The sequence below is a fragment of the Candidatus Hodgkinia cicadicola genome, from assembly GCF_002774925.1.
This window is the reverse complement of the sequence record NZ_CM008790.1, coordinates 1-47,884: the sequence shown is the minus strand read 5'-3', so window position 1 is coordinate 47,884 and position 47,884 is coordinate 1. Positions and strand designations below refer to the sequence as shown.

At 32.7% G+C, this 47,884-nt stretch carries 45 protein-coding genes and 2 rRNA genes; 12 read left to right on the top strand and 35 right to left on the bottom strand.

Annotation, left to right across the window (positions count from 1 at the left end; all coding sequences use genetic code 4):
* Positions 1-481: 481 nt before the first annotated feature.
* Positions 482-1,513, bottom strand: a complete 1,032-nt coding sequence (locus tag MAGTDC_RS01480) for a ferredoxin reductase domain-containing protein (RefSeq protein ID WP_192573024.1) — start codon at positions 1,511-1,513, stop codon at positions 482-484.
* A gap of 94 nt (positions 1,514-1,607) precedes the next feature.
* Here MAGTDC_RS01480 and MAGTDC_RS05435 point away from each other — a divergent pair, with 94 nt between their 5' ends.
* Positions 1,608-1,757 carry a hypothetical protein gene (locus tag MAGTDC_RS05435; protein ID WP_278046905.1) on the top strand — a complete coding sequence of 50 codons (150 nt, stop codon included), beginning with the start codon at positions 1,608-1,610 and terminating at the stop codon, positions 1,755-1,757.
* Positions 1,758-2,553: 796 nt separating this feature from the next.
* Here MAGTDC_RS05435 and MAGTDC_RS01470 read toward each other — a convergent pair.
* Complete coding sequence (locus MAGTDC_RS01470; protein WP_146656747.1) at positions 2,554-3,114, bottom strand: exonuclease domain-containing protein; 561 nt, start codon at positions 3,112-3,114, stop codon at positions 2,554-2,556.
* Positions 3,115-5,976: 2,862 nt separating this feature from the next.
* Here MAGTDC_RS01470 and MAGTDC_RS05430 point away from each other — a divergent pair.
* A complete protein-coding gene (locus MAGTDC_RS05430) occupies positions 5,977-6,108 on the top strand; it encodes a hypothetical protein (protein WP_278046904.1) in 132 nt (43 codons plus the stop codon).
* Positions 6,109-6,432: 324 nt separating this feature from the next.
* On the opposite strand, the gene MAGTDC_RS01460 is transcribed toward MAGTDC_RS05430, so the two are convergent.
* A complete protein-coding gene (locus MAGTDC_RS01460; RefSeq protein ID WP_146656745.1) occupies positions 6,433-6,810 on the bottom strand; it encodes a 6,7-dimethyl-8-ribityllumazine synthase in 378 nt (125 codons plus the stop codon).
* An 889-nt stretch (positions 6,811-7,699) separates the two neighbouring features.
* Between MAGTDC_RS01460 and MAGTDC_RS05425 the strand changes: the two genes are divergently transcribed.
* The gene (locus MAGTDC_RS05425) at positions 7,700-7,831 is read left to right on the top strand and encodes a hypothetical protein (protein ID WP_278046903.1); all 132 of its coding nucleotides are present in this window, start codon (positions 7,700-7,702) and stop codon (positions 7,829-7,831) included.
* A gap of 2,734 nt (positions 7,832-10,565) precedes the next feature.
* On the opposite strand, the gene MAGTDC_RS05870 is transcribed toward MAGTDC_RS05425, so the two are convergent.
* A complete protein-coding gene (locus MAGTDC_RS05870) occupies positions 10,566-10,766 on the bottom strand; it encodes a translation initiation factor IF-1 (RefSeq protein ID WP_146656744.1) in 201 nt (66 codons plus the stop codon).
* Positions 10,767-11,146: 380 nt separating this feature from the next.
* Between MAGTDC_RS05870 and MAGTDC_RS05420 the strand changes: the two genes are divergently transcribed.
* Together MAGTDC_RS05420 and MAGTDC_RS04475 are read left to right on the top strand one after the other, a co-directional pair.
* Positions 11,147-11,272: a hypothetical protein gene (locus MAGTDC_RS05420; RefSeq protein ID WP_278046902.1), complete on the top strand. Its 126-nt coding sequence runs from the start codon at positions 11,147-11,149 to the stop codon at positions 11,270-11,272.
* 210 nt (positions 11,273-11,482) lie between these two features.
* Positions 11,483-11,632: a hypothetical protein gene (locus MAGTDC_RS04475; protein WP_192573023.1), complete on the top strand. Its 150-nt coding sequence runs from the start codon at positions 11,483-11,485 to the stop codon at positions 11,630-11,632.
* Between the two features lie 139 nt (positions 11,633-11,771).
* On the opposite strand, the gene MAGTDC_RS01450 is transcribed toward MAGTDC_RS04475, so the two are convergent.
* Both MAGTDC_RS01450 and MAGTDC_RS01445 read right to left on the bottom strand, forming a co-directional pair.
* A 23S ribosomal RNA gene (locus MAGTDC_RS01450) occupies positions 11,772-14,479 on the bottom strand.
* Positions 14,480-14,642: 163 nt separating this feature from the next.
* A 16S ribosomal RNA gene (locus MAGTDC_RS01445) occupies positions 14,643-16,163 on the bottom strand.
* Together the 16S and 23S rRNA genes form the textbook arrangement of a ribosomal RNA operon.
* Before the next feature lie 487 nt (positions 16,164-16,650).
* On the opposite strand from MAGTDC_RS01445, the gene MAGTDC_RS04470 reads away from it, so the two are divergent.
* From MAGTDC_RS04470 to MAGTDC_RS01440, 3 genes are all read left to right on the top strand, one after another.
* Entirely contained in the window at positions 16,651-16,818 is a 168-nt protein-coding gene (locus MAGTDC_RS04470; protein ID WP_192573022.1) for a hypothetical protein, read from the top strand.
* 121 nt (positions 16,819-16,939) lie between these two features.
* Complete coding sequence (locus MAGTDC_RS05415; RefSeq protein WP_278046901.1) at positions 16,940-17,062, top strand: hypothetical protein; 123 nt, start codon at positions 16,940-16,942, stop codon at positions 17,060-17,062.
* A 43-nt stretch (positions 17,063-17,105) separates the two neighbouring features.
* The gene (locus MAGTDC_RS01440) at positions 17,106-17,396 is read left to right on the top strand and encodes a hypothetical protein (RefSeq protein WP_192573021.1); all 291 of its coding nucleotides are present in this window, start codon (positions 17,106-17,108) and stop codon (positions 17,394-17,396) included.
* Positions 17,397-17,832: 436 nt separating this feature from the next.
* Here MAGTDC_RS01440 and MAGTDC_RS04465 read toward each other — a convergent pair whose 3' ends face one another.
* Together MAGTDC_RS04465 and MAGTDC_RS01435 are read right to left on the bottom strand one after the other, a co-directional pair.
* Positions 17,833-17,994 (bottom strand): hypothetical protein, encoded by a 162-nt coding sequence (locus MAGTDC_RS04465; RefSeq protein WP_192573020.1) that lies wholly within the window; start codon positions 17,992-17,994, stop codon positions 17,833-17,835.
* 11 nt (positions 17,995-18,005) lie between these two features.
* Positions 18,006-18,263 (bottom strand): hypothetical protein, encoded by a 258-nt coding sequence (locus tag MAGTDC_RS01435; protein ID WP_146656742.1) that lies wholly within the window; start codon positions 18,261-18,263, stop codon positions 18,006-18,008.
* Positions 18,264-19,621: 1,358 nt separating this feature from the next.
* On the opposite strand from MAGTDC_RS01435, the gene MAGTDC_RS04460 reads away from it, so the two are divergent.
* On the top strand, positions 19,622-19,774 hold the full coding sequence (locus tag MAGTDC_RS04460; protein ID WP_192573018.1) for a hypothetical protein: 153 nt from the start codon (positions 19,622-19,624) through the stop codon (positions 19,772-19,774).
* Between the two features lie 379 nt (positions 19,775-20,153).
* On the opposite strand, the gene MAGTDC_RS04455 is transcribed toward MAGTDC_RS04460, so the two are convergent.
* From MAGTDC_RS04455 to MAGTDC_RS04450, 3 genes are all read right to left on the bottom strand, one after another.
* A complete protein-coding gene (locus MAGTDC_RS04455) occupies positions 20,154-20,291 on the bottom strand; it encodes a hypothetical protein (protein ID WP_192573017.1) in 138 nt (45 codons plus the stop codon).
* A gap of 122 nt (positions 20,292-20,413) precedes the next feature.
* On the bottom strand, positions 20,414-20,599 hold the full coding sequence (locus MAGTDC_RS01430) for a hypothetical protein (RefSeq protein ID WP_192573016.1): 186 nt from the start codon (positions 20,597-20,599) through the stop codon (positions 20,414-20,416).
* An 863-nt stretch (positions 20,600-21,462) separates the two neighbouring features.
* The gene (locus tag MAGTDC_RS04450; protein WP_192573015.1) at positions 21,463-21,678 is read right to left on the bottom strand and encodes a hypothetical protein; all 216 of its coding nucleotides are present in this window, start codon (positions 21,676-21,678) and stop codon (positions 21,463-21,465) included.
* Between the two features lie 417 nt (positions 21,679-22,095).
* Between MAGTDC_RS04450 and MAGTDC_RS05410 the strand changes: the two genes are divergently transcribed.
* A complete protein-coding gene (locus MAGTDC_RS05410; protein WP_278046900.1) occupies positions 22,096-22,227 on the top strand; it encodes a hypothetical protein in 132 nt (43 codons plus the stop codon).
* A 720-nt stretch (positions 22,228-22,947) separates the two neighbouring features.
* Here MAGTDC_RS05410 and MAGTDC_RS01425 read toward each other — a convergent pair.
* The 10 genes from MAGTDC_RS01425 to MAGTDC_RS04435 form a co-directional block, all read right to left on the bottom strand.
* Positions 22,948-23,346 carry a hypothetical protein gene (locus MAGTDC_RS01425; RefSeq protein WP_146656740.1) on the bottom strand — a complete coding sequence of 133 codons (399 nt, stop codon included), beginning with the start codon at positions 23,344-23,346 and terminating at the stop codon, positions 22,948-22,950.
* A gap of 44 nt (positions 23,347-23,390) precedes the next feature.
* Positions 23,391-23,567, bottom strand: a complete 177-nt coding sequence (locus tag MAGTDC_RS04445; RefSeq protein WP_192573014.1) for a hypothetical protein — start codon at positions 23,565-23,567, stop codon at positions 23,391-23,393.
* 381 nt (positions 23,568-23,948) lie between these two features.
* Positions 23,949-24,335, bottom strand: coding sequence for a PLP-dependent aminotransferase family protein (locus tag MAGTDC_RS01420; RefSeq protein WP_192573033.1), 387 nt, complete (start codon positions 24,333-24,335; stop codon positions 23,949-23,951).
* 1,238 nt (positions 24,336-25,573) lie between these two features.
* Complete coding sequence (locus tag MAGTDC_RS05405; protein ID WP_278046906.1) at positions 25,574-25,699, bottom strand: hypothetical protein; 126 nt, start codon at positions 25,697-25,699, stop codon at positions 25,574-25,576.
* Positions 25,700-25,788: 89 nt separating this feature from the next.
* Positions 25,789-26,073 (bottom strand): hypothetical protein, encoded by a 285-nt coding sequence (locus MAGTDC_RS01410; protein WP_146656737.1) that lies wholly within the window; start codon positions 26,071-26,073, stop codon positions 25,789-25,791.
* A gap of 1,104 nt (positions 26,074-27,177) precedes the next feature.
* Positions 27,178-28,200, bottom strand: coding sequence for an electron transfer flavoprotein subunit alpha/FixB family protein (locus MAGTDC_RS01405; protein WP_146656736.1), 1,023 nt, complete (start codon positions 28,198-28,200; stop codon positions 27,178-27,180).
* A 4-nt stretch (positions 28,201-28,204) separates the two neighbouring features.
* Positions 28,205-28,945 carry an electron transfer flavoprotein subunit beta/FixA family protein gene (locus MAGTDC_RS01400; protein WP_146656735.1) on the bottom strand — a complete coding sequence of 247 codons (741 nt, stop codon included), beginning with the start codon at positions 28,943-28,945 and terminating at the stop codon, positions 28,205-28,207.
* On the bottom strand, positions 28,946-29,491 hold the full coding sequence (locus MAGTDC_RS01395) for a c-type cytochrome (RefSeq protein ID WP_146656734.1): 546 nt from the start codon (positions 29,489-29,491) through the stop codon (positions 28,946-28,948).
* A gap of 270 nt (positions 29,492-29,761) precedes the next feature.
* Positions 29,762-29,911: a hypothetical protein gene (locus tag MAGTDC_RS04440; protein WP_192573032.1), complete on the bottom strand. Its 150-nt coding sequence runs from the start codon at positions 29,909-29,911 to the stop codon at positions 29,762-29,764.
* A gap of 2,016 nt (positions 29,912-31,927) precedes the next feature.
* A complete protein-coding gene (locus tag MAGTDC_RS04435) occupies positions 31,928-32,104 on the bottom strand; it encodes a hypothetical protein (protein ID WP_192573031.1) in 177 nt (58 codons plus the stop codon).
* 1,380 nt (positions 32,105-33,484) lie between these two features.
* Here MAGTDC_RS04435 and MAGTDC_RS04430 point away from each other — a divergent pair.
* Positions 33,485-33,631 carry a hypothetical protein gene (locus MAGTDC_RS04430; RefSeq protein WP_192573030.1) on the top strand — a complete coding sequence of 49 codons (147 nt, stop codon included), beginning with the start codon at positions 33,485-33,487 and terminating at the stop codon, positions 33,629-33,631.
* A 3,082-nt stretch (positions 33,632-36,713) separates the two neighbouring features.
* On the opposite strand, the gene MAGTDC_RS01390 is transcribed toward MAGTDC_RS04430, so the two are convergent.
* From MAGTDC_RS01390 to MAGTDC_RS05395, 9 genes are all read right to left on the bottom strand, one after another.
* Positions 36,714-36,917 carry a hypothetical protein gene (locus MAGTDC_RS01390; RefSeq protein WP_146656733.1) on the bottom strand — a complete coding sequence of 68 codons (204 nt, stop codon included), beginning with the start codon at positions 36,915-36,917 and terminating at the stop codon, positions 36,714-36,716.
* Complete coding sequence (locus MAGTDC_RS04425) at positions 36,902-37,069, bottom strand: hypothetical protein (protein WP_192573029.1); 168 nt, start codon at positions 37,067-37,069, stop codon at positions 36,902-36,904. The genes MAGTDC_RS01390 and MAGTDC_RS04425 overlap by 16 nt, the downstream gene beginning before the upstream one ends.
* 485 nt (positions 37,070-37,554) lie before the next feature.
* On the bottom strand, positions 37,555-37,932 hold the full coding sequence (locus MAGTDC_RS01385) for a hypothetical protein (protein ID WP_146656732.1): 378 nt from the start codon (positions 37,930-37,932) through the stop codon (positions 37,555-37,557).
* 117 nt (positions 37,933-38,049) lie between these two features.
* On the bottom strand, positions 38,050-38,190 hold the full coding sequence (locus tag MAGTDC_RS01380) for a hypothetical protein (RefSeq protein WP_192573028.1): 141 nt from the start codon (positions 38,188-38,190) through the stop codon (positions 38,050-38,052).
* A 204-nt stretch (positions 38,191-38,394) separates the two neighbouring features.
* The gene (locus MAGTDC_RS01375; RefSeq protein ID WP_146656730.1) at positions 38,395-38,646 is read right to left on the bottom strand and encodes a pterin-binding domain-containing protein; all 252 of its coding nucleotides are present in this window, start codon (positions 38,644-38,646) and stop codon (positions 38,395-38,397) included.
* A 256-nt stretch (positions 38,647-38,902) separates the two neighbouring features.
* On the bottom strand, positions 38,903-39,091 hold the full coding sequence (locus MAGTDC_RS01370) for a hypothetical protein (protein WP_146656729.1): 189 nt from the start codon (positions 39,089-39,091) through the stop codon (positions 38,903-38,905).
* Positions 39,092-39,301: a hypothetical protein gene (locus MAGTDC_RS01365; RefSeq protein WP_146656728.1), complete on the bottom strand. Its 210-nt coding sequence runs from the start codon at positions 39,299-39,301 to the stop codon at positions 39,092-39,094.
* A gap of 164 nt (positions 39,302-39,465) precedes the next feature.
* Positions 39,466-39,714, bottom strand: coding sequence for a homocysteine S-methyltransferase family protein (locus MAGTDC_RS05400; RefSeq protein ID WP_146656727.1), 249 nt, complete (start codon positions 39,712-39,714; stop codon positions 39,466-39,468).
* Positions 39,715-39,982: 268 nt separating this feature from the next.
* A complete protein-coding gene (locus tag MAGTDC_RS05395) occupies positions 39,983-40,234 on the bottom strand; it encodes a hypothetical protein (protein WP_146656726.1) in 252 nt (83 codons plus the stop codon).
* Between the two features lie 192 nt (positions 40,235-40,426).
* Between MAGTDC_RS05395 and MAGTDC_RS04420 the strand changes: the two genes are divergently transcribed.
* On the top strand, positions 40,427-40,594 hold the full coding sequence (locus tag MAGTDC_RS04420; RefSeq protein WP_192573027.1) for a hypothetical protein: 168 nt from the start codon (positions 40,427-40,429) through the stop codon (positions 40,592-40,594).
* A 182-nt stretch (positions 40,595-40,776) separates the two neighbouring features.
* Here the strand turns inward: MAGTDC_RS04420 and MAGTDC_RS04415 are convergent, their stop codons facing one another.
* The 5 genes from MAGTDC_RS04415 to MAGTDC_RS01335 form a co-directional block, all read right to left on the bottom strand.
* Entirely contained in the window at positions 40,777-40,935 is a 159-nt protein-coding gene (locus MAGTDC_RS04415) for a hypothetical protein (protein WP_192573026.1), read from the bottom strand.
* Between the two features lie 2,598 nt (positions 40,936-43,533).
* Positions 43,534-44,181, bottom strand: a complete 648-nt coding sequence (locus tag MAGTDC_RS01350; RefSeq protein WP_146656725.1) for a hypothetical protein — start codon at positions 44,179-44,181, stop codon at positions 43,534-43,536.
* A gap of 86 nt (positions 44,182-44,267) precedes the next feature.
* Positions 44,268-44,639: a HisA/HisF-related TIM barrel protein gene (locus MAGTDC_RS01345; protein WP_146656724.1), complete on the bottom strand. Its 372-nt coding sequence runs from the start codon at positions 44,637-44,639 to the stop codon at positions 44,268-44,270.
* Positions 44,623-45,060, bottom strand: coding sequence for a HisA/HisF-related TIM barrel protein (locus MAGTDC_RS01340; protein WP_146656723.1), 438 nt, complete (start codon positions 45,058-45,060; stop codon positions 44,623-44,625). The genes MAGTDC_RS01345 and MAGTDC_RS01340 overlap by 17 nt, the downstream gene beginning before the upstream one ends.
* Before the next feature lie 17 nt (positions 45,061-45,077).
* A complete protein-coding gene (locus MAGTDC_RS01335) occupies positions 45,078-45,275 on the bottom strand; it encodes a hypothetical protein (protein ID WP_146656722.1) in 198 nt (65 codons plus the stop codon).
* Positions 45,276-47,884: the final 2,609 nt, after the last annotated feature.

Below are 47,884 nucleotides of genomic sequence, written 5' to 3'. Positions count from 1 at the left end.
TGGAATGAAGAAGAGGTGAGAATAATAGTGATGAACGTGAATAGTGATGAAATGAATTGGTAAATTTAATAGTAAATGGATATACAGAATTTAAATACTACATATTGTTTTAAGGTACATTAATATATGTTTTGTAGTAATAAATCTGATAATGTTAATTATAATTTAAAGAAACAACAAGTAGACACCACAACATGTTGATGTTGGAGGTTGGCCGTATATTTTGTTTGTTGTGGGTTGGTTTTTAAATTCGTAGAGAATTGAACAGATTTATATTAAATGATTTAAACCATCTTTAATCGATCAGAGTTATTTTGTTGGTATGTTGTATCAATGTTGAAAACAACTAGATAGTTATGGATATCAAATTGTTGTTTAATAGTTGTATTAAATAGGATTAAGATTATAGATTAAACTGATTTTAATCGTGGTTCATTGAATATATTATGGCCATTGGTAAATGTAAGTGAACTATCAATACCTACTTTGATGGAGTTATAATGTGTTGATGACGTGGGTTGTAGAGGAAATGATGGGATATCGAACATTTTAAGTTAGACAATGTCTTAGATTTTTTGTTTGAATCATTCATTTTTAACCATTTTAATAAGCTGTTAAGCTTTGAAAGTACTTCAAACGTTTGATCAATTAATATCTTTTCGTATATAAAATCACTTGGATAACGTGTACTTCCTTCGGAATAACCTAATGATCTCAACAGATTCACAACATCCAATGTTGTTTGTTTTGATCCACATACCATAAATCTATCCATCTTATCAAAATTATATGTTCTTAGATCAGCTATAAGTGTTCCGGATTTTATTAGCCATGTTAACTCACCAGAATATGGATATGGTTCATGTGTTACACTTAGATAAATTCTTAACTTGTTCTTTGCATATGGTTTAACTCGTGGTTCTTGTCTTAATTGTTCCAGTTTATCATTAAGATATTCTAATTCTCGGATATATTTACAAGTTATAACTACTATAACTTCGTTGAAGTTGGCATATGTGTTTGGTTCAGATATTATACTGTTAACAGCTGCTATTCCGATGTCTGTACATAATAGGAATAAACGGTTACCTGGTTTCAATGTTTTGATGGTCAAGGATCCTGATGGTTTCTTCTTAATTATGATTGAACTACTAGTGGTAATCATTTTGAGGAACGATGTGAACAAATCATTCGGTACTACCATTGAATAAAACTCTAACTTGTTAGCTCATGTTGGGTTACATATATAATAGTCTCTGAATATTAATTCACCTCTGATTATTAATCCTAATGTTACATACTCACCGGGTTTGAATTTTATTGTTTTTAATCTTTTGGTTGTGAAACTGAACGATGAATCTGTATAACGTTTGACTTCCAAGACCGATGCCAAAGTATACTCTTTTGAAGATATCACTTCGTTGTAACTGCATGTCACTGACATCGATCCAATGATTGATCTTTGGTTCTTGGTTAACGAGTTGTTCGTGTTTGTTGTTAACATTTTGGTCAATGTGATATTGAGGTTGTTATAGATATGTAATTATAATTTCATTTGTTTGAAAAGCCATTCAACACACTGCTGGACGTTTGAACCATGTAGGTTATTGCTTCGTTGTTATATTATTAATATTGATTATAAATCTATAATGGTGTTGGTATTGGTTATCTGAACCATCAGTGTTGGAGTAATGTGTGGACGTTTGGTTTTAGTACCAATAAATGTTGAATATGAGGTGGAGGTTTGAGTCGTTTAACAGTTTAATAGGTTGTTTCTTAAACTAACAAAGATGTGATTTTAATGTAGAGGTTTAAAGTACTACTAATAAACTACGATCCTATAAATACATAAATATATGGGTAATGTTGTTAAACTTGTCGATGATATTCTTAATTAGTCATTCATGTTTGTAATAATTTATAACATGTGTGGATCTTATCTTATGATGAAATGTATGAATTTACCAATGTAGTTTTGATCGGAGGATTGAAGTCTTGAATGGGTAAACAAATACTTTAATAAAGAACCGAACAACCGTTGTTGTTACTAATCGGATGGAGATGGAGATGATGGTACAACGTTTAGGTAGGTTCGGAAGGATATCTTTTGAGATATTTGTTGAAGTATAATAAGTATTATGTTGGATTATTTGATGTTTGGGATGTGGTTTATGATGATGGGTTGTTTTGACCACATCTTGTTCATTTCGTTGTGATAATCGGTGTTTAGAGATTGATTGAGGTTTGGTTTTGGAAATTTTGATCACTATCATGGAGGTAGGTGGCATGGATCTCATGTCATTTATCTTCGGTTTGTTAAGTTAACCACTAAAATGTTGTGGATATTGTTATGAATTAGGGTTTGAAGAGGTAGAGACGTTTGGATTTCAATTCATCTTAGTTCAAGGTTGTATCTTTATGTATATCGGTTGGTTTAATTGATTTTAACAACGTGAAGTGGTGGTTTGAAGTATGTTTGAATTGAGATGTTTAGGAGGTAGTATTTGCTTGAGTTATAAGAGATGGAATCCATTAGAAGTAATAATTAACTTGTTACTTAGATTTTGGTATAGATTTTTTTGTTGTATCTGAACACATTAAATTGTATATTGTCAATAGGTTTTCACAATCTTTTATAGCACTGTGTAATAGTCCGTTTGGTTTTAATTTGTATCGTTTACATAGAACTGCCAATGAATTAGGTTTACCTGGAAATAAATTTCTTGCTAATTTCAATGTGTCAATTCACTGATTATTTGGTATACAGGTTTTTCCTATCCGTGTTAATTCATTATTTATCATAGTAGCATCAAAACGGGCATTGTGAGCTATTAATGGTTTATCTTTGATTAATTCTAAAAATTGGTCAACGTGTTCCTTGAATTTTGGTTTAGTACTTAGGAATTCATTTGTCAATCCATGGATTGCTGTGGCAGAAACATTGACCTTGACAGGAGATGGATCAAAATAACTATGAAAGATCCTAGATATTCTTCCATTTACTACTTCGATTGCAGCCAATTCGATAATTCTATCATGTTTTAGACTTAAACCTGTTGTTTCTGTATCGATTACAACCTTGCAGGTGTGTTCGTTTTGATGATTTATGTTCATTGTTTTTGTTGTTTTTTTATAGGTTGTAAGAAAAAATGGGTATGACTTGATGTAAGTATATTTTGATGATTTGTTGAGGTAAATAGGTATGATTCTTATAGTTTAAAGCTAAAATGTATTGAAATATCGAAGGTATGTTTCGGATGTATAGAGTCATTGATGATGGATGTATATGTTTGTTTGTTTGGAGATAGATTTGTTCGATGAATTGGAGTTATTTAATGTAGATGGTGTTCCGATGAAGTTTGGCATATAACTATCATACCATAGAAATGTAAATGTCAGTTGTAACGACTTTTAACGTTGTTTAATTAAGATTTATAGGAGATATGTTAAGATTTTAATAATGGTACAATTTTGTAACCAACTGAGAATATGGGTTGTAGATGTCAGATGAATAACCTGATGTTTGTTCGGAACAGGTCAGATGTTGCAGATATTAGGTTGGAATTTTGTTGTTTAATAGGTATCAATCAAGTATTAGATTAAATTAATAGTAATATTCAGTAGAACTTGATATGTGTTTCAATGATGTAATATAAACATCCGTTTTATCTGTTCTTAACATCAATCAGCCTACTATTATTAAATATAATTTGATTGTAACTGATATCATGATTAAGATTTTGTTGTTATTCAAGAATGGTCAAATGTTGACACGGTTGTTGTCTTGATATGTTAGTATGGTGTTGGTTATAGAGTTTGGGTAAGAATATAATATTAGGAGGATTGGTGGATAATGAATTGTTGGTGGTCGTTTGTCTTGGGTGTTTGATAAGGAATATAGGTTATTGTTACAGATTTATGTGAATTAATCATGTTTGTAAGTAATGGTTGGAAAATGTTTAAGATGTTGATGTGTTGGGAGGTACGAACCGATTTATCTGAGGATTAGAAGAAATAACCATGTTGGTTTGTCAATGAAGATTTGAAGGCATGTTGGTTAGTAATGTCTGAAGGTAACAGTTGTTGTGCTTGAGAGGGTGTTAAGGTTAAACAGAAGGGGAGAAATTTAATGGAATTATAACATCAAGGAAGGACAAGAAAAGAAGAGGGTATAGAGGTGAGTATTACAACAATATTGATGCGGTTCTGGCTTGATGATGAATCCTTGGAGATTAACGAGGTAGTTGTAAGGAGTTTTTTCGTTAGGTTTGTTAGTTAATTAGTTTGAAGTATTTAATTGATGGTGATTAGGAGGTTGATGGTTTAATTGTTTGAGGTTTAAGAGGATTAGATGTAAGGAGTGTTTTATTAAATTAATTAGAAACTTTGAATTGATAGGGTAAATGGTTACAGGTTGTAACTTGTTTTGTTGAAAGGTATATTGAAATGAATTTGTTAACTTAGGATGGTAGATGTGTGAAGAAGACATCAACATGATGTTGGTTGATAAATGTGGTTGAATTGGTAGCTAATATGGATGAATGTGGTTACCATGTTTGAATTAAACGGAATGTTTGGAGGTTTGGATGGATTAGTTGTTTGACATGTTTAGATTAAACTATTGTTGGTTAAAGATTAAAGTATGGAGGTTGTTTTGTTGGATGATTTGATGTCAGTTGATATTTGTAGGATGGATATTAGTATGCTTGGTTTGGGATCTGTCATGATGTTAAGAAAGGGATAAGATAAAAGGTTAAAACAGTTGTGGGTTGTTGGTTGGATAGTAGTGGTTGGAATTGTTGATGATGGGTGTTGGAGTTAATAAGAAGTATAAAGTAATTGCTTTAGTTTAGTATGAGATTAATATTGAATAATGATGATGATTATTGAGGTTAGAAAAGAAATGTGAACTAACGTAGAAGAGGTGTATGGATGTTGGGGTTTGGTATGAGATGTTAGATGGTCTTGGATGTTGTTATAAGTTTTGTGAGAGGGGTGGGTTCGGATGTTTTGATTAAATTTATCGATGTTATTGATGGTTGGATTTTGTTAAATAGATTGAGGTTATTGTTCTTTTTTTCATTATATTTTAACAGTTCGTAGTTTGGTTGGATGTTTGATTTTAACCAGATGTTGTCATCTATTTGAATAAAGGAATAGAAGAGGTTACTTTGTTTGTTGGTCGCTTAAAAACTAATGGTATTTAAACATGTTATTTGTCTATTAAGTATTAGACTTGGACGTTTGGTCTTAACCGTGTAATACTAATATGGAGATGGTGTGTTTCATTATGGAGTCATAACATGAGTGGCTGTGAATAACAGGGTAGTTTCATCTGGTAGAAATATGGATGTTACTTTTATGTATGATTATATGTTGGTTTTTTGGAGTTGTTTGTTTAATCTTATGATTTAAGTATTTATATATAATTCATTTGAGGTTATTAAAGCTATGGTCACCTTATGTTGGTGATCAACCTTAGAGACCTTGTTAATAACAGGTTGTTGAGATTTGATGTTAATTTTGTTGTGTATTTCTAATTGAAGTTGATATTTTTAAGAGGTTTTAAGTCGTTATGTGTTAAGTGTTGGATACCATGTTACAACGTTGTGTTCAACGGTTAGGTTAATCTTGGTTGGTGAGAAACGGGTAAATTGTTGTAAGATGTTAGTTTCAATGCTTTAGGTGGTAGTCTGTTCAACCGATGATAAATGGTCTTAAGAGTTATATACGTTTTAGAGGTTAGTATAGTTATGGTTTAAATGGAGTTGTGTCTGAACAGGTTGAAAATAGATTATAACGAAGGAGGAGGTGGAGGTTTGAATTCGATGTATAGAGAATAGGTAAGATATTATCTCTAAAGGTTTTATCTTTCTAGTAGAAAACAGACATACAGATTGTTGTATGTGGGTGTTGGTAAGGTGGCATGTTGTTGTGGTTTGTTGGTCAGTAACGGTATAACGTTCGCTTAGCATGGTGGTTTTGATGTTGATTATTTGTTTTAGATTCATTGCTATTAAGTATTATCGGATCAGTAACATGTATGTTTTGTTATGGGTTTGGGATGTTGGTAATTGACATGGATTGATGGTGCTTTGAAATGGGTAGGGTTTGGAGTTAGTGTGTCAGATTTGGATGATAAGTTAATATAAATCTTGGTGAATGTTAGTTCATTTGATGGGTTCAGATGATGGAGTTGGGAATCGGATAAATATGAACAAAAACAACGAAGTAATGGATGTTTTAGACTGATGATTTGGGTTTAAATATTGTTAATATTGATGTATCTTTAGATTAATGGATATGGTTAGAGGTTCATGAATGAGATGATGTCAGTTAATAAGATGTTTAAGGATAATGGTTGTTAGATGTTTTAAAATGACTGGAGATAATGATGTTGATGTGTTAAGTGATTTAGAAGATGTTGAGATATTAGACCAAAATCAACATGGTTGATCCTATTAGACTTGCTACTGGGTATAAAATTGATGTGTTATCCAAGTTAATTACTTTTAATCAGGCTTGTTCTGGAGTTTCGGAAACAAATACCATGTTTACTATTGGATAGTTGATTAGAGTTTGGTAACACGGTCTTGCTATTCATTTGTAGTGGTTGGTGGTATGTTTTATCGAAGAACCTAAAACAATTATTGCATGATACTTTGAAGAACTTTGACTAATTAACCATTCTAGTTCGAAAATACCATAGTATCATTGGATCTCATAGGCAAATATGTCTTTTATTGATTTTATTGCTATGTCTAAAGATAGATCTGACATGAATGTGTTATATCTCGAACTTAATATCAAAACTGTTGGGAATCGAGTTATGAATAACATTATTGAATTAGGATCATAGGTAATGATATTGGTGGATAATGGAGATGATTAAATAAGATGTCAAAGGTTTGATTTGTAATTAATGTTGAAGTTATTTGGCTAATATTGTAAGAATTGATGGATGAGTTTAACATGGATGGTTTTAGTAATTGAATTAAAATATTGTAGTAATGATGGAATTCTGGTTTTTTAATGAATGAGGTCAGTTTCGTTGGACGAACTGCTAATGGTAATATGAGATTACTCGGTTTTATCTTAGATCAGATGATGTTTGGATGTTTGTAAGTATTTTTGGGGAAATGGTGTTAGAAGCCAACGTATAGATGTCATAAGTAGGAAGGGTCATTGGAGTTGCTTTGTTATTGGTTTGTTTTGAAATTAATGTGTTTAAGTAAGAGGATTGGTTTTGGTTTTTTTGTTGGTTGATAGGAATTTTATGTTGGTTTTATACTTCTTTAATGTTAATATCGAGTATTAGATACAACGTTGGTAAGAAAAAAGAATAGGTTCGATAAGTTATTTTTTTTGGTAGGTAACTATCGGTCTAGCATTTGGAGTAAGGTTTGGATCTGATCTCTAGACTTAATAGGAATTAATCACTTTGTTTCAGTGGCATCTTTGATTTTTTTGGATGATATTAATCTAAAGTTATTGGATTAGAGAAATCATTATTGGTATACCAGTTGTTTTTTTCTCTAGAAGAAGTGTTTAGATTGGGGTGGCAATTAGTATTTTTTTGTTGTTCGAAGGTTTGGTTTATATATAGATGTAATATCTTTAGAATTTAGATGATGTTACTTGAATAGAAGGGTTAGTTATAGTTTTTATATTGTTCAGATGATTTATTACCATAAAATTAATGTCTGTTATTGCAGTAAGTGTTGGATTTAAGAGATCAAGAACATTTAAACGTTTAAACATGAATTCTAAGGTCAGAATTGTTAGAGGATTGAATACCATGAGATTTAGATACAGGATGTTGGAACAGTAGAATAGTTATTTGATGTAATTACCATACATTTGACTATGTGGTGGTTTAATTAAGGATGGTAACAACTGCAATCATGTAGTGATAGTATGGATTCAAGTGTAATGGAACGGGTATTTAAATAACATCCGTAGGATTTAACTTGATAAGAGATATATATATATTTTGTTTGGTTTTTATATGAATTTATAATACGAATAGATTATAATTAACTGTTGAATATGTTGGTAATTTGATGTATTTAACTATGAGGATTTATATATCCTTGATTACTTTATTTAAATCCGTTATGTCAGATTTTTTTTGATATTAATATGTTTATCCTAGATTTTGAATAAAATTTATATAACTTACAAATTGCTAGATGTTATTTTAATTGGTTGTTTGTTTTATTTTGATGTTGATTACGTATAATTTGGAATAGAGGAGATATAAGTTGAAATGAGCTTATATGCCTATGAACAAGGTGATCTCTATATAAGTCGATTCAAATTTTATACTCTTCGTTGGATTGGTTATTGACAAGTATTTACAATTGGTTAATCAACAACCGAACACGTGCAGTTTAAGCAATGGGATGTTGTTAATTTGTTTGTATTTTAGATGTTGATAGTATTAATCGACCGTTTCTCTAAATATCAGAGAACATAAGTGAAGGTTGGAATCAACCTGTTTGTAGGTTAATATTAGAACCATAGAATCAAAGTTATTAATTTAAGATAATTTATTTGTTGAAGTCAGGAATTAATTGTTTATTGATAATTACGGATGCTTTAATTGGATGTTCAAATTGTTAACTAATTTCTTTCAATAACCGATGTATAAATAACCAATTTTAGGAATAAACATGTTATAAATGTTGGTTCGTTGAGATGTTTAAGTTAATTCTTTATTCGGTGTTTAAATAAGACAGGATGTTGTGGTTTTGTTTAAGATGTTGTTTAGTATGTAAAAATAGGTATTATATAATCTTATTTCTATCTCATTTTATTTGGTTGGTTATAACAGATTCTTGGTGTTTTAATGGTTTCTAGGATAATATCTCCATCCGTTGTATTATGTTTGGAGATTTGTAAGTTATTGGTTAGTTTAGATTGGAATAACGGTTACCATTTGGAATAACGGTTACCATTTGGAATAACGGTTACCATTTGGAATAACGGTTACCATTTGGAATAACGGTTACCATTTGGAATAACGGTTACCATTTGGAATAACGGTTACCATTTGGAATAACGGTTACCATCTGTACGTGTTGCTTAAGTTGTTTATGATCAGATTTTTTGTAACAATCTGGTTTCACTTGTTTTATAACGACTGCTGTTAATAAGTTCGGTCAAAAATTATATGTGAACGTTTGTTGATAAATGTGACGATGTGGTGATGTTTATAGTCGATGAACATTGGACATGAGATGGAAAACACATAACATGGTTGGAATCAATTAAAGAAAATAAGAGCTTATGGTAATTAACATGATAAGAAAATAATTGAAATCCTTGAAGTAGGGATATTGGCTACTTAGAATTATAGTTTTTTTGTTGTTAAAGATGTGATGGTAATCCTATGATCGTTGGTCGTAAAGATTACTAAATGGTTTGATGATGTTGTTGTATTAGAAATTTTATTGATAGTATTGAGATATATATTGACTAGGAATCAACGAGATGGGTAGATCTTATGGGTGGTGATAGATAAATGGTTAAAGCCATAAATTATAATTACTTTTAGAAATGTTTGGATAAAGATTGGTTGTCAAGAAATGTTGAGAGTGTTTATAGTGTGATGAGATTAATGGGATTAATTGATTAATAGGTCATTGGATGTAATAGGTCATTGGATGCGGTTAGTTTAAAATCCGGATGAAAATAAAGGTATTACTTCCTGTAGAGATCAGTTTGAGACGATTCGAATTACTAATCTGAAATTATATAACTTATTCTATAACAACATATATAAGCAGGTTATTGGACCAACAAGTGGTTCTTGTTTTAGTAATAATATATTAGGATGAATAAATTGGTTGTTTAACGCCTTGCTACTAATTTTCTTTAGAGGATTTGGTTTGATGGTCTTTGTTAAAATATGTTAACATCTAAATAGCTGTTTTGTTGTGGGTTGTTTTCGGTTTTTTATGTTAACGTTGTTGGTGGTTGGATTTTTTTAAAAAGAACAGAATATTATGAATTGGTTTTATTATATGTAACATCTTGTTGTTATATCGTTAGAACAATAGGTGGTCATCGCTATGATAATTATTATTAGAAGTTTTATAATGTTTAATAGTTGGTTTGTTTATAAGAATCGTGAACAGGATTTGTAATTATTTATATTAGTTTAAATGTTGATTAGAGTTAAGTAAAATATGTCAAGAAGTTTGGTTATATCCGTAAGAGTTTATAAATGGTAACCATCATGTTTATTCCTGTTCCATCGTTAATGAATATGTCCAATACTTTGATGATCACGGTGTAGGATCTGTTAAGATTTAGGATTAAATTTATTAATAAAACTTATCCACGATTAGATCGGTGTATCTGTGTTTGATAGTGGTTTTAATGATAACATGGTTATGATTAGGTTAGTAACATACAAAGGTACAGTGATGTCTATGTTAGATATTAGGTTTATATGTAGATTGGAATACGATGGATGTTAATGTTTACGCTGGAGCCATAGATCGGGTTTTTGTTGTGGTTGTATCTGTGTTGTTTTCGGTCTTAAATAAGTACCTATCTTAAAGTTTGTATTTAAATATTATTTGTCCTGTGTTGCTGTGGCAACGAACCAAAATTCTGTCACCAACCAGTAACTTAACTCTTCTTAGTCGTAGCTTTGTTGATACACTTGCTACAATTTCGTTATTAGAATCTAATTTAACTCTAAACATGAGACTTGGTAACGTTTTAGTTATAATTCCGGTAATGTTATTGGACATTGTTATACCTATGTACTGTTGTTACATTATGAGGTTTTATTGGTCTATTAAGAGGCCAACGTCCATGCATAATCACTAATTGATGATAACGATTGTGACTCACTATGTTAATAACATGGGTTCTTTGTCATCTAAATCCAAGACCATTGGTCTTCGAATAGGAACATAGATCGTTGGATTTATTAATAACAACATAGATAGGGTCGATATATAATCAACTGATGGTTACAATGAGGTTGGGTTTTACAATGAAGATTGAACTAGTAGAGTTAATAATGTTTTCTCGTTTTTTAAGAAAAAAGATATATCTCAAAGATATTAGGAATAATGATTAGATGATTATTTTGGTTGTGGTTTGCAACGTTGTGTTTATCTTTAACATGGGTGTTGGGTTTACGTTTGGTAGTCATGTGTTGGAATCGTCATATGATTGGTTGGGATGAGAACCATGTTCTGTGGATTTTGTTGAAAGATATATCCTGATAGCTTTGATGGAACGGTGGTAACTCAATGATTCGGAGTTTGTTTCTAGCAACAACAATAGGGTTTATGTTTTTTTGTTTAGTTTGGTTATAAGTTTTAAGTATTTTAATGATGAATATTATCGAAGAATACCATGATATGCTGGTTGTTGGTGTGTGGGTTAGAGAGTAGAGAGAACGGTGTTTAACGTTATAAATGTGGCTACTTGGTAGCATGGAGGTTGTCATAGAGGTTTGGAGGTTGATGTTTGGATTGGGATGTTTGGAGGTATTCAAGGGATGGGAACAGGGAGGTCATGAGGAGGGTTGTTTGAAGAAATGATTCAGGGTTGGACCGAACGTTTGCTTGCTTCGGATGTTGGATCTGAGGTCGGAGGTTGTTAGTTTGGACGTTTTGATGGGTTGAATAATGAGTACGGATCTCCTTAGAGGAGATTGATGGCTTGATAACTGTTGGTTTGGATCGTACAGCTCCATCCCTCCCTGTGGGGGAGGGTTCCAACAGTCTAACTTGAACATACAGGTTGTTATTGCTTTTGAGATATTAGTACCAGTTAGCTGAGCATGTTGCCATGCTTACACATCTGGCCTATCAACGTGATGGTCTGTCACTTCTCTTAATAGAATGTTTGTTTCTAGGTTGGCTTCCGGCTTAGATGCTTTCAGCTGTTATCCGTTCCATACTTAGCCATCCTGCCATGCCGTTGGCAACGACAACAGGGAGACCAGAGGTATGTCCATCTCGGTCCTCTCGTACTGGAGACAGATCCTAATCAACATTCTTACACCCACGGCAGATAGGGACCGAACTGTCTTGCGACGTTCTGAACCCAACTCACGTACCGCTTTAAATGGCGAACAGCCATACCCTTGGGACCTTGTTCAGCCCCAGGATGCGATGAGTCGACATCGAGGTGCCAAGCAGCTCCGTCGATAAGAACTCTCAGGAGCTATTAGCCTGTTATCCCCGGCGTACCTTTTATCCGTTGAGCAACGTCCCTTCCACATGGATCCGTTGGATCACTATGACCGACTTTCGTCTCTGCTTGACATGTCTGTCTCGCAGTCTAAGCAGGCATATGCCATTGTACTCTACTGACGATTTCCAACCGTCATGAGCCTACCTTGTGCACACCTCTGTTACCTTTTAGGAGGTGACCGTCCCAGTCAAACTACCCGCCTTGCAATGTCTTGCTTCAAGAATAACATGACAGTAATCAGATGTTATTTGGGAATTGAATGGTGTTTCATTGGCAACTGGAATTGGACCTGAATCCAATTGTCATCGTTATACCATTTACGCTACGCGATAAACCAAATTCACATCAATACAAGGTTGCAGTAAAGGTGCACGGGGTCTTTCCGTCTTGCCGCAGATACCCCGCATCTTCACGGGGATTTCAATTTCACTGAGCTTGTGCTGGAGACAGCAGGGAAGTCGTTACGCCATTCATGCTGGTCGGAACTTACCCGACAAGGAATTTCGCTACCTTTGGACCGTTATAGTTACGGCCGCCGTTTACTGGGGTTTGGACCAGATGCTTCGAACATCCGGAGTTTCACTTGCCAGCACCGGGCAGGCGTCAGACTCTATACGTCATCTTACGATTTGGCAGAGTCCTGTGTTTTTGATAAACAGTCGCTTCCCTCTTTTCAGTTACACCTGGGTTTGGTTACCCAAAGCAGGTTATGTTTGTTCCGAAGTTACACATACAATTTGCCGAGTTCCTTCAGCACAATTATCTCAAACACCTTAGTATACTCTACCCAACCACCTGTGTTGGTTTGCGGTACGATCAAAGATTTCCAAGCTACTTCCTGTTAACATCCGAAGTGCTAATGTCAATCCGATAAGACATAACACATCTCTTGTTAAATCACTTGGAAAAGGCTCACGAATATTAACGTGATTACCATCGGCTATGCGTTTCCGCTTTACCTTAGGGATCGGCTAACCCCATTCGGAACATCCTGGAATGGGAATCCTTGGTCTTTCGGTGTGAAAGGTTCTTACTTTCAATTATCGTTACTCATGTCAACATTCTCGCTTCCGATGCCTCCAACAACCCTCACGGGTTGCCTTCCATGGCCTACGGAATGCTCTGCTACCACATTGCTCGGTTGGCAATGTCCTTGACTTCGGTACTGAACTTAGTCCTGTTACATTTTAGACTCAACCATTCGTTAATCAGTGAGCTGTTACGCTTTCCTTAGATGATGGCTGCTTCTAAGCCTACATCCTGATCGACATTGGATGGTTGTTATCTTTTTCACTTAGTTCAGATTTAAGGACCTTGATCGAAGGTCTGGGTTGTTACCCTTTCCACCATGGACGTTATGCTCATAGTGTGTTTGTTGATCAATTACTCAAAAAGATATTCGGAGTTTGGTTGAACTTAATATAACTCTCGTTATACTTACCCATCCAGAGCTCTACCCTCTTTTGAGATCAAATCAACAACCTACCTACATAGGTTTCGCAGAGAACCAGCTATCTCCGAGTTTGATTGGCCTTTCACCCCTAACCACAGATCATCCCAGTGTTTTGCAACACACACGGGTTCGATCCTTCAACAGAGTATTAATCGGTCTTCAATCTGTCCATGGTTAGATCACTCGGTTTCGGGTTTGAAGCTGCAAACTTGTTGTTTGCCCTTTGTGGACTCGCTTTCGCTTCGCTTTTAATATGTTTAAATATAAGCTTCGCTTGCAACAGCAACTCGTTGACCCATTATACAAAAGGTACGTCGTCAGGTCTTTGGACCCTCCGACTGCTTGTCAACATCCGGTTTCAGGATCTGTTTCACTACCCTGTTCGGGATTCTGTTTCACCTTTCCCTCACGGTACTAGTTCACTATCGGTTGTATCCATATATTTTGGCTTAGAAGGTGGTCCTCCTATCTTCGGACGAGATTCATCGTGTCTCGTTCTACTTTCTTTCGATAACTACTAAGATGATATTGGGCTTTAACCATTACTGCTTACTATTCCAAGTAACCATCAGGTTTAGTGTTATCATAATAGCCATGATCCGCTTTCGTTCGCCACTACTAACGGAATATCTTGAGATATGTCTTCCTACAGGTACTAAGATGTTTCAGTTCCCTGTGTACTGAGTTTCGATGTAGAATTCGTTTCCTACAAATAAACTGTTATGGTTCGTTTTGGTTCCCATAAACCTTTCAATGGATATACCTAGGCATCCACCGGATGCATTACTATCAGCAACTAACATCTATAATCCATTTTCCATTAACATAAAATGATCTGAAACATGGATAGGATAAAAATCTATAAGGATTTAATTGCTTTATCAACAACATCGGACCAAAATCCGACATCTTGACAATATCTCAGTTAATTTCTGTTCAGTCTATAACTAAAGACTTCTATGTTTGTTGTTTTCAGCCACAGGTTCACCTACGGCTACCTTGTTACGACTTCACCTCGGTCATTTACTCCATCTACGTTCCTTGTAGGGAACTTGAAACAGAATAAACTCCCATGGTGTGACGGGCGGTGTGTACAAGATCCGAGAACGTATTCACCGTGGCATGCTGATCCACGATTACTAGCGATTCCTACTTCATGTACTCGGGTTGCAGAGTACAATCCGAACTGAGACAACTTTTTGAGATTAGCTCCACTTCACAGTATTGCGGCTCTTTGTAGTTGCCATTGTAGCACGTGTGTGGCCCAGCCCATAAGGGCCATGATGACTTGTTGTAATCCTCACCTTCCTCCAACTTGCGTTGGCAGTCCTCATAGAGAGCCACTCATTACTTGTTTTCGGCAACTATGAGAGAGGGTTATGCTCGTTTTAGGACTTAACCATACATCTCACGACACGAGCTGACAACAGCCATGCAGCACCTGTTTAAGGTATTCTTACGTTGTAAGTGGCATGTTATTTCTAACATGTTTAACCAAAAATGTCAAGGGCTGGTAAGGTTCTTCGTGTAGCTTCGAATTAAACCACATGCTCCACCGCTTGTGCGGATCTCCGTCAATTCCTTTGAGTTTTAACCTTGCGGTCGTAATCCCCAGGCGGAGTGCTTAACGCGTTAGCTGTACAATCAACGAAATATGTGCGGAACATATGCTCTGAACATATAATCGCTTAACTGTTAGCACTCATCGTTTAGGGCGTGGACTACCAGGGTATCTAATCCTGTTTGCTCCCCACGCTTTCGCACTTTTAGCGTCAACTTAGCATGATGATCTGCCTTCGCCTTTGGTACTCCTCCAAATATCAACGAATTTCACCTCTACACTTGGAATTATGATCACCTCCACCAAGTTCTTAGTTAAACAGTCTTAACAATTGCTATGGAATTGGGTTCCAAGATTTAATTGTTAACTTATAAAACAGCCTAAATGCTCTTTACGCCCAATAATACTGAACAACACTCGCTCCCCTCGTATTACCGCGGCTGCTGGCACGAAGTTGGCCGGAGCTTATTAACTAATATTATCACTATTAATTATTAGCTTAAGAGTTTTACAATCCGTAGATCTTCATAAATCACTCATGCGGTATGGCTGGATCAGGCTTCCGCCCATTGTCCAATATTCCTCACTGCTGCCCTCCTTAGAGAGTTGGGCCTTGTCTCAGTCCCAATGTGGCTGTCCGTCCTCCCAGACCAGCTATAGATCTTGGCCTTGGTAGGCTTTTACCCCACCAACTAGCTAATCTACCGCAAGCTCATCTTGTTCCGAATATATTCTTTACCTGTTGCAGGAATCATACGTTATTACTTTAAGTTTCCTTAAGCTATCCCGTTGAACAAGGTAGATTCTCACGTGTTACTCACCCGTTCGCCGCTAACAACCTGTTGAGGTTGTCCGCTCGACTTGCATGTGTTAGGCCTACCGCCAGCATTCGTTCTGAGCCAGGATCAAGCTCGAATTCTAATCACTAAAACATTAGTCATATATCTCTACGATATACATCATGCCAACGAGGCATGTACTTTAAAATGTTTCAATAACGCGCATGTGCGCGTATAAACATTAATAAACTAATGTAAAGTAATGTGAAGATATTTTTAATCTTCATGTATGTAGTGATGCTGATTAGGTAACTGTCAAGTTTTTATCACCACTACAACTTTACATTGGTAACCTATTTAGTCATTAACCTCTGGTCGGATCGATTAAGGTAACAAGATGGTATTAAGATCACCATTAGGTGTGTATGTACCAATCCCTTGAGATAGGATGTTGATGTTGCGGTCTTGTTCGATGGTGATCAGTTAGACCGAACTCGTTTCCTTGTTGGAAGCCGAGTTATCATCTGTTTACTTGTTGATAGTCGAGAGGTGATAATCGAGATGAAGCATGACAGAATCGAATTGATGTTTGGTGTTGGTTAAGGTTTTAGAAGTCCATTGCCAACGTGATGTTAAAGTTCCAAAAGTTTGTTGAACCCGCACCATGTTGTTCCGAAGAAATCGAATGGATGTTTCGATGTAAAAGTTCCATGGGTGTTTGTTCAAGGCTTAACAGATGTATCGGTCTAGAAATGTTAGAACTCATCTCACTTAGGCTCGATGAGGAGATCATTTAAAAGGTTCGAATGTTTTTAGCCAGAATCAGAGGTTGACTTATTTGAGCCAATTGAAGGCATGGATGTTGTTAGTTTCGAAGTAATGAGTTGTTAATTTTAGATGGTTTAGTATAACACCCCGATGGGTGTTCATCGAACATATCAATGCTTATCAGATAATGTTGGGAAGCGGTTCAAACGTTTGGACGTTGGAATCGAAGATGGGTTAATCAGTTATTTAAGTCAGATCAGGATTACAGATTAGGAGAGTGAAGACCTCTGCTGAGGTCCATTGTTTATGAAGGTGGATGTTGGTAAGCACTATGGTAGGTAAACGGAGTTTAAGTTCGAAAACTTTAGATCGATGTCAGTTCGGATGGGACCCTCAGGTCAAATCCCTCATCTGGATGCATCCCTTTGTTTGGGATGATCATCGGGATTTGAGTTGCCATTCCTATCTTAATATTCGAGGAATTTTGGCAACGTCCATACCCTTCGGGTCGAGTGTTACTCAGATCGTTGGTTGTATGTTTTGGCCCCATGGAGAGGGGCATCGGAACATGAAGGATCGACTGAAGTCGGATCTACATCGTTGTTAACTGCCATTTAAGCGCAACAAAATGACACTGAATCATGATATCTAATAACATATAATGGTATGGATTTTGTCAGCGATTTTGTTGCTGATGGCAGTCCATTAATAGAGATGCTGGCTCTGCCAGCCTGAAGTTAACCAGTTCGCTAACATGCGAGCAACGTTGGTGGGATTTTGTACTCGCATTTGGATGCTCACTGGATTAACTTAGAGAACCATTCTCCGATTAACAACTTGAACCATTTATCGAAGTAACATTTCAATCCATGGACGTTGGATCGGTCATATCTCTTATACCATCCTCTACTCGATAGTTAACATTATGTTGTTAGCCGACCGATTAATAGGTTCTTAATAATAATTCCGATCTACTATGTTTGATCAAAGATCCGATACTAAATCGTAGCTTATATTGGTCAAAAACCAACAGTCAACTAGATCTAAAATCAACGTTTACATCCCTCTCATAGAGTATACTTTATCTCGATATTATCTCGTTGATCTCAGTCTCAAGAAGGAACAGATCCATGTACATTTCTGTTTTTATATCGACAACTCTGGTTTCAACTCATCACTATTACTACCGAAACACCATGAACCATCTCTTATCGATCTAATCACAATCGTTATCCACGATGTTAATAATATCAACTCTAACAGAATCATTTCGAACATGTTTAGTTAAAACTATTACCATTTTGTTACTCCATGAATTAGACATTACATTGAAACAAACAAGGTGGGATTTTGATCACTTTGTTGGCTTGGTTCTTGGTCTTCGACGTGTTAAACTTACAACCACCCGCATATATTCAACTCGGATATAACAATTACTACACCTTATTTCAACATCTACATTGACATAAAACATATTAACAAGGAACACTTGCAACAGGTGTTTCCAACTCCTTCTCTATCATAACTACTTGAACAACATCTGTCTTGTTTATATCCTTAAATACATTTAAACTTCAATACCACTATGTTAATTCCAATTAAAGAAATAACCAGATATCTCAAACGTTACCTTGTTGTTACATTAGGGTGGTTTTTGTTAATCAATTTATAAGTTATAACCATTAGATGTGTATTAGAATATCTTAGTTATTAGATGAAGAGTTTAAAGGTTCGATAAAAAAACAACCTCTAAGCATAATGCTTAAACCGTTGGTACAATGGTATGTTGTGGATAAAAACCAGATGCAGATACTACAGGATTTAAAGATTATTCTATAACATATTTCACTTGTTTTGTACTTACTTCTATCAACTGATAGCTTAATAACGATTTATTGTTATGTTTTAATTTCATAAACTTACATCCAACATTTACGATATCCTGTCATTGTAAACAACATAGAGTCCGATCAATTAAACATTTATCAACAACCAAATGTATACAGAATTGTTACTTCAATTAAGTTTATATTTATCCACCACGTTGTCAACACCGATACCTCTTAATCGATAGCCGAGGTTTAGGTTTAATATATAAAAATATATATATATATACTTCCATTGATGTTGGACATGTGACCATCATAAATTCGTGGGTTTAAGACTTCCGATCTACACATTGTTGTGTTTCTGTCTTTCGGATACGATTAGCAACAATAGGTATACTTCTTACCTTTTTAATTACCATAACTCACTTATGGCATCACATATATATGTCACTTTATAATATAAACATGTTTAATGACATGAATTTAAGATTACAATTGATGTTATCAAACGGGTAGATGATCATTAACCAACAAGATATACATGTTTTTTTGTTGTAAATAGAAACTTATTTAACTTATGTTCTAATCATGGGGATAATAACTTTAATTTCAATGAACATTGGTTCATTATACATTTTAAATATTTAACCAATGGATTATAAAAATTGTATACCTATCTCCGAGTCTAAACGTTGGTTTGTAACAACATTTTGTTTGATTTTGTTCGTAAATGAATATTGAAATTGTTATTAATTCCAACGGTGATTACCAATTAGTTTTTATCAATTTATTCATAACATTTGGTTAACAAACGTTCGAACTTTGATGACATCACTTCAATGTGGGTACAGAAATAACATCCTCACTATCGATTCCTTTCATGTGTTCCACATAGAATAATCAATCATGGTTTATTGTGTTACTACCTGTGGTTTTTATTATTAAATCAACATGGATCAAGTCATATCTTAAGATTATTTGTTTAAATCAAATTCATGGAACCGTGTACGTTGAGTCTGCTCAATGAGATTGAAGACACTTCGGATATAAGGTCACTTGGTATATGACGAATAATTTAACACGAATAAGAGAATACAGAATTGTATGGCTTGAAGCCAACAGATTGACAACATATATGCCAAACACTATGAAGTAATCGATTAATTAAACCACATAGATCTTATATGACTTGTAGAACCTTCAATTTCGTTGGTAAAGAAGTATCGATAACAACATTTATAATCAATTAACAGGATTAATGGCATGGACGTTGGTTCGTTGGAACGAATTGATGTAAATAGATCAACAAGTAAATGGATGATGGTATGATAAATGGTAGTAATAAATTAGATTAAATATATGTTGTTAGAACATTGAAATGGGTATAATACTGGTAATGTTAACATACAATTTATGGATGATTGTCCAAGGATGTATGATATTGATGTTAATTTATGGACATATTATATATGGAATCGGAATCTATATATACAAATGATTCATGATAATCGGATCCTTATGTTGATTCTGTGTTGTTAAACGTTGCCAACCCCATTCCAACAACCAATACAAGTAACAGATGTTGTCTCGTTTAATGTTATTTCAACTACTTTAACAAGATCGATAATATCTAATGTTATTAAATCATCAACGTTGTGTACCTTCAACATCATGTCCATAGACAATTAAGTTTTAAGTTCCGATTTCTATTTTAATGTTAAATCAGGATACATGTTACTATCTGTGATTACTTGTTTGATAGGAATAGCTAACGATTTCTTGGTAATATTCAGGTCTATCATGTTGATCTGTATTCGGAAGCTCAATGTTTAGTCTCTTTGAAATCAGAAAACAAAACTGTACCATCACCAATAATAATTCCATCATGGATTGATGATCTGATGTTATCCAATATATCCTCTGCCTTGTTATTCTTATCTCTTTGATTTCAATTTCAACTGATCCATCTACCATCTACCATGACCATTTAATCAGTCAATCTTACCAACCGTTACATGTGATTTCTTCCTCTCATACTCCGATTTAACATCATCTTGTTGTTGTTTGTCTGTTTTGTTTTAGTTCTTAATTTTGGTTTTATAATTTAACTCATCGATGATGGTGGTAGTACTTTTACCAACAATTATTCGTACTGCTTTGTTACATTTTAGTGATGGTAATATCTTTCAACTCCAGATCCTAAACCCTCATTGATTACTTAAACATCGGTCAACAACAATACACTTTCTAACATCTGGTGCTTGTGGTTATCAGAACTCGATAGTTTAATACTAATAATTTTGGTTTCTTTATCTAAATCTATTCAACAATAAAGTCAATTAACACTCCACTTTCAGTGACGTTAGCAGTAAACTATAAAACTTTTATCTACCCATGATGTAAATTCGTAAATACAACCAGATGTGGTTTAATACTTGTTGTTTTTAATCACAAGTCAAAGCATATGGATGTTTGAAACCATAGTCGTTCCTTTGGACTTAAGATAGAGTATTCTGAAACATATCTCCCATCAAATCTCATCCCATCAACCAATTCTAAATCAGATTACAAGGTTCCGTTCCTCTACAATAACCACACCATCAGTTACCTACCTGTTGTTAACATCTTATCGATGTCCATCCTTAATCACTTCTATTGCCATTGAAACAACCATTCTAAACTGAATAATATTATCTGATCCAATCTACAACCTTATAATCGAATGAGATTAACTCGGTTCCAACATCTCTGTGTTTGAACATTGGACAATGGGATTAAATTCTTATCACCATCATGGATATTTCACTTGTTTTAACAACCCTTGGTTATTTTGAAACTGTTTGTTTACCATCAATCGAGTTTATTCAGTTTTAATCACTTCATTAGTTTCAGTTTAGTACCAGAATTTATAATTAGATCGATGTAGTAACATGGATTGAAATATCATGTGCATGAATACTCCATTGAATTTTGATATAACCTCATGGCCGGATTTATATTCATTGAGGTAATCGAAGGAATAAAGCTTTGAATTGTCGAGGATGAACCAAAAGTTCACAATCGTTGATGTTCAATTAGTAAGAGTCACTTCATTTGATTTAACAACACATGTGATGGAGTTAATTTTTTGTACCATTAATATGGATGTAAAGTTCTACATTTGATCGTGTTATCAAGATATTCAGTTAAATACCAAGAATCACTACATCCACATCATGTGTTAATAACTTGTTAATCAAGGATGATTGGTCATAGGTTATCCTTTGATAGAATACATACAACCGAATAGCTGTTCAAATATACCTACATAATTTTATCGATATCTCAGATCATTGATGTGTTCAAACATGTATGGTTATTAAACGTATTGACTTACATAAGTGAATCTGATTGTTGTTTTGAACTTACGTTTAGTTCTGTTATTAACAACGTTTTATATTCAATTCCGATAACAAATTACAACGTTTGGTTCGGATGATGGCAACCTTGGATCAGGTTATCGATACATGATCAATGGGATCAAACGGTTGTAAACTATCGATGTTACTGCTACCAATCTTGGGATCGTTAACATCGTACTATCGAAGTATTTCAGAAAACAGAGATTAACGGATACAAGTTATGAACGGGTAGCAGATGCATCGTAATCAGCTATCGGATGTTGTTGATTTGATAATGTTAGATATGGTTTGGTTATCAGTTGATCTTTAACAGATATATCATAAATTATACTCCGAACATATCTATCATGAGTATAAACTTCGGATCTTTATCATCACTAAATCATTCTGATCACGTTAACACCTTCATCGAACAACCTCCGAACCAACATACATGTACCTTTATCTATTACCATCGTTATAATCCGATTAATCATTTCATTGACCATGATTTATCACTTGATTAGTCATTATGTTGTTGTATCGATATAAAATTACTACCATCAACATCCAGTAGTTGCCATCATCATCTCCGATCTGTTCATTGATCCCATATTCACTGATCTTACCATCACCTCGTTGTTATCATCTCCACTCCCATCACCAATACTTCACATTTAACCGTCATTATCTCAAACATCCGTTGGCACTATTACAAACTCATGGTATAAACCACTACAAGTCATCTACGGTCGGTAACAAACAAATGAACCAAGAACATCAAATCCAGTACTAGTCACTTACATCTCTTTAACACCTATGTTGTATAATTTTTAGTTCCTAGCAGATCAAACGTTGGTATCATAATATGTAAACGTTATATTAAACATGGTTACATTCGTGTTAACATCACTTCGAAGTATCAGTTCACTGGATCTTGTGGTCGTTGTTATGAATGTTTATCTAAACTGATGGAATTTAATGGAGTAATCTCGTATGTCCATTCATTTCGGATGTTTCTATTAACCAAGATAATACTATTGCCATATACATCATACTTCTTAAAACAAAACCAATCGTTACACCGATCATTAAACACTCACAACATTATCATGTAACCTTGAGGTTGTGTTATCAGATCTCGTAATTCCATCATATCGAATCGTTGTAATTCTACATGAATATCGGATATAACATAAGCTTGTGTTCAAGCTTCGACCTCGAAATAACTTCCTGTTTGTTGCCAACGGTCAGATATATTCATCGAACAATTCATTGTTACCGCAACATCCGATCTATTAATCAGATGTAATATAAAATCTAATATTACCTGATAAGGGTAATACATCCACTATCATGCTGTAAGTTTTAGCCAATTACTAACACCACATGTTAGTCTTCTGGAATATTAACATCTGTTATCATATGGGAATCGATTATCTTATATCTTTCAAAGAAGCCAATGATGGTTCTAACACACGATGAATTTATAATGTTAAATGGTATTCTTTTAACTTCTAATGGAAGATCAACCATTGACGATTTCAAATTATTAACAGAACCAACCATAAACTTGAATAAATCTTTAATTATGTCAGATAGATAAACAACAATCTTGGTTTACTTGGACGTTGTGATTAATCAGATACTTGTTTATAAGATCCAACATTTATGTTCTTGTTTTCATCTCAAGTGATAGTGATACTCCACCTTTATAGTGGTTTTATCTCCAACAAATCATCAGTTACCATGTTAGTTACCCTCTTAAAACTCTCACTTTGTTCGATCCTCTCGATGTTCATGCTTACGTATCCAATCTCAAAACAAGAAGTGATATTAACATGATAATAGATCATTCGGAATGTTTTTTGTTCAACATGATGTAACATCGGTCCAACAAAGAGGTCACTTGTTTATTAGTAATTCCGAAGCTCTTTTAATCTACTATGATTAAGTGATTATATGTTCTATTCGAAACAATACCTGTACTTCATTGTTCTTGAATCGGTCAAACATGGCTTTAGCGTTATCAACTACAGATCTTGTTCATGTTTTGTTATCATCTTGTTGTTTTTCGAAGAGTACCATTGTCTTAACAGCTATAACATCCATCATCGGTCCATCTCGTAATCATGGAAATAAATCATCGGATATTCGATTAAATGATTCTCGATTGTTCAATAATATCAAACCATCATGGAGTCCTCTCAAGGACCTATGTGTTGTAAGTGTAACAATGTTGTAATGCTCGATTGGTGAAGGTTGTAGTCCGATGACAATTAGATCAGCAATGTGGGAACCGTCAACAAGTAAAGATGAATCAACTATATCAACCACTTTTCTGGAAAGATTTTTAATCTATTGTTCATTGGATATGAGGTGGAACCGATAAATTATAAGCTTCGGTCCATGCCTTATGGCAACGTTTAGAACCTCATTCATGTTGATTGTACCAGTTTTAAGATTAATACCATATGATATACTCTTGAATTACATTCCGGATATATTCACTACCGATCCATGTGTTAGATGTTCACTATATTTAAAATTCATTGTCATAGTTGTATCTCTTAGAAACAGAAATGCCAACATTACTGCTCGATTTATTTGGCTACCAAAAATGTGTTTGAACGTTGGTATACTTGTATTTAACCAAACGTTTGGTTCGGTCTATTACCATCCTTCTCTAACTCATCAGCAAACCTACAACCCTCCATAATACCTACCTCCAGGATAACCTTCATGTATATTTATCGATGAAAACATTGGGTTGTATTCTTATAACAACTTCGAAGACAAGTGTCTCTGAAGCTATATAGAATCGAACTTGTGACTTGTTTAATGACTTCGTTTTTTTTCAATATCGATTCGAGTAAAACATCATGTGGTAATGAACTTGTTTTATAGATTAGATTTATCATGATAATATCCTGTGTTTACTCGTTGTTACTTTAGAGATATTATGGTTAAGAACCAGTCTCACATCTGTTATGCCAACATTATTCATCGGTTGAATATAAATCATTCAAATGTTGGTAACTGACATGTTGTTAATGGATACTTTGGTCGTTGATAACAACATTATGTTTAATTATAATCTCCGATCGAATTAAGACATAACGAGATACTGATTGTATATGTTTATCACTTTGAGTTAACAAACGATGGGTAATTAATACAACTGATTGATGGATTGTAATTTGATGTTCAATATTACTGATTCTTACTTGATGTTACCACCTTTGTTCCATGTTTAGATCTAGAATTCGATCTACTTTCAACATAGATCAAACCTAATAAACATCCTAACAAAATGGTGTCTAATCCTTAGTAAATTCTACACACACCAACACAAATACCCACATACCCCTCTAACGATAACTACCAAGAGTTCTTGTAGATCATGCACCTTCTCCTGACACATACGTTATTACCCTCATCACCGTTACATAACTTCATCTTAGATGTCTTCACTTAATGTTTGATTGATTACTTCAAGTTTGTTGTATAAATATCTAATATAAATCCCACTATCTGAAATGTATCACCATTCAAGGTCGGTATATTACCCTCCTTTACATCCTTTGTTCATACTCTCTCCTTTTATGAGTTGGATCGTTGATATTTGTCAACCTCCGTTCATAACCATCCTCTGTTATGTTCATAAAATCTATTTCTACCAACAACATCGTTTTTAACATGATTTTATCCTTCATTCTACTACCTTATATCCATTACTGGATGTTATATCTTCGATTGTAACTTCGTTACCTTTTTAAAAATGAAGTAGTTAGTGGCATTGGTGTTTGAACCTTCGGTGTCATCTCTCGATGACCAATAACTTACTCATACTTTTTGAATACCGATCATTCTTACAGTTAGAAGTTATTAATACCAATAGGTTGGTTCCGAAACAACATCCTAGGGGATATAACTTCATCCTACCTTCGGTAGTAATCACTAAGAATCAGATATATTCACCACATCAAGTCATTTGTTCTGATTGAACCATCATTGGTATACCTGTTGCTATGTTTCATCAACTACCAATCCCATTAGATAAAATCCTTGACAATACATTCAGTTCTTTCGGTTGTTGTATATAATTACCTTATCAGGTTAGTATAACATCAGTTTTTTTATCGATATCGATATGTGAAATACAACGTTTATGCATGGTTAACTGTTATTACTTGAATCTTTGATCAAGTGTTGTGATAATGGCCAAATACATGAAATTCGATCCTTGTTTTATAAGAGTTAAACATTAGAGATATCAAATGTTATTATCGATTTGATAGTGTTGTTATGATGTACAGATTGTAGTTAAAAGTTTATACTAAACATCTTAATTCCACTTATGCTGTACAAATATATTTTAGGATATATTTTCAAGTGTTCGGATTTTGTAATCTATCGATGAGTGGCCAACATCCCATATAATCGGAGCCATTAATGTTTTTGTTTGTATTAAGTTAAACGGATATAATCGACAAATTGTGTATATTATTTGATCGGGATTATTACACATGGATTGGGTTACTTACGTTGTCTATGTCATGGATAAATCCGGATAATAACAAAATGATGGGGATAATAATATCATGCCAAACATATGTATATTCCACATTTAATTAACGATTAACATGTATTTGTTGAAATAGTAATTAATAAATTTATTGGGATATATCATAACAAAATTCGGTGTATGTATGGATGTTTGTTAACAAATTAGTTTCGGTGACTAATTAAACCATCAATGAATTAACATTAAATAGTTTTAATCACTACATACATGTCAATGTTGTTACGATTATAACGATTCAATCAACATTTCATCACTTTGTTGCCAATTGAAGCAACCGTCATAAACCATAGATCACTTTAATTTCTAAACACCGATCCTAATATCTTTCCGTTTTAATAAAGGAACATTTGGGTTGGTTCATTTGAATTTTTTATAATACTTACAAATTAATCTGATTTAACCAATAATAAGTTACTAAATATTGAATTATTCAACAGATTATTAATAGCCATGGGTGTTTAGCTTAGAATATTAAATAATCTTATGAGTTAATGGAATGATTCATTAAAAAACATAGAGATAATTATCGGATGTTAGGTTGTTAATAATAATATGTACTTAAACGGAATAAACAGTTGATAGATTAATTAATTAAATAATAATTTTTTTGAACTTACTTACTGAAAAATTGGTATTCCTGATTGTGTTGTTTTGTAACCAACCCGTCATTGTTGTTATAACTTTATACATATCCGATGTTATGGCATAGTTAGCCGTATCAAATATTTGAGCATCTTTATCAGTATTAACGGCTATAATGGTTTTAGCATATCTGATGCCAGCTAAATGATGGTCTGATCCAGATATACCGAACGCAATGTAGAGCTTAGGTGATATAACTTGGGAGTTACCTCCTATTTGAAGCTCTGATGGAGCACATCTCGATTCAACAGCACCTCTGGTTGCTCCGATGGCAGCACCAAGTTTTAGAGCCAATGGCAACAACCATCTCCTGAAATTTTCTGATGTACCAAAGCTCTTTCCTCCAGCAATAACTATATCCGCCTCTGTTAATTTCGGTAAATCTAAACCATATGGTCCTAAATCTTTTCTTGAGTAAGTTAATAACTTAATACAATGATCGGTGTTGAAGTTTATTATCTGAATCTTCGGAACAACACGTAGTCATCCATCTGTTTCATTTTTGTTGCCAACGAACGTTGGATAAAACAGTTTAACCGACATTAGTCAAGGTTTCGGATATTTGAAGTAGATGTGTTTCAACATTTTTCCACCATGTACCAACGTTGTGAACACGTTGTAGTCTATAACATCATGGATGCCGGAAACAACACATCGGTTGGTAGTGGCACCAGCATAACATAAAATGTGATGTAAGTTTGAATTATTATCGACTAGAACCATATCATATTTTAACATCAACCCTGATACAATGAGAGATAATCTATAACTATCAATTAAAACGTTGATAGGTCTTGTACAAGCAAATATAAATGCTTTATTAATCCAGTTAAGAGACATTATTCGGTTTGCATTACAATTTATAGCCAACACATCAATACTTGAACACATTACTGTGGTAAAATCTATTAACCTTTGGTCTGTTAAACTAAACCTATTGTTTATTGCTTCTAGTATTATTAATGCTTTCATTTACTTAACCGAATATAATATCCATTAGACTGTTAACATCATCAAAGAACTTACACTTTCGTGGTTTATCTATTGCTAATAACTCCATTGTTTCAACACATGAATTCGGTTTAATGTGTAGATCAGGTAGGAATACCGTTTTTATTGGTGTGTTTAACATTAATATTATACCTGTTAATCCGATATATTTAATAAAGTTAGTGAAATTACAAACCAGAACACATGGTAATTTGACAACAAACGTTATAGTTCTGTTATAAGCATGACATTGTACTGTTAGTTCGTTGGTTGTAAACTTTAGCAAATTGTATGCATAATAGAGTTGATGTCAACCTAAAAGAGCGGCTAATGCCGGACCAACTCATCCAGTGTTGTTACCAAATGTTGATTTACCCGTTAGAACTAAATCGTATTTGTTTATCTTAATAAATTTCTTAAGTACTTTGGCAATCGTTAAATCATCAAGATCTTTTACTCTATGTTTAACAGATCGAATCAGAAATGCTTCATCTACACCCATTGCTAACACATACTTGTAGATTTTTTCATCAACGTCATCACCTATGCATACCGCTGATAGTTTAACTCCTGGATTTTTGTTTTTGAAGTCAACTGCGGCCATTACACTTTCCTCATCAATAGGATTGATAACCCGACTTATATTCTCAAAACATAACATGCCATTTTGTTGTCTCAATTCAATCTTGGGATCGTAGATGATTTTAACTGTTATAAGTATTTTCATTTAATTAAACTTAAATCTGTTAAATGATAGTGGTTCGAATGAATTATAAATTAAATATCTCAATATATCCATTCTTTCAATCGGATCTTTAATCCCAGAGAAGTTCATGTATGTTCCATTGACAAAACTCGATGGATGTTTAATGAATTTGTTTAAGTTGTTTAAGGTTCATTTAAGATTGGATAATTTAATCAATGCCGGAGAATAAACATAATTTGAACAACCTGCTATCGATCTAAACACAACACTCCAAAGATTCGGACCAAGCTTATGAGTACCACCCTCTCCAACAGAGTGACAACCTGAACATACACTAAAATACCTTTCACCTTTATTTAGTGAAGAACATAATAATAATGTACTTAATACTTGAGGTTGTTTGTTTGTTTTTGGTTTAATCGATCTTATAACCGCTTGTTTCCTTATCATGTTTGGATATAGTTTACTTGTTGAAAGAATTGTCGGATAGATAACAAAACCTGATAATAAACCAGTTAAATATAAGTTCTTTATTCTTTCGAGGATATCGATTACCTCTCTCTTCATTTATGTCAACAATACTAAATGTTTTTATAAAACACCATCTTGAATCACTCGTTATTATTCCTCGATTAAATAAACTGAACATGTCATATGTTTAAATATATTTGCAAACAGAGAATTAATTCTATCAATACATTTCCAAACTGAAATGTAACCGTCATCACATACGTTGTGAAGTTTTATCTAACAGGTAATTCTTGGTACGATGGATGACTGATGACATAAGTGTTCTATTGTTCGGTGTCAATGTATAAGTGTTTGTTGATCTTTTAATTAATTCATGTTACTTACTTCCACCATGTTTCGTTGTTGGTTACGTCACCATCATCCCTCCCCAATCATCATCATTGATCCCTTCATGTTCTTCTCCTTCATCACTATTACCTCCCTCTTTATCACTGGCTTATCAGCCATTTCCATCATTCCTTACCTTTGGTAACCGACAAATAACTCATCCTTACTATTGGTTATTGTTATCACTTAATAGTTTTACCAACAAAAGTTGTAAGATATAACATCAACCATCTGTAATGGGTTAACGAATGTTGGAACGTTGTAGTTGGCTTAAACAACCGATGTACTGTATCTTTTAACATTGATGTTGTGTAGTTTCCGTTTCGAGATAGAATCGGTATCCATTATTAAAACATTTAAATGTATTGTTCATATTTCATATTACTACGATTAATACGACCATGTTATGTTCTTGGGTATACCTGTTGTTACGTTTCATTATGAACCAATAGAATTCTAACTGTAATCTCAACCGATCATTCATGTTCTATGTTTAGTTACCGAGATAATACCATCCCATGAATCCATATCTCAATTGACCATAACAACAAGCTGACAATTATCATTTGTAGTGTTGGCATGTAACGGTGTAGGTAGGTATTAGTTTTGTTTGAATCAATTGTATCGAATCGTTACAGACTTGTTAACTCGAATCGGTATAAACCTTTAACTTCAAACGTTTGAACCATTAACAGTTTTATGATCGACGGAGGTTGGATGTATAATTTTTGATTTATCGAATTCCGAATCGTCTAACTCCTAGTTTAGGTATAATACTTAGTATAACGTTATTTGGGTAATGGTTGTATGTCAACATATCATGCTATATGTTGGTTTTGTTTAATCCAGATAAACGTATATTGATTGGTTGTAATATAAAGTGGTGTTGGTTCGGAGTTATCAACCATGGTTTCTTGTTACTCTCAGTAAGTCCATGATGGTTTTGAACTATAACAAACCAATAATATCGGATGGTATTCTCTAACCATTAGCAAACGATCAGTCATTGATGGTTTCAGATTATTAATGAAAACAATTACAAGTTTAAAATGGATCTATAACATACATCGATGAATAAGTTGGAAATATGTTTGGTCTGGATGTTGTAATAAGATCGGATACTTATCTACTAGATCCGATATCTCCATCCTTGTTTATCACTCCTTTCAAATGGTAGTGATACCTCATTGTTGTTCCAAATTATCAACAAAATATCAACTATCATATCGATTAAATTTTTAGAATCCACTTCTTTCCATCTTCCTTGATGTGCATACGCACATACCCAATCCTAAAATAAACCAAGTAACAATCGGTTGATAACTGATTATTTAAAAGATAACAGTTTTGTTCGGTATGGATAACATCGATCTAACCAAGAGATTAGGATGTTTAACCGGTAATACCTGATGGTTTATTGGGATTGTTATAACTAAACGATTATCAGTTCTGTTCATAACATTAGTCGGTGTTTAGATCTTAGGCAACTACAATCCATATAGTTTTGTTAACCAACAACTAGTAGACCATTGATAACATCCTACCTCCTTACCCCCTCCTCACTCTTACTTAATTCTATTTCCTGCTCATATTACTACCTCAAAACATCCTACTACTATATGTTTATCCTACCAATTATTGTTCTATCATGGTTAATACCTACAACTATCCGTTTCCTACCTTCAAACTGTCAACCTAATCATTCTTAATGGTTATTCATAGATAGAACTCTACATACTTGCCCCATTACATGGGGGATCAACATATAATTCCTCCTTACTAAACACTATTCTAATATGTTCTTACACTCATGGAACAATTTAATCCTACTCCTAATCAAACATCCATGTTAGATCCTACCTAACACTTTGTTTTACTTGAATAAATATCGGATGTTTCAAACAAATAAATGTTACCTATCCAATATCTATACTTGATGTCTTCAGGTTGTTTATTCTTACTTAGCAGAAGCGGTAAGTTACCTCCGTGTTGTTTCAACTAAATAAAAATTAATTCCAACCAGATAGCCAACCTTTACCTCTATTAGGTATAAATGGATCCTTCAATACTTAATATACCTCTACCTCCCTCTATTTGGTTTCTTCTCTAATCATCTGGAATACCTACAATAAACCTCGACATGTTTTATACTCTCCACGTACAAGAAACAAAATCCAGTGACAATACCCTCATTACGAACCTACCTTTCTTTATTTCTTTGTTTTTTGAGTTTAAATTAACATCTATTCGATTAAACCCTCGTATACTTACCCTTATGTCCTTCTTTCTTAATAACCCACATTGGAAAACAATGCAGTACATAGAGATTTGATATTAATTACATCCCCACTTCTATATCCTCCTTTAATCCTACCTTCAATATGTTACCAAACTTACTCCTACCTTTAAGATATATCTCTTAATCCATCCATATGTTATCCACTAAATGGTCTCCATCCTACCTACCTTACCAACATACCCTCCTCTTAGACTAACTACCTCTAATGATAAACACTCCTCGGTCGTTAGCAACGAAGTAACAACATTGATGTTATGTGTTAGAAATAATTTAATTTACCCTCCTTACATCTGTTCCCTATCAACTCCTACCTACCATCTTGTTTTTTACCCATATTATGTTCGGTTCTAAACAATACCACTGTTTAGTTCACGTTTATTTAACCATATCTCTATCTGTTGCTAATCCTACCTTTACTTATTAACAACACCAACGTAATATCATCTCCCTTATCTTCCTTCCATGTTAATCCTACCTCAACATCTTGTTAATAGTTTTATCATTAGATATCTTATTTTGTTAAACCGTTTACTACTTACAACATCTGTTATTACTGACAACACTTATATCCTATCTTCTGTCCACCTTTCAACCAATGACATAAAGTTCTTCAAACGTTTGGTTCCCTTCCTTCGGAGTACTTATAACTCTCCATCCTTTTTGTGTATACATTTAATTAATCAGTTGTGTATTAACCAAGAAACCAATAGTTGATCCCTACATGTTGACATACCTTTATAACATCGAATACTCTGATCAGACGTTGTCTATGGTATGTTATTAACAGTTTAAACATTATACCTTGTTGTTATGAAAGATTAGTATACCATCATAATGATAATTGATGTTAACAGATATCATATCATGTAGTAACAAACATGTAGTTCATTTCCAAGGCTTAATTCCTTCAGTTACCTTGTTGGTCTTACTCAATGATGTTACTTTCATTGGTATCAAACAGTTATACCTTATTCCTGATTGTATATGGATATCAATCTCTTGAAAGGTGGGAACTAACAACGAGGTCACCTATCAATGTGTTGAAGTAGAACCTTGTATCTGAGTTACATCAACCTTTGGTCATTTAAATTAGATTATCCATTATCGATAAAATTTATAAACAATGGGTCTTATCATCCTTTGTTATGTTGTTATCGGATGTTGGGTTGGATTTATCGGTGATTGTACTATCAGTTCTTGGTTCGTTTGTTAATCAGAAGATGGATTGTTTTGTTATGTTAATCTGTACACTCCTGTCATTCCCAATTCTCTCACAAAATGTGAGAGTTCAACCTTTAATACCCACCGAAATAAATCCATCATGGTACCACATTGTGTCTATCGAATATTATACCAATTAATATCATCATAAATATAATTCGTACTAATAAACTAACAACTAAATGATATTAGAACTACAACGAACGATGGTCTGTTACTTTGTTGTTAAAAACAACATGGTATTGGTGGTTTGTTGTTTAAATGACAACGGACAGATACATTATCAATTAACTATTCAATGCCATATCCGAAGTATACTTACATGTTAGTCATTGTAATTTCTTGTTATTTACCATGTTATCATGGCAGTGTTATCAGAATCGTTGATCGTTTCTTGTCAGATCGAAACTGCATACAAACTGAATACTTCATGTTGTTTAGTACTTGGTTTTTAACTTAACACTTACCAAGTTGGTTGTTATAGTCCAATCGATGACTATCGGACCATCAAATGTTGTATCCGATGTAGTTAACAGTTAGTGGTCTAGTGGTATATTTGATGTTGTTCTTGTTGATAAATGTAATTTCTATCTACCAATTATACCGCAACACAGATGGCTTCATGGGAAGCAGATATGAATATCATTTGGTTTATAATGTGATGGGGATTTAATCGGAGGTTGTTTTGTTTGAATTATGAGTAATATTCAGAGAACCGTTATCAAAAGTATTCATAGTTCGGTTGTTTGTTCGGTTTCATCTGAACCATCTGGATGTTTATATGTGTCGATTAAATTGAACAGAACGTTGGTTTTGATAAATTGTTATCGGTTCTTAACGGTATAATCTCAACTATACAGTATAATATCCGATACTTGTTCATAACAACAAAAAAACAGGTACAACCGACATCTATAATCACAACATGGATTGTAAACCTTCACAGAATGTGGTTAACACTCTCACATCCATTTAATTCCTTATTCATATAATTTATTGATATATTACATCCGGTTGTTTGTTGTAATAAGTTATAATACAATTAGTTCATTTATAATAGATCGGTCACTTACATGTGTTGTTTATATGTACCAATACGATATGTTATCACATATAATAAGTATATACATCAGGAATATATCGGTCATATTATAACATAATGTTAATGAAGATAATTGGTTAAACTACATATCGGCGTTCAATTAATTACATCTCTATGTGAATATGATAATTCTATCCTACTTATAATAACTGTTGGTTTTAATACACATATCCTTTGGTAATATATTTGTTGTTCGGTTAAACTAGATAAAACATGGTGGTCTATACTTCGAAGTGAATAAATTAATACCACTGATATCTTCATGGATTAATTAAATTGTTAATAGAGATTTACACTTAGAGTTATAATTCCAAATCATGGGTTCAATTGGTTGGTATAAAAGAAACCAAAATCCATGTCACATATTATAACATTTAAAGTTGTAGGTTTTAGTAAGTTGATCTGATCAGCTTCTAATATTTCAACCGAATTAATAATGTTATAAACATATACAAAATGGTTTAATGATTTGTCTGATCCGATGATGGGATTAAACAACACAACCGAAACAACTTCGGTATAACAGTTGAAATTTTTTGTACATGTCATTATTAAATGCTAATACTATATTTTATCTCTTAATGGCTATAATCGATCAGAACAAGGATCATATCATAAACCATTACGATGTATCACATATTCGTTTGTTTATATTCTGATTAATACCATTACAACTTACATCGAAATAATTATGAAATTATCAATTAATAATGTCGGTGTTGGTTCTTTAATGGTTATCCAAAGTATTAGAGGGTTGATAACACCGATGTTGACATTAATAAACAACCAATGGATTGAAAGGATCAAAGATGGTTGTTTAGAGTCACTTGATTAAAAACAACAGGTAAGTTAATTGGTTTTTTTGTTGATAAGATCCGAACTATAAATAATAAGGGTTGATTTATCAATGGGTTTAATTAAATAGTATCTAAGTTGTTAGATAAAATACACATCGATGTTGTAATTGGATTGATATAAAGATGGATAATTTATTAGAACATAACATGAGGTTTTATATGGGTGAATTAAATAAGTTATAAAGATGATGATGTAGCTGTGAATTTAAGTAACAGTTCATTACAATCGATGAGCATGTTTGTTGTTACTTTTGGTTAGTTTAGGATTTAATGTTTAATAACAATTAGTTTTGAATAGGTAGATGGGTGTATTGGTTTTGTTTCATTTGAATAAGGTCGACTATAACATGTTATTGTAAACAAATTATGAGAGAATGGTGGATCTTGGAAAGAGGTTGTTACAATTGGATTAATAAAATCATTCGTCTGTCGACAAGGTTGTATTGGTAACAACACCCACATAAAACAACCGAATGTTGGTTGATGGTTGTATTTCTTATGTTAATGACATGTTTAATTTGTATTTGAACTTATTTGGTGGTTTTATTTTGAACGTTGTAGCTAATCGTTTGATGGTGTAGTAGTGGTGTATTATTAAACGATTTCCATTAAGCAAAACGATTGATTACGTGAATAGTTGTTTGCATGGTGTAATTGGAATAAACGGATGTAATTAGTTCAATGTTAAATGAATCTATGTCGGTTTGCTTGGTTCGGAACATTGGAATGATAATCGTGTTGTTTAGATTAAAGATATCGTTGATCTTAGTGAATTAAACATTAATATTATCACTACGTTGTTATCGATTAATCACTAACACATTATTGAAACATATAGCATGAATTGGTTACAAATAGTTGTAATAATTGGATGTGGAAAGGTTGTTTGTTAACATACAGATCTAATCAATAAGAACAGGATACCGATGATAGTGGTCGTTTAATCAAAGGAGATGATGTAATAGGGTGGGAATATTGAATGTATGTTGGTTAAATAATGTTGAATATATTGACGGAATAACAACAAGGTAGGGATAAGTGTTAGGATAGTAGACTTTCAAATGTTGTGCTTACGACCGAAGATTATCAATCAATTGGATAAAGTAAATGGAACATAGGATAGTTCAATGGAGATTTGATCTGTTAACTTACATCATTTCTGATGGGTATTTCTTTGTTACGAACAACGAGATGACTAAACGTCCATGGTATTGAACAGATTATGTTAACATCGATTCGGGAATATAACAAATCAATGGACTTAGTGATCTTTCTACTGATTTAACACTTCGTTTTAGTTGTTTGAACTACGAAACAATTTGATGTTTATCTATATGTTTTATTCTGAAATGAATGGTATAAGGGTTAACAACACCCATGGATAATATGTTGGTTTGTGGTATAAATGATCAACATCGGATGTCATTAGACAAGTGTTTGTTTTTTGTGACATTATTCTAAATAAATTATATTTAATCCAATGGTCTGGACGTTTGAACAACCTGGTGTTGGCCTAATGCCGGTTCGTTTTCCTTCTATGTCATTATGTGAACGTTTACATACGTAAACTCAAACATGATATCTTGTTGTATCGTAAGTGGTCTTTGAACATGATTTAACTAATCTATCACGGATTGGTTTTAAAACATAAAACATATTGTAATCGTTTTTTTATCATTGAAATATCGATACATTAAAGTGAACTCAATACCAAGAAAACAACAACATGTTGAAATATTATCATTATTACCATCAATAAAATTACTCAAGCTTAAACAGTACTTCTCGTTGTGTTGTCGTCTTAGCATCGGATAGTAAAGCTATCAATGAAGTATTTGAACTTAGAATACAAATAGATCCATGTTTGTTTGGGGTCTTCAATCATGGCAGTTGTTCTTCTGATACTTACCCATCTCTCTGAGATCAGTTTATCCAATATCTTCTTGTGAAGTGTTATTATCTTGTTGTTATTGCCATACATTTTTTATTCGATTACATGTACAACACAGAGATCTTTTAGGTTACCACCACTACTGGTCCTTGTTCCAATGAAATTATATTCGGAATCATCTTGTTGTTGAACTTAAACAAACGATTTAATGAGATTTCAAATGTTATTTCACAACGTTTTGATGTGGATAGTGTTATAATTCTTAGTTATTAACTCATAATCCGATTTCAATGGCTTAATATAGGCATGTTACGGTCCTTTAAATAACTTGGTCAAAACATCGGTTGTCTTACTTACATCTTTGACATATTACAATACCATTAGAATATTCGGGATGAAGTTTTATCACTGTATGCAGTTTACCTGTTGTTCCACCTCCAAAGAGTAATGGGATATCCAATGACTACATTTTGTAGAGATCTTACCACTTTCACCATTTCATCCAATGTAGATGATGTTTAGAATCTGTAATTCAGATGGTATTGCTTTGTATTTGATTGTCACTTGAACATCTCCGTTGGTAGAAAACGTTGTTACCAAGTCTATTACTCAATAACTATTACATGATAAAACAGTACTAATGATATCCTTATCAACATCATGAACATCATCTTTAACCACTGCCATTACCATCATCTTGTTGTTCTTGGGTCTTTCGGTCTTTATCAATGGTGTCAAGGATGTTGCGGTTACCTTATTATCTTTAACAGTTCTTAACATCTAGTGGTATAACATCTTGTCATTACCAAATAGTTTATCTGTAATATCCATACCTTCCATCAATACTTCCTCTATAACCTTCAATGTACCTATGTCTTTGGTCAGTTCTACTGAATCTTATTCAATGTACTTATCAATTCTTGTAATAGCAACATGTATTACTCTCGTTGTGACATTTCAGTTCCTTCAGTTATTTCCATCCCCACTATTGTTAAGAATAATGGACTTAGTACCGAAAACATCTAAGATTTCTTTCATTGATACTTGTTTGTTGTTAAATATTAATGATCTATAATAAGTTTCTAATCTTATCATTGAATTTACTATAAGATATTTGATTCTGAACGTTTGTTATACCGAGATTAAAGCCAACAGAGTTTAGTTATATCTTATAAACATGCGGTGTAATACCTCTTGGATTTTGTGGTTATTTCTAGAAAGTAGATGATAAATTCGATATACTTAATACCATATCTTCTTTGGATAAATTATACTTATTAACTTAATGTTATTAATTAATTCCAAGGCAGTTCTGCCATGTTCTACAACTTCTGGAGTTATTGCAGAGGTATTTAAATCTATTATTACTTCTTCATCGGGGAACCAATCTCCTACATTAACAATCCATGTATCTTTTTTACAAACCCTTGAACGTTGTTCAACAGCTGAAACATGTCCACTTTTATCAGAAGTCATTGTGTTTGGGTTAAACATTCGTGTATCTTGATCAATCTTGATTTTATCTATGATCTGTTTATTTCCATCCATAAAGTAATATGGAATTGATGATACCTATAACCTTGTATATGCTTCATACCGATCAAAAAGTGTACTTTACTTGTTTGATCCAATCATAATTGGAAATACTGATAAATCAGGTTCGGTGTTAATCAAGTTCAAGAATTTTAAGATCTACTACCTTCGGATCAAACGGTACATCATCCATGTTTATGTCTATAAATTTTTTGTTCTATACACCACTTGTTGGTTTTACAACGTCCAAGACTTTGTTGGAATTACCTGATGTTATCATGAATGTTTGAATACCACTTGATTTTGATACATTTACTTGTTCACCGATTTCATAAAATCCATCTCTGTTAATCTTTATCGATTCTAATCCACTTAAAGAACAAACAATTGGATTTGTTATTAACATCTATAGCTTCGACAGGTTTATTAGGTAATTTAAACTTAAGCCAACATTCGAAATATGTTTAGGAGTGGTCCCACAACGACCACATAACACATATGCATGTTTTGTTAGTGTTTTTAATGTGTTCGGTAAAATCATTGGTATTCTAGATGTTTTTTCTCTTTGTTTGGAAGAACCAAACGTTCAGATATACTCATATTGACTTTCCAACAATGGTTGATAATTCGGAAGTATGTTGTTTCAGAGATTCTGGTTCAAAGGGTTCAGCTTAATCCAACACTCAATGACTTGTTGTGACTAATCGAATGTTAGAGTTGTTCTAAAGATTGATTAGATTAAGTTCTTTCGAATCCATCACTTACTATCACTGATATTAACTAAAACATGTATTTGGTTTTTTTATTTACTACATGTCTACAAGTAAACAAGCAGAGTAGCTTTGACATTTGTTGTATCAAAGAACCGGCCTCTATCAATAACATGGTTACATCCTTGTTAAGTACCGTGTTAATCTGTTGTTTATAACATGTTATCATTTCATTGAATGAAATGTCTCGATATGTTGGTCTTAATACATCAGAAGATACCATTAAGGTTTTGTTCGTTGGATCAACCAGAACATGCAACGAAGATACACCATTTGCTACGTAATGAATACTTTAACCTCGTTCCCTCCGCTATTAATACTGACCGTTTGTTAAAGTTCTATACGGGAATAGTTGTTATTATAACTTGATTGGGCAACTTGATTTGAATTGAAGGTATTTGTCTCGATTGTATCCGTTCCTACTCATAAGTAACTTAAATTGTATCTTCTCGATTATTCTTGGTTGAATTATATTTAAAATACCGTTGTTATCATCTGTTTTTGTTTACCAACGTAGTGTCTAACCTTTAATTTGAACTCTTTAGTATCTGAGTATTCATTGTACCATCCAGTATTAACACTCCGTTTACCACCTTACTATGACAATACCATATAAGTGTTGGTTTTAGTTTAATCAGTATTATTCATTTAAGAATTATATCTCTAACCGTACATGGAGTGTTGGAACGTTTGAAAATATGTAAACGACTACGATATTGACTGAACTTTAATAACACCATGAACAACGTTGTGTTTGATTCTACCCGATTTCAAGCCATGATCGTTTTCTGCTGTTATAACAAGTATCATTTCTTTGTTTTAAACTATATGTTCCATACTTCGTGTTTTCTTGATGTTGTTAATTAGATTGAGTACCGTCATATGTTGTTAGATTTACAATTAGTTAAGAACCATCTATACATCCAACTCGTTAATAGAGTATAGGTATAACATAATCGTGTATCAACATGTTGAAAGTTTTTGATCAACAAAGTGAGTGGTCTTTAATCTCTAAATTCATGTGATTGGATGGAGAAGTGGCTATAATGTGTTGGTTCAACATTTTGTTATCAATTATCTTCGGTAATAAAACAAACCATGGGTGTTGTAATTTTTGTTTAAAGTTTTATTATTGATAGTGATTAATCTTTTTTGTTTAGAGCCGGATGATTAACAGTTCCTAATACAAAAGATCCATCTTTTATTAAACCAATTAAATGTGTTTATGAGTCAGTGAACTACTAACAAATGAACTCCATACCATCTATCGGATCAACTACTCACATGTTACCATCATTTGGCCAACGTTTAGATGTCTATATTATAAACCTCTGGTTTTGGAATAACCGACATTTGTTAATTCAATTATGGTTACTTTCATGATTTTACCATATGTTGTTATCAGGTTGTTGTTATTAGCTTTCGAAATAACTTCGATTCCATTGTTAAAACCAAGATCATTTACATGATATCTAGACATTATCTAGAACAGTATTTATTAACCAGAAATAAGAACTTATATGTTAACTCCATTGCGATTTAATATTACTGTACGTGGGTTTTTATATGCCAGACGGTTGTTAATATTCTTCGTATTGGCAATACGTATTTCTTGTGGTCATTAAGACCGATTAAATAACCAAAGATAATAACATGTTAGTAATTGAGAAACATATGGTTTGGGAATAATATCTTAACCAAGGTTATAGCTCCGATGTAATTAATTTGAAGTGTAGGTAATCGAAGTGATGGTATTGATAAACCAATTAACTACCTTGTATGTTCTGATAATGGTTGGCATGTTGAAACAACCGCAACATCCGTGAGGGAAGGAACTCGTTGACCTCGATCTTATTTGAACCAATATGTGATGGATGAACTTGTATTACCAATAAATCAGTGAATTAATTACAAACGGACAAACAACCATGGTCAATGGTTATATGTGGATATGGAGTTAGTTAAAATTTTGGAAGAAGTCGGTGTCAAATGTTGTTAAATCCTTGGTAATCAAACGTTTGGTGTTAGATGTGATGTAGTTAATTCGGGTTGTTGTAATTGGTCAGTAAGGTTGTAATTTATAAATATTAATTTGGTTTAACATCGGACCATATTCAGAGGATAGATTAGATGAATTAAGCCGTTATATCGTACATTGAGGTGATTAATTAACTTATAAATCGATTAATCGGAACAACTTGGTTGTAACAAATCTGAATATAATACAGAGATATTAATCGGAATGTTTCAAATTATCTCAGACATAACAAAATGTGGTGAACAACTGTGCTTAAAATGGATACCTCGAATTATATCAATACTAAGGATGTTTGAGTTTATATTAGTTCTTATGAGTGTTGGATGCAAGATATGACGATTAAACTATTAACATATATCTTTATAAACAAATCAATTTTGGATTTATATTACTAACACCAAGTAATCATCTAATTTGTTGGATATAAAAGGTTATTGAAACCGTGGCATCGGATACCTTAATATCAACTTATCTGTAATTACTAATTAAATAATCGGAATATCGGATGTTTGAATCAATTTATGATTAGATGTAACAGATATAAACCGCATGTGAGGTGATTAACATCAATTGGTTTAAAACATCGATGAAGTTTTGTTTATTTATATCATAAATCTCTATAATTATACTATGCCGAAATGTTATATCTTTGATGTTATATCTGGCTACTTAGTATTAGTTATGGTTGATTTATGGCCAACGAACTGACTAATAACCTGTTCACATTGTTCGTAAATCTTGGTAACCCATGATAAACAACGAAGTATGTGAGGGTTTTGCTTGTAATTCGTTGAGGATGTTGGCTTATGTGGTGGTAAGATATCGAACGTTTGGATGTTGTGTTTACGATGAAGTTTAATTCGTTTGATACATTTATAGTAGATCTAGATGTAAAGGTACTTCTTCGAAGTTTTAGTTACCAGACCAACAAAGAGAACTGATTTCATCAGGTTTCAATCGAACAGTACGATCAACACTAACTTGTTATGTATCCGATGATTTGTCTGCAACGATTATGGACCTTGAAAGGTTTTTAAAACATTGATGTCACAGATAGTCAAATTAAGACATTAAACATCCAACCGATCTCTTAGGAGATGTGTGTTTTAATAAGGACAAAACTTGTAACCATGGGATGTTGATTTAGATAATTTCTATAATTCCATAAATGTTGGACAACGTTGTCACTCTTTCGTCAAGATGTTCACTTTCCAAGAGTTCTTCACCTGTCTTGTTCAAGCATATTCTACATTTTGTTGTTTATATGTGTAACAAATAGATATATTTGATGGGATTAATAGTCTTGGTAGTAAACTTTTGGCTTTATATCGAACGTTTTGAATCAGTTCTTAAAGAAGTTATCCATATGTCTGGATGATTTGGATTAACCGTCATAGAACAACCAACTTCTTTGATCGGTAATGTTGATAACAAGTTTTGAAATAAATCATTGAACATAAATCGTGGGTGTTTGGATAACCTGTACGAATAATAAAATGTTCACTCAGCTATAAGTTTATTAATTTTATATGGACTAATATCGTCGTTTCTGTGTTTGTTAATAGTGGACGTTGGTATTAGCTAATTATAGAGACAAGTTATCGATTCTAAGGTCATGTGAACGTTTGGGATATTCGAAATCAACATGTACTTTGTTTGAATTAAGGGATGTATGTTGAAGCCGAACAGTTATTGGACCGCTTTAGAACAACAGGTAACAGGTAGTGGAATTAAGTTGGATTTTTGTTTGTTAGAACAGTAAGCGGTACTATTGAATCTTAATAACTTTATCTTATTCGAAGTTAGATCGGATTACAACATCCGTACTAAGATTAGATGGTTTAAGAACTTGTAGACATATTCAATAAAGAAACTTAAACACAGATGGAATTTGGTGTAACAAAATGGTGGATGTTTGGGTTTTATCTATTGTGTTATTGGTATGCTTGGAATTTTCATTTAATTACATCATTATCATAAAAAACCAACGTAAATACTTCTATCAATTACCATTTATCACATCGTTTGAAGTCATGGTTTTTATTCCATTTTATCAATGATCTCGTTTATTACCATCGAATATTTAATACTTCTATTACAAATCAGAGTTATAATATTATATAACACATTGTAGAATAAACCATTCAATATATTACGATACCGATAACTACCTGTTCTAAGGTTGGTAATAACCATAAATAAATTTGATATCGAATTATTGAGTCTACTTAATGTAATATTATCGAGTCTATTACTTCGGAAATTATTCATTGACGACCGATAATTTGTGTTATAATTTGATTTGTTTGGTCTTGAGAAGTTAGATCATTTGTTAAAACGTTGTGTCGATGCTACGATGTTTCAGTAATCAATTAGTCTTATTACGTTGTTTATGTTTAGTCCTATTCTTCTTGCTAGAAGAAATACTTGAAGTATCAAATCAATAGATTCAATTACTATTTTACGATTAACTTGAAAATTAACTGCAAGTGTTAATTCCATCTGTTCTTCTTTGATTCTTTTAAATATGAACCATGGTCTGGTAGTAAGTAATTCTGTTATTCATGAGTTTCGATCTGATAATATTTGAGATTTAATACTTACCAAATCTATTAACCTGTACAGACCAAAACAGCTCCATGATCTTCAAGGTCTTCTCCTAACATTGATTTGAACGTTATATCTCATTTTATGTTAAGAATATGTAATAAATAATAAGTATCTGAACTATATTTGTTTTTAAGATATACTTGAACATATGTTTTAATTTGTTCTTAACCATGTAAACCATAAGTTTGAGTAGTTATCTTGAACAGATATATTACATCTTTACTAGAAAAATATTTCAGTTGTGGAATGGGTTGTTTGTCATAATGAAATGTTGAAATAAGTAACACCATTGGAATGTTTCCTTCGATTATCACTGAAATAATAAGTCTGAATTTATTTCGTTTATCAAAAGTAATAACAGGTACATTAATATGTTGAGAAATAGATTTTAATAAAAGTGTATCATAAACATTATTTGTTCCATCTTTATCAATCGAAGTTAATAAAATCCCACCTACACCATGTTGAGCTAATTTACGTTCATGTTCCGAAACATCAATTCCTGTTGATCTTAAACCACTAATGGTTGAATACATCTCAAGTACCAATGATTACCTTACAGGTAACTGGGGAAAAGATGTATTGACTTACAAATCTTTTAACATAGTTAGTAACAGACTCTGGGTTCGTAACAGAAGTTGAATTAATAGCCACTTTATCTACTTCTACTCTTAGCAAATACTCTACATGTTTTATATGTTTTATTTCTTCACCTGTTGACAATGGAACAGAATAGGTACCAACGGTTCTCGATGTTGTTTCAGATAATATCACTTTGTTATCAGATGAAGATGTTACATCAAACGAACAAAGTTCATCAGTACCACTAACACTATACTTACTAGTAAGTAAATTTGGACTATCGGTCGTTGTTAAACCAGAGAACTTAATAGATTTTATAACGTTGTTATAGTTAACATCTGTGTATGGAAATATTCTAATGATTAAATTGATCATTTTTTGAGTTTGTTTTATTATATCAATGGATATATGGATTCCATAAGCAGACTAATACATATTACATCGGTCAAACTATCATTCAAGTTATTTCTTAAGAAGATCAGGTCAGCAACGTTTGTAACACCACTAGAAACAACCATTGGTAATCTGTTGGTTTTTTTGTTTATTATTCTTAGTAAATCCGTTGTGTTAATACCATTACATCATTTCATCACGATTAATACCAGAATAAACGATAAGACGAATATTAAATCCAACTACCATTTCCATTATCCCATGATCACTTCCATCTGTGTTGTTAAAGCCGTCAGTATATCCAAGATCATACACATTCATAGTATCAATACTTAATACATCTCTTTAACTGAGATACTTATAATGTGCTTGAATTGAATTTCATATTAATAAAACAGATGTATCTAATGTTACTTTAGTTATACGAACGTTGTAATATCTTTACAATTGTATCTATGGTTTATGTACATCGCTTAATTGGATGTTGCAGTTGGTTAAGTCAATAAATTCTTTAATGGTCCATAAGTTCTTTGGTTTATTACATATTGGCCCATCTAAATCAACTATATACAATGTATTAGAGGTTTGAAACTGGGATTCGTTTGTTGTTCTTGTTTGTTGGTTTTGTATATCTTATATTGGTTTATGTTGTTTGTATAAAATTTAAAACATTTGTTACCATCTAATATCTATGGTTGGTAGGTATATATATCACTATTTGAATTTAATTGATCAGAGTAAGAAGTATTTAACAGAATATAAGTACCATAATTATGATTGTTCTCTAGATGAAATTGTATTTCAATTATAATATCCTTTAATAAACAGTAATCGTTATATCCTTACGAAACGATGTGCTTAATAAAGATGTTAAGATGGATTTAATGTGTTAATAAAGATACAAATGAATGAAGTAGGATACTATGATTGGAGCTGTTTGATGTTGTTGTTATTAGGAACAAAAAGGTTATATGTTAATCGTGTTTGATTAAATTCAACCAATATGTGGTACTCTTATATTTCAAGATGAGAAGTATTAACTTGTTGCTGAATCTAGTATCCAATTCAGACTGAATGTTTTCTTTTGTTTTAAATTAGATAATAACAGCATAACCAATACATGTTTCGAGGACTATGAGTAAGTTCTACTCTCTATGAAATAGATAAAAAGTATCAGTTATGTTTGGATTACTTGAATAATTGTTTGAGATAATCGAAATAGTTACCAAATACTTGGTAGAATTATTTTGTTGCTATCAGTTACATCGTCAGGTTTGTTTGTAGTAAATACAGATCACAGTTATATAGATCCCATTCTAGTTGCCGTTTTAAAAGTGTTAACAATAGAGTCTTAAATTATCTAATCTGTAATCTATTATGGCTACTTTCAACTTGTTCTTGAATAACCTTTGGTTGAGATGATGTTTTTAACTGCATTAATTGATAGAAATAAACATGTAATCGAATGTTTTAAATGTGGATTTAGTCACATGGTAAAATGAATCAAACTTGATGACATTGATATGTATACTTATATTTGAATTCCATACTAATGGATCGAACAACGTATATGTTAATTCTAATATCGGATTGAATGAATTACGTTGATGTACTATTCGTTCAGTGTAAATTCAGATCTACCTGATAAATCAACGTAACAACGATCCAACGTTCCACCCATTGAAATTATTACATGGTAATATCTAAATAAATTATTTTTTTATATAACCATATTATCCGATAACATTAACTAGTACAATACCGATATCTTTAGAAGGTATGGTGGTAATTAATTATTATATTTCCAACACAGTAAAAACTTTAAACATAGATTGGAATAAGTTGATCATTGAGATAAAAACATGATTAAAAAGGGATTACCAGTCCTAATTATACTTGCATTTTTGTTGTGGTATATAGAGCCGACTACATCCGTTTCTGGGTTGTTGTGTCTTAAATAATAATTTATACATGGATTAGTTAATGTTTAGGGGATTGATAAGGTTTCGTTTGGTTTATAAGGATCATGTTCTTTTGTTTGATAGTTTTGTAATCAGTTGTGATGTAGTTATTAGTTTCTAGGATCAAGTTCTATACTATCGTTCAGACATAATAACCGTTTGACTGTTGTTGATCTTATGATATGTATCTGTGATGTTGTATCACCATTCTAAACGTTTACAGATGTTTGGAAGTAAATATATATTTTATTAAATTGAACACATTGTTGTGTGATGAACTTAAATAACGGATTCATGCTTATGATTAGTGTTAACAGAACTGTTAATTATGAACATGAACTTATTATCTAACACGGATATAACTTTAGTAACGTGAAGTCTGTGGTTTTTTGTATTGGTATGTATCAATCAATAATAGGTTTAAGTAGTTTTATCACATTGATATATTTGTATGTTACTAATATCTTGTATGTTTTGTGAAACATTTATCATTCGATTAGTTTTAAACAGCCTACGTTCAATGGTTGGTGGTTTTTTAATATTTATTAATAATAGAACTTTATCAATGTTGTAACATCAAAATTGTATCCAATGTTTAACTTGTTTTTCTGAGATATTCCGTATGTTTACCGGTATTTCTTACTCAAAAGCTTAGTACTAATCTCCAATTGGTTAATGGTTGGTGAATATTAACTTTGATGTATAATGGGAATTAATTATTATGAATCTTTAAAAAGAGAATGGATATGGAGTACACTTGTTGTTCGACCTATCTATCTGTTGGATAAAACAACAACATATGGGTTTGTTATAGTGATAGTTGCTCGTACTTTGCAATGAATGAT